Here is a 57,129-nt window from a genome sequence, read left to right as displayed (position 1 = left end):
ACCTCCGGCTGGTCCTGCAACCAGTGCGCGATCTGGAGCGCGCTCTGCTCGTGCTGGCGCAGCCGGATCGCCATGGTGCGCAGCCCGCGCGACCCGAGCCAGCAATCATCCGGGCTGGCGACCTGCCCGAGCTGGAAGCTGGTGTCGCGCAGCCGCGCGAAATGCCCGGGCGCGGCTGTAACCGAGCCGAGCATCACGTCGCTGTGCCCGACGACGTACTTGGTGCACGCGAGGATCGTCAGGTCGATGCCGTGCGCGATCGCGGGGAAGAACAGGGGCGTCGCCCAGGTATTGTCGAGCAGCGTGGTGACGCCGCGCGCCCTGGCGGCGGCGACGATCGCGGGCACGTCCTGCACTTCGAAGGTCAGGCTGCCCGGGCTTTCGAGCAGGATGGCGCGAGTGGTGTCACTGATGACGTCGGCCATCCCTGCGCCGATCAGCGGATCGTAGAAGCGCGTGGCGATCCCCATGCGGGCGAGCAGCCCGTTGGCGAGCGAGCGGGTGGGATCATAAGCGGTGTCGGGGATCAGCACCTCGTCGCCGGGGGACAGGACCGACAGCAATGCGGCGGCGATCGCGGCGACGCCGGAGGGGTAGAGGAACGTGCCTTCCGCGCCGGGCTCGAGTTCGGTCAGCGCGTCGGCGAGGCTCCATTGGGTCGGGGTGCCGCGGCGTCCGTAGAACAGCCGGTGGTGGGTGTCGCGCGCGCCGGCCGCGCGCAGGTCGGCGACCGAGTCGTAGAGGATCGTGGAGGCGCGCCAGACCGGGGTGTTGACGATCCCCTGCGTCCATTCCTTGCGGCGACCGGCGGTGACGACGCGGGTGGAGGTGCCCTTAGGGGTGTCGGTTTCGTTCATGGCGCTGGGTCCTGCAATGCTCGACACTGCAAAGCGGGGGGCGCGGCGAAAGGCAAGGGTGGTTCGTTCAAGCCCCTCCCCTTCAGGGGAGGGGTTGGGGGTGGGGACGTGCCTCGCAGAGGGCTCAGTTTTGCTGGACGGCCCCACCCCAACCCCTCACCCGAGGGGGAGGGGCTTAGAAAGAAGAATGTTAAGCCGCGCCGGTCGCCTTTGGCGTCGTGCGATCGGCGCCCCATTCGGACCAGCTGCCGTCATAGACCGCCGCTTCCGTCCCGAGCAGAGGCGCGCCGAACGCAGGGGCGTTCGTTCAAGCCCCTCCCCTTCAGGGGAGGGGTTGGGGGTGGGGCAGTGCCTCGCAGAGCGCTCAGTTTTGCTGGACGGCCCCACCCCAACTCCTCCCCCGAGGGGGAGGGGCTTAGAAAGAAGAATTTTGAGCCGCGCCGGTCGCCTTTGGCGTCGTGCGATCAGCGCCCCATTCGGACCAGCTGCCGTCATAGATTGCCGCTTCCGTCCCCAGCAGAGGCGCGCTGAACGCAGGGGCGTTCGTTCAAGCCCCTCCCCTTCAGGGGAGGGGTCGGGGGTGGGGCAGTGCCTCGCAGAGAGCTCAGTTTTGCTGGACGGCCCCACCCCAACCCCTCCCCCGAGGGGGAGGGGCTAAAGAATAAGAGACTTAAGCCGCGCCGGTCGCCTTTGGCGTCGTGCGATCGGCGCCCCATTCGGACCAGCTGCCGTCCTAGACCGCCGCTTCCGTCCCCAGCAGATGCGCCCCGAACGCAGGGGCGTTCGTTCAAGCCCCTCCCCTTCAGGGGAGGGGTTGGGGGTGGGGACGTGCCTCGCAGAGAGCTCAGTTTTGCTGGACGGCCCCACCCCAACCCCTCCCCCGAGGGGGAGGGGCTTAGAAAGACGAATGTTAAGCTGCGCCGGTCGCCTTTGGCGTCGTGCGATCAGCGCCCCATTCGGACCAGCTGCCGTCATAGACCGCCGCTTCCGTCCCGAGCAGAGGAGCGCCGAACGCAGGGGCGTTCGTTCAAGCCCCTCCCCTTCAGGGGAGGGGTTGGGGGTGGGGAAGTGCCTCGCAGAGAACTCAGTTTTGCTGGACGGCCCCACCCCAACCCCTCCCCTGAAGGGGAGGGGCTTAGAAAGAAGAACTTTAAGCCGCGCCGGTCGCCTTTGGCGTCGTGCGATCAGCGCCCCATTCGGACCAGCTGCCGTCATAGACCGCCGCTTCCGTCCCGAGCAGATGCGCCCCGAACGCCAGCGCCGAGGCGGTGATCCCCGAGCCACAGGTCGTCACCAGCGGCTTGGCGAGATCGATCCCCGCGCCCTCGAACGCGCTGCGCAGCGCGTCGCCGGTCTTCCACGTGCCGTCTGGGTTGAACAACTGGCCCACGGGCAGGTTCTTCGACCCCGGGATATGCCCCGGATGCGTCGCGGGGCGCGGGTCGGCTTCCTCGCCGGTGAAACGTGCCGCGGAGCGCGCGTCGAGCACCTGCTCCGCGCCGCTGTCGACGTTCGCCTTCATCTGGTCGAGCGTGCGGACGCCCTTGTCGTCGGCCCAGACGGTGAAGTGCCGGTGCCGCAGCTGCTCCTTGCCGCTCGCGGTGTCGCGGCCCTCGGCCTGCCACTTGGCAAGCCCGCCATCGAGGATCGCGACGTCATGCGCGCCGAACGTGCGGAGCATGAACCAGGCGCGCGCCGCAGTGTGATAGGGCGAGTTGTCGTACAGCACGATCCGGCTGCCGTCGCCGAGCCCGAGCGACTGCATCCGGCTCGCGAATTTCTCGGGCGTGGGGAGCATCGCGGGCAGGTCGCTCGACGTGTCGGCGATCTCGCCCAGGTCCATGAACACCGCGCCGGGAATGTGCGCCGCCTCATATTCGGCGGCGGCATCCCGGTTGCCGAAACCCGCGAAATAGGTCGCGTCGACGATCCGCAGGTCGTTCGCGCCCAGCTCGTTCGCGAGCCATTCGGTGGTCACCAGCGAGTCCATCTGCCGTCTCCTTTTATGGTCGTTCCGGAGAGCCTAACGCGGCGCCGCGGCGGCGTCGAGACGGTCGAGAAAGGCTTTTGCCGACCCGCGGATCTCGTCGCGGGTCGCGGGCGCCATCTTGCTCCATGTCCGATAGGGCATCGCCATGCGCGGATTGCGCGCGAGCGTGTCCTCGTGGCGCGCGATGAAATCCCAGTAGAGCGCGTTGAACGGGCAGGCGTCGAGGCCGGTCCGCTGGCGGACGTCGTAGCGGCAACCCTTGCAGTAATCGGACATCTTGTTGATGTACGCGCCGCTCGCCGCATAGGGTTTGGAGCCGAGCAGGCCACCGTCGGCGAACTGGCTCATACCGAGCGTGTTGGGCAATTCGACCCATTCATAGGCGTCGATATATATTTCGAGATACCACAGATGGACCGCGTGCGGGTCCGCGCCGATCAGCAGCGCGAAGGTGCCCGTCACCATCAGCCGCTGGATATGGTGCGCATGCGCGTTGGCGAGCGTCTGGCCGAGCGCTTCGGCCATGCAGTGCAGGTCGGTCTCGCCGGTCCAGTAGAACGCCGGGAGGGCGCGCGTCGCGCCGAGCGCGTTGCGGTGCGCATAGTCCGGCCCCTCGCGCCAGTAGATCCCCCGGACATATTCGCGCCAGCCGATGATCTGACGGATGAAGCCCTCGGCGGCGTTGACCGGTACCTTGCCCGCGCGGAACCGCTTCTCGACCGCGCGGCATAGGGCAAGCGGGTCGAGCAGCCCGACGTTGAGGTAGGGTGACAGCAACGAATGCCACAGCGCGGGCTCGCCGGTCAGCATCGCGTCCTGGTAATCGCCGAAGCCCGCGAGCGCATGGTCGAGGAACTGCTGCTGCTGGCGTTCCGCATCCGCGGCGGTCACCGCCCAGGCGAAGCTGTCGAGGCTGCCGGGGTGATCCGCGAACCGGTCCGCCACCAGCGCGAGCACGTCCTGCGTGATCGCATCGGGGGGAAAGCGCAGCGGACGCGGCATCAACAGGTCGGATTGCGCGGGCTTGCGATTGTCGTAGTCGAAATTCCACTGGCCGCCGACGGGATCCTTGCCGTCCATCAGCAACCCCGTCTTGCGGCGCATGTCGCGGTAGAAATATTCCATGCGGAGCTGCTTGCGTTCGTCCGCCCAGGTCTCGAACTCGGCATGCGTCGCGAGGAACCGGTCGTCGCTGCGGATGTCGACGGGAATGCCGAACACCGTTTCCCACGCCTCGAGCATCGCCTGGACGCGCCATTCGCCGGCCTCCGTCACCACGATCCGCGCCGGATCATGCCGCGCGACCGCCCGTGCCACCTCGCCGGTGAAGCTGCCGTGGTTGTCCGGGTCGTCCAGCGCGACGTAATCCACGCTCCAGCCGTCCGCGCGGAGCGCCTCGGCATGATGCCGCATTGCGGCGAAGATGAACGCGATCTTCTGCTTGTGATGGCGCACGTAGGTGGTCTCGTCGGCGACCTCCATCAGCAGGATGCGGCTGGTCGCGCGGTCGGCATCGCGCAGCGATGACAGCGCGAACGACAGCTGGTCGCCGAGGATGGGGATGAGCGTGTTGCACGGTGCAGGGCGGGGCGGTTTCATTTCGGCGTGGGCTCTCCTATCTTTCGAGCATGACACCCTTACACCTTGGCCAGACCAGCGCGCTGCCCGCTTCGCCAGAAGCGGCGGTGCTCGATTACGTTCCCAACCCGCGCGCGGGATCGCTGTATCTCGTACGATTCGCGGTGCCCGAATTCACCTCGCTGTGTCCCGTGACCGGCCAGCCCGACTTCGCGCATCTCGTGATCGACTATGCGCCGGGCGAGACCATCGTCGAATCGAAATCGCTCAAGCTGTTCCTGGGCGCATTCCGCAACCATCAGGGATTTCACGAGGATTGCACGGTCGGCATCGGTCAGCGACTGTATGACGAAATGAGGCCGGTCTGGCTGCGAATCGGCGGCTATTGGTATCCGCGCGGTGGCATCCCGATCGACGTGTTCTGGCAGTCGGGGCCGCCGCCCGAGCACCTCTGGCTGCCGTCGCAGGACGTGCCGGGATATCGCGGCCGCGGCTGATCCGGCGGTTCGTTCATCCTGGCGCAAGGTTGATCGAGATTAGCGTGAATCCGCTGTTGCGGTGCAACATCTCTGCAACCATATTGAAACTTGGCCGTTCGTTTGGAGACAGCTGAGGGGAATTCCCCCTTTTTACTCTTAGGATTACGAGCATGGTGCACTTGGCAGATGTCGTGACCCCGATCGATCACCTTGCACTGATCGGCAATTTCCTGCCTCGGAAATGCGGCCTTGCAACATATACGACGGACACGTTCACGGCGCTGAAGGGGCGGTTCCCCGACCTGAAGATCGACGTCTATGCGATGGACGATCACCCCGGCCGCTACGTCTACCCGCCCGAAGTCACCCGCAGCATCCCCGAGCAGGACCGCGTCGCCTATCTCGACGCGGCGCGCGCGATCGAGGCGAGCGGTGCGCAGGCGATCTGGCTCCAGCACGAATATGGCATCTTCGGCGGCCCCGCGGGCGAGCATATCCTCGCGCTGCTCGACCGGGTGTCGTTGCCCGTGATCGTCACGCTCCACACGATCCTCGAAAAGCCCGATGCGGACCAGCGTCGCGTCATGGAAGGCCTGTTGCAGCGCGCCTCGCGCGTCGTCGTGATGGCCGAGCGTGGCCGGGAAATCCTCGAGCGCGTCTATGGCGCGAGCGGTCGGTCGATCGTGATGATCCCGCACGGCGTTCCGGATCGCGACTTCGTCGAGCCCGACACGCTCAAGCCGCGCTTCGGCTGGGAAGGGCGCAAGGTCGTGCTGACCTTCGGCCTGCTCGCACCGGGCAAGGGGATCGAGGTGATGATCGAGGCGCTGCCCAAGATCGTCGCGGAGCATCCCGAGACGCTGTACGCGGTGCTCGGCGCGACGCATCCCAACCTCGTCGCCTATGAGGGCGAGAAGTATCGTGACGGCCTCAAGGCGCTTGCCGAGAAGCTCGGCGTGTCGAACAACATCCAGTTCATCGATGCCTTCCTCGAGCATGACGAGCTGATCGATTATCTGCAGGCGGCGGACATTTACGCGACGCCGTATCTCAACCCGGCGCAGATCACGTCGGGGACGCTCAGCTATGCGGTCGGCGTCGGCAAGGCGGTCGTATCGACCCCGTACGTCCATGCGACCGAGATCCTGGCGGATGGCCACGGCGTGCTGGTCGACTTCAGCGATTCGGCGGCGTTCGCGCGCGAGATCAACGCGTTGCTGAGCAGCGATCGCAACCGTACGCGCTTGCAGGAGCGGGCCTATGCGCGGGGTCGCACGATGATCTGGCCGCGCCTCGCGGAGGTCGCGATGCGCGAGATTGCGGCGATGGTGTCCGCCAAGCCGCGTCGGCTGCACGGTGCGCATTCGTCCTTCACCCCGCTCAAGCCCGACTTCGCGGCGGTTGAGCGGATGAGCGATTCGACCGGCATGCTCCAGCATTCGATCTATTCGGTGCCGGACCGACGTCACGGATATTGCATCGACGACAACGCGCGCGCGCTGATGCTCGTCAGCCAGATGCCGGACATGGATGAGGTCCAGCGCGACAAGTGGATGACGATCTATGCGTCGTTCCTGCAATATGCCTGGAACCCGGACATGCGCCGTTTCCGCAATTTCATGAATTTCGATCGCACCTGGTGCGAGGAAACCGGATCGGAAGATTCGAACGGGCGGACCCTGTGGGCGCTCGGCGTCACCGCGCGCGATGCGCAGTCGTCGAAGCACCGCGACTGGGCGGTCCGGATGTTCGACATGACGGCGTCGATCACGATGGAACTGGGCTCGCCCCGCGCGCATGGCTTTGCGATGCTGGGTGCGGCGGCGATGCTCGACGCACATCCGGGCCATGCCTTGTCCAGGATGATCCTGGCGCGCTACGGCGACGAACTGTGCGATCTGCTCGAAGTCGCCCGGCGGCCCGAGTGGGAGTGGTTCGAGATCGTGCTCGCCTATGACAACGCGCGCTTGCCCGAGGCGTTGATCCGCGCGGGCATGGCGCTCGAACGGCCCGAGTTCATCCAGTGTGGCCTGACCACGCTTGACTGGATCGTCGGCAAGCAGACCTCGCCCGAGGGCCGCTTCCGGGCGGTCGGCAGCGAGAGCTTCGGTCGGGTCTATGCCGAGCCGTTGCAGTTCGACCAGCAGCCGCTCGAGGCGCAGGCGACGATCGATGCGTGCCATGCCGCCTATCTCGCGTCGCAGGACTTGCGCTGGGTCGAGGAAGCCGGGCGGGCGTATCGCTGGTATCTCGGTGCCAATGACCTGGACCTACCGCTGGCGACGTCGCAGGATGGCGGCTGTTTCGATGGCCTGATGCCCACCGGACTGAACCGGAATCAGGGTGCGGAATCGATCCTGGCGCTACAAATGGCGAATTGCACGATTTCGGGGCTGGCAAAGCGTACGGAAAGCGTGGCAGGACCGAATAGCGCCGTCGCGTAGCCTCGCTCGTGACGCCGCCAAGGCGTTAAACGAGGCAAATGCGCGTGATAGAGCTGTTTCAACACCCGCTGCGGCTGCACGCAGATCCTTCCCGAGTGGTCGTCCGGCCATTCCACCTTGCGTGGTCGCGCAATGGGGGTAGCCGGACCGAACGGATCGTGGGCGCCGTCATGTCGCTCGATGCCGCGCAGACCCGTGCCGAACTCGAACTGGTCCTGAAGGATTTCGAGGCGCGGCACTGGCAGACGCGGCGCGTCTTCATGACGCGCTACGACGAGATCGAGGATATGCTCGGGATAGACGGCAGCGAGATCGGCGACGAGAAGCGCCAGCTGATCGGCGCCTATTTCTGCCACGAATACAGCTATGCCGCTGCCGCGCTGATGAACCCGAGCGCGGTGCCGCATTTCGACCAGTCGGGCATGCCCGCGGGATCGCAGCGGATCCTGATGTCGCTGCGCGCCGTCGGCGAGGGGCACATCTCCTCGGTCGCGTTCCGCGAAGGCATCATCACCGACGGCAACCAGCTGAAACTCGCGCCCGAGCCGCCGTTCGCGACCGCGACCGATGCGGTCGGGATCGACGAGGAAACGCTCCCCGAAGGGCCGATCACGGTGTTCCGGCATCGCGACTCCACTTTGTCGGGCACGGTGATCTTCCCGATCACCGCGGCGCAGTCGAAGGGGCTCGAGGATCTCCGTCTCGTCCACTTCACGCATGACGACGGCACGGTCGAGTGGCTCGGCACCTACACCGCCTATAACGGCTCGGTGATCCAGTCCGAGCTGATGCGCACGCGTGATTTCCGCGCGTTCGATCTGGTGCCGATGACCGGCCCGGCCGCACGCAACAAGGGCATGGCGCTGTTCCCGCGCAAGGTCGGCGGGCAATATATGATGATCGGGCGGCAGGACGGCGAGAACCTGTTCCTGCTCAAGTCCGACACGCTGACGCATTGGGACGAGGGGCAGAAGCTGCTGACCCCGGCGTTCCCGTGGGAGCTTGTGCAGATCGGCAATTGCGGTCCCCCGATCGAGCTCGACGAGGGCTGGCTGCTGCTGACGCACGGCGTCGGCGCGATGCGCAAATACGCGATCGGCGCGGTGCTGCTCGACAAGGCCGATCCGTCCAAGGTGATCGGGCGGACGCGCGAGCCGATTCTTGCGGCGGCGAACCAGGACCGGGAGGGCTATGTGCCCAACGTCGTCTATACCTGCGGCGCGATCCGGCATGGCGATACGCTGTTCGTGCCGTACGGCGTGGCGGACAGCTCGGTCGCGTTTGCGTTCATTCCGATCGGCTCGTTGCTCGAAGCGATGGCGTAACCGCTCTCCGGCGAAGACCGCCGGGGGGCGGGATATCCCGACACCTCTCCGTCATTCCCACGCCCGCGGGAATCCCTTCAGCGCCGTCCGTCGTGTTCGGCGCGGTCAGCCAACATGCGCCCCCACCCGCCGTATCGTAGACCGATACAGGATCGCCACGATTGCGAGGAACAGCACCGTCCCCCCGATCAGTGCGGCGGTTTCGTGGCCCGACATCAGCCGCAGCGGCGCATCGCGCCCGCTCAGCCACACGATCAGCGCGAACACCACGCCCCACAGGCTCTCGCCGACGATCATCCCGGTCGCGGTGAGCGTCCCCATCCGCTCGGCGACGTCGGGATTGGCGCTGCGGCGCGCCCAGCGGTCGTAGATCCAGCCGAACACCGACCCCAGCACGGTCGGCAGGATTACCGCCATCGGCAGATAGATGCCGAGCGCCACCCCGAGCGGCGGCAGCCGCAACAGCCGGAGCCGACCGAGCAGCTCGTCCAGCGCGATCAGCACCACGCCCGCCGCGACGCCGTAGCCGAGCATCCGCCAGTTCGCATCGCCCGACAGCACGCCCTTGGCGAGCGCCGAGATCAGCCCCGCCTGCGGGGCCGCGAGCGCGTTGGGCCCGGCACCGGGCACACCGACGAACCCCATCCCGCTGTTGAGCACGTTCAGCACCGGGGGAATGATCAGCGAACCGAACACCACGCCGATCACGAGCGCGACCTGCTGCTTCCACGGCGTCGCGCCGACCAGCTGGCCGGTCTTGAGATCCTGCAGATTGTCGTTCGAGATCGTCGCGACGCCGAACACGATGCCCGTGACGATCAGCGCATAGGCGATCAGCGCCCGGGTCGTGTCGGCGCCGGGATGCTGCCCGAACAGCCCGACGAGCATCACGGCGGCGCCGATCACCGCGAGGATACCGATCCCCGAGACGGGCGAATTGGACGCGCCGATCAGCCCCGCCATATAGCCACACACCGCCGCGATCATCAGCCCTGCGACCAGCACGAACACCAGCGCCCCCGCGATCAGCAACACCGCCGAGCCGACCAGCGCCCCGCCCGCGATCACGTCCCACAACAGCCACGCGATCGGCAGCAGCGTCAGCAGCGCGACGAGGCCAACCCAGACGATCGGCAGATCGCGTTCCTCGAGCGCGAGCGTCTCGCCCTTGCCGCGTGCCGCACTGGCCGCGAGCGCCGAGCGGACGCCGCCGACCACCGGTCCGGCAATCCTGACCAGCGTCCAGACTGCCGAGATCCCGATCACGCCCGCGCCGAAGAACCGGACGTCGCCCGTCCACACGGTGTTGACCCAGGCGGCGATGTCGCCGGGTGCCGGATGCGCGGCGGTCAGCACCGGCACCAGGACGAACCAGCCGATTACCAGGCCGAGCGCCATCGCCGCGCCGACCGAGATGCCGACGAGATGCCCGACGCCGATCAGCGCGAACGACAGGCTGCCCGAAATTCCCGTCGCGCCCGCCCCGACGCGGAAGCTCGTGGCAGCGGTGTCGGTGATGATCTTGGTCTGGGTGAGGATCGCGAAGGCCCCCGAGGCGATGCTGTTCCAGATCAGGATGAGCAGGCCCTGCCGTGCCTCGGACTCGCCCTCTCGCGATTGTGCGCCGATCTGCAGAACCTCAGCCGCCGCGACGCCCTCGGGGTAGGGCAGGTCGGTATCGACGACGAGCGCGCGGCGTAACGGGACCGAGAACATCACGCCGAGGATGCCGCCGGTCATGGTGATCGCGGCGGTCTGGACATAGGGGAAGTCCTGCCACCAGCCGATCATGACCAGCCCCGGCAGCACGAAGATGATCGCCGCGAGCGTCCCCGCCGCGCTCGCCACGGTCTGGACGATGTTGTTCTCGAGGATCGTCGATCCCTTGAACAGCTTGAGGATCGCCATCGAGATCACCGCCGCCGGGATCGAGGTCGCGAAGGTCAGCCCCACCTTGAGCCCGAGATAGACGTTCGCCGCGGTGAACATCAGCGTAATGACGCCGCCGAGGAGAATTCCGCGGAGCGTCAGTTCGGCGATCGGTTTGGCGGCGTGCGTATCGGTCATGTTGCACCGTTGCACCAACCGCTTGCGTCCGAACAGCGGTTTGTGGACACCGTGCGCGCCGGTCATCCCCTGCGTCCCGACCGTCGCCCAGTGACTTTTTCGGGACTGGTGCGTTGGCGGGGCGATGAAGACACTCTGGTTCATTACCAATCCCAAATCGGGCACGGCGACCGCGGCCAAGGCGAAGGCGCTGGAGGCGATCTGCGACGCACGCGGGTTGACACTGGTCGGGCGTACCGCCTTTCCCGAAGACGCGCTGCCGACTCCCCAGGCGCTGGATGCGGCGGGGGTCGACACGGCAGTGCTGTTTGCCGGCGACGGTACGATCAACGCGGCGGTGACCGCGCTGCTCGAGTGGAAAGGCGCGATCCTGATCCTGCCGGGTGGCACGATGAACCTCCTCGCCAAGCTGCTCCACGGCAGCGCCGATCCCGCCAGGATCATCGCTGCGGCGCATGCCCGCGCCCGCCGCACGCGGCTGTCGTTCGTCCAGGTCGGCGACCATCGCGCCTATGTCGGCTTGATCCTCGGGCCGGCCGCCAATTGGGTGCGCGCGCGCGAGATCGTGCGGAGCGGCAGCTTGCGGGGACTGGCGCGCGCGCTTCGCCATGCCTGGAGCCGGACCTTCGGCAAGGGGATCCGGCTCGACGGCGTGCCGGGGTTGAAGGCGGGCGCGCAGGCCGTGCTGGTCCGGGCGGACGGTGAGCAGCTGGACGTCGCCGCGATCGATGCGCGCGATTTCCGCGGCATCACGCGGCTCGGCTGGGAATGGCTGACCGGCGACTGGGTTGCCGCATCCGAGGTGACGCAGTGCCAGACGACCAGCTTTCGCACCCGCGGGAGCAAGCCCGCGCTGGCGCTGTTCGATGGCGAGCCGGTGATGCTCGAGCCGGGCAGCGAGGTGCGGCTGGGCAAGACCCGCGATCTTTTTCTCGCTACGCTCGATGGTTGAGGGGGAAACCACGATGATCCGTCTGTTTCATGTCAGCGACGTCCATTTCGGGCGCGAGGATACCGCCGCCGTCGCGTGGTTCGATGCGCTGGTCCAGGCCGAGCGCCCCGATGCCGTCGTCATGACCGGCGACCTTACGATGCGCGCGCGGCGGCGCGAATTCGCCGCGGGGCTCGCATGGCTGCAACGCCTCCCCGTTCCGGTCACGGTCGAGGTGGGCAATCACGACCTGCCGTATTGGAACCCGTTCGAACGGGTCTTCCGCCCGTATCGGCGGATGGGGAAGGTCGAGGCGATGGTCGAGCGGCCGATCGACCTGCCGGGAGTCGCGATCGTCCCGCTGGTGACGACCGCGCGGGCGCAGTGGCGGCTCAACTGGTCGAAGGGTGTGGTCAGCCGTGGCGCGCTGCAGCGCACGCTCGATCTGGTGGCTGCGGTGCCCGACGACCGGCTGGTGTTCATCGCCGCGCACCATCCGCTGGTCGAGGCCGATACGCGGGCTTCGGCGAGCACGCATCGCGGGACGACCGCGCTGGCGGCGCTCGCGGCGGCGGGGGTGGATGCGGTGCTGACCGGGCATGTCCATGATCCGTTCGACATCGCGCACGCGATCGACGGGCAGGTGGTGCGGATGATCGGGGCCGGGACGCTGTCCGAACGGACGCGGACAACGCCGCCGTCGTTCAATGAGGTGCGGATCCAGGACGGCAAGTTCGACGTGCTGTGCCGGACGATGTCGCCGCAGCCGGACACCGTGCTGGAACGCGAGCGGGTCTGACCGAGGGCGCGCCCGGGAAAACCGGCCTTAGGGCCGCCTTCCGCCGCAGCTCCAGAGCCTTGCGAACGCGCGTTCGTGCTCCCGCCGAGGCAGGCGCCCGGGAGCACCAACGGGGATGCTACCGGCACCCCCGCGCAGGATCCGGCGGCGCGACTATGCCGCGGCGGCGCGCACCGCGTCGCAGATCCGGTCGACGACCGCCTCGACCTGCGCCAGGTCGTCGCCTTCGGCCATCACGCGGATGACCGGCTCGGTCCCCGAGGGACGGATCACCAGCCGCCCCTTGCCCTTCAGCTCGGTCTCGGCCTCGGCGATCACCGCCTTGACCGACTCCGCGTCGAGCGGCTTGCCGCCGGCGAACCGGACGTTCTTCAGAAGCTGCGGCAGGGGCTCGAACCGGTGGAGCAGTTCGCTTGCCGGTACGCCCGCGCGGGCGAGTTCGGCGAGGATCTGCAGCGCGGCGACCAGCCCGTCGCCCGTCGTCGCATAGTCCGACAGGATGATGTGCCCGGACTGTTCGCCGCCGACGTTATACCCCTGCGCGCGCATCGCCTCGAGCACGTGGCGGTCGCCGACCTTGGTACGGACCAGCCCGATGCCCTGCGTCGCGAGATGACGTTCCAGCCCGAGGTTCGACATCACCGTCGCCACCAGACCGCCGTTCTTGAGCCGCCCGGCGCGCGCCCAGCCGCTCGCGATCGTCGCCATCAGCTGGTCGCCGTCGACGACATGGCCCTTTTCATCCACCACGATCAGCCGGTCGGCATCGCCATCGAGCGCAATGCCGAGCTGCGCGCCGGTCGCCACGACCGTCTCGCACAGCGTCTGCGGCGCGGTCGAGCCGACGCCGTCGTTGATGTTCTTGCCGTTCGGCGTCACGCCGATCGACACGACGTCGGCGCCGAGCTCCCACAGCGCGGTCGGCGCGACCCGGTACGCCGCGCCGTTCGCGCAATCGACGACGATCTTCATCCCGTCGAGCCGCAGGTTCTCGGGGAAGGTCGACTTGGCGAAATGGATGTAGCGCCCCTGCGCATCGTCGACCCGTCGCGCGCGGCCGATCTCGGTCGCGGGGCTGAGGTCGATCTCGCCGTCGATCAGCGTCTCGATCGCGGTCTCGTCGTCGTCGGACAGCTTGTAGCCGTCAGGACCGAACAATTTGATGCCATTGTCGAAATACGGATTGTGGCTGGCCGAGATCATCACGCCGAGGTCGGCGCGCATCGACTGGGTCAGCATGGCGACCGCGGGCGTCGGCATCGGGCCGAGCAGCACCACGTCCATGCCGACGCTGGTAAAGCCCGCAACCATCGCGGATTCCAGCATATAGCCCGACAGGCGGGTGTCCTTGCCGATCACCACGCGGTGGCGATGATCACCGCGCCGGAAGTGCGCGCCGGCGGCCATGCCGACCTGCATCGCCATCGCCGCCGTCATCGGCGCGGTATTGGTGAGGCCGCGAATTCCGTCGGTACCGAAATATTTTCTTGCCATTACGCGCGCATCCGTTCGGTTATGTGCGTTCAATCCATAAGCGGGCAAATCGTGCCGCGCATCTGCAAAAGGGCCTGCATGTCGCAATCCAGCCGTATCCTGTTGTCGCTTGTCGCGGGGCTTGCCGTCGGCATTGCGCTGGCGGGCTGGGCCCCGGGGGCGGTGCCGGTGACGGTCGAGATCGCCGGGCCGATCGGGACCGCATGGCTGAACGCCTTGCAGATGACCGTGCTGCCGCTGGTATTCTCGCTGCTCGTCACCGGGATCGCCGCCACGGCCGAGGCGGCGCGCAGCGGCGCGGTCGCGGCGCGGTCGATCGGTATCATCCTCGCGGTGATGGTGTTCAGCGCGGTGATGGCGGCGATCCTGACCCCGCTGTTTCTCCATCTCGTCCCGATGCCCGCCGCATCCGGGACCGCGCTGCGCGCCGCGCTGGCCGGGGCGGCCCCCGCCGGGCCGGTCCCGCCGATCGGGGAATTCCTCGCCGGCATGGTGCCGAGCAACGTCGTCGCGGCGGCGGCGAACGGCGGGTTCCTGTCGCTGATCCTGTTCGCGCTGGTGTTCGCCTTCGCGCTCGCGCGGATCGCGCCGGAACAGCGCGCGCTGCTGACCGGCTTCTTCGCGGCGATCCGCGACACGATGCTGGTGGTGATCGGCTGGATCATCTGGATCGCGCCGATCGGCGTGTTCGCGCTCGCGGTGACGGTGGCGGCCAAGACCGGGACCGCCGCGGTCGGCGCGCTGCTGCATTACATCGTGACGGTGTCGAGCGTCGGCGTGATCGTCTCGCTGTTCGCCTTCCCGCTCGCGGTGCTAGGCGGACGAATCGCGCTCGTGCGCTTTGCCCGGGGGGCGGCGCCGGTGCTGGCGGTGGCGATGAGCACGCAGTCCTCGCTTGCCAGTCTGCCGGCGATGCTGCGCAGTTCGGAGGAGATGGGCGTGCCCGTCGCGACCTCGGGCGTGGTCCTGCCGATCGCGGTGGCGATGCTCCGCGCGACCGGGCCGGCCATGAACCTGGCGGTCGCGATCTACGTCGCCACCTGGTTCAACGTGCCGATGAGCTTCGCGACGCTGGCCGCGGGAACCGCGGTCGCCGTGCTGACCTCACTCGGGTCGGTCAGCCTGCCCGGGCAGATCAGCTTCATCGGGGCGATCTCGCCGATCGCGGTGACCCTGGGGGTGCCGGTCGCGCCGCTCGGGTTGCTGGTCGCGGTCGAGACGATCCCGGACATCTTCCGCACGATGGGGAATGTCGTCATGGATCTGGCGGTGACGCTCACCGTCTCCGCGCGCAGCGTCCCGGTCGCGACAGACAGCGCGGATGCGCTGCTGCACGAGGGGGCGGGTTAAGCGGCCAGGGACCATTTTGCTGAGGTCCATTCCCCCCGTTCGGGCTGAGCGAAGTCGAAGCCTCGCTCGCGCCATGGGCCTCGGCTCGGTTTGCAAGGGCCCTTCGACTGCGCTCAGGGTGAACGGCTGGGGAGTAGTCGCGTTTCCGATCGCCCCGTCCGGGCCAACGGGCCGAAGGTGACCGTTCAGACGGACTTTAGCGATACACCCAGTGCCACACCCCCGCCGCGATCCCCGCGAGCGGCAGATGCGCCCAGGTCGCCACCAGCCAGATCACCACGCCACCCGCGATGTCGTGCGGGCGAAAGCCGCCGAACCGCGCCCGCCGCTGCGCGATCGCGACGAACGGCCAGTAGCTCGTCTTGCGTTCCCAGTCGCGCCACAGCGCGGGCTGGAGCGATTCCTTCTTGCGGTCCTGCAGCGCCGCCCCGACCAGCGACAGCACGATGATCGCGACCGCGACGATGATGTTCGCAGCGATCGGATAGACCGCGATGTGGCAAAGCCCCCACAAGGCGAACGCCCACAGCATCGGATGCCGCGTGACCGCGAACACGCCGCGCGCGGACGTGGGTGCGGCAGTGGCGGGGTTGCCGGGGAGCGCGGGATTCCCGAGCAGCGACCCCATCAGCAGGATGCTCGCGACCAGCATGACGAGCGTGACCGGGCCCCAGATTCCTTCGCCCACCGCCCAGAGGGGGGCGGTGGCGGGAGCGGTCTGATAGCTGTGCGCGAGCCAGCCGAGCGTCGCGAAGGCAACGAGCGAATAGATTCCGAGGAACCCGTTCGCGCCGACCGCGCGCACGATCGGCGCGCGCAGCGGATGCGACAGCAGGAAGTGCGAGCCGACGAACGCCGCCGCGCTCGCGAGAACCATGTACGTGCCGTCCATCCCGTCATCCCCCGCTTATTTGACCCCGTGCATCCACTTCTTGAGCGGCCACGACAGGACCAGCAGGATCACCCCTAGCACAATCGCGACCTCGGCGATCGTGGTGAAGGTGCCCGTATAGGTGTCGAGGCTGACCTTGAGGTTGGTGACCTGCCCGCCAACCGTGTCGACGCTGGCGAACTGCGCGACTATCCCGGCGACATATTGCGCGCAGCTGATCGACAGGAACCACACGCCCATCATCAGCCCGACGATCCGCGCGATCGACAGCTTGGTGATCATCGACAGCCCGACCGGCGAGATGCACAATTCCGCGAGCGAGTGGATCAGGTACAGCCCCGCAAGCCACCAGATCCCGACCTGGAACCCCGGCCCGGCAAAGCCCGCGCCGAGCACCAGGAACAGGAAGCCCGCCCCCACGCCGATCAGCGCGATCCCGAACTTGACCGGGATCGACGGCTCCAGCCCGCGCTTGGCGAGGCCAGTCCACAAAATGCTCATGATCGGCGCGAGCGTCACGATGAAGAAGGCGTTGAAGAACTGCGTCTGCGGCGCGGAGATCGCGAAATCGCCGAACAGCCGCAGGTCGGTGTTGCGATCCGCGAACAGCGTCAGCGACGAGCCCGCCTGTTCGAACAGCGTCCAGAACACGACGTTGAAGACGATCAGCACCATGGCCGCGAGCATCATCTGGAACTCGCGCTTGTCACCGATCACGAACGACCAGATCAGGATGCCCGGGATCGCGACGAGGAACGTGCCGAACAGCAGCTTGCCCATCAGCGACAGCGACGCGAGATAGCCGACGAAGCCCGACCCCGGCACCGGCGGCACCGAGTTCATCAGGTTGACGAACAGGAAGTACAGCACCGGCACCGCGACCAGCGCACCGAGGAAGATCGGGATCGTCCGGTCCGGCCCGCTGCGGACCGGAGGTTCGCCATAGCCGTTGAGCTTGCCGCCATCGAATTGGATCAGCGTGAACGAGATCAGCATGCCGATCGCGGCGAGGCCGAAGCCTGCCCACCAGCCGATCGTCTCGGCGAGGATCGGGCACAGGATCTGCGACCCGAGCGACCCGAGGTTGATCCCCATGTAGAAGATCGTGAAGCCGGAATCGCGGCGTCGGTCGTCCTTCGCGTAGAGTTCGCCGACCATGGTCGAGATGTTGGGCTTGAAGAAGCCGTTGCCGACCGAGACGAGGCTGAGCGCGATCAGCATGATCGTGACGAACAGCGGGCTGCGCTCGGCATCCGACTTGAAGCCGTCCTTGGCGATCGTCCGGGCGGTGGTGCCATCGGGGGCGAGCAGCGAGACGGTGCCGTCGTCATTGCCCTTCACCTGCAGGCGCTTGCCCTGATCGGTGATGAAGCGCTGTTCGGCTCCGGCCTTGGTCTCGACCGTGACGGTGTAGCGCTGCCCGTCGATCGTCGCGAACGGCACCGCGGTCTGCCCGCCGAAGCAGAGCGTGAAATAGCCGACCGCCATCATGATCGCGCCGAACTTCACCGAGCGCTTGGAGCCAAGATACTGGTCCGCCAGATACCCGCCGACCAGCGGGGTCAGATACACGAGTGCTGTGAACCCGCCGTAGAGGCCCGTCGCCGCGCGATCGCCGAACACGAAATGCTTGGTGAGATACAGCGTGAGCAGCGCGCGCATGCCGTAATAGCCGAAGCGCTCCCACATCTCGGTGGTGAACAGCCGCGCGAGCTGGCGCGGGTGGCCGAACCACGTCTCGCCCGCCGCCGGATTGACATGCGTGATATCCGGCTCGCGCGGGGTATCCGCGGTCGGGGTGTCCACCATGTACTAACTCCTGAAAATGTCGTGGCGCCGGCGAATGCGGCGCTATGGGTTGCGGGCAAGACTAACGCCAATCGCGGGTGTGTAAATATCCGCCGTGTCCCGCTAAAGGGCGATCCATGTTCAATGACCGCACAACCCCGCTCTCGCTCCTGGCCACGCGCCGCTCGGGCAAGCCGCGCGACCTCGTCGCGCCCGGGCCCGACGCCGCCGAACTCGAGACGATCCTGACGATCGCGGCGCGCACCCCCGATCACGGGAAACTGGCCCCCTGGCGCTTCGTCGTCGTCGCACCCGGGCAACGTGCCGCGCTCGCCGACGTGATCACCACCGCCTATCGCGCGGAACGCCCGCAGGCGGGGGCGACCGAGATCGCGGCGCTGGTGCAATTCGCCGAACAGGCTCCCACGCTGGTGGTGGTGCTGTCCGCCCCCCGCACCGAGAGCCATATTCCGCTGTGGGAGCAGGAACTTTCGGCGGGGGCGGCCTGCATGAACCTGCTGCACGCCGCGCATGCGCTGGGCTATGCGGGCGGGTGGCTGACCGGATGGCCGAGCTACTCGGCCGCGGTGCGCGATGCGTTCGGATCGGATCCTGAACGGATCGCCGGGTTCATGTTCCTGGGAACGCCGTCGAGGCAATTAGACGAGCGTCCGCGTCCCGATTTGGCAAACATTGTTACAAACTGGACACATTAAAAGACTGGACAGAATAGCAATGCGCTGTATTATATCAGCATGACAGCCTTGAACAGCGAAGACTCGCCCGTGTACATCAAGCTGCGCGGGACGATCTCGGCGGCGATCCTGCGCGGCCAGTTCCGTGCCGGGGATCAGCTGCCGTCCGTGCGGGCGCTCGCCGCCGAACATGGCGCCAATCCGCTGACCGTCGCCAAGGCCTATCAGAGCTTCCAGGACGACGGCTATGTCGAGGTCCGGCGCGGCGTCGGCATGTTCGTGCTGCCGGGCGCGGCGGAGAAACTGCGCGCGGCCGAACGCACGCATTTCCTCGAGACCAGCTGGCCGCGGATCGCGGCGCACATCGACTTGCTCGGGCTGGATGTTGCGGACCTGCTGGAGCGCGAGAAGGCGTAAACGCCGTCTCACGCAATGTACGCTTCCCCGGCGAAGACCGGGGCCCAGTCGAGAAACGATAGATTGCTGGCGGATGCGCGGAGTTACCGCCGCCACCTCGACTGGCCCCCGGCCTTCGCCGGGGAAGTAGTAAAGGAGGGAGCCCGAAACTCCCCGATCCGCTATCCCGCAACCACCCCGAGCGCGGCGACCTCTTCCGCCGACAGCGTAATTCCGAACATCATGCTCAGCCGCAGCCGGTAGACGCGCGGATCGGTGATCTCCGCGCGCGTCTCGTCGCTGCCGGCGCGCCGCTTGTATGTCGTATCGGTCAGCGAGGCGAAGCCGTTGGGCAGCACGATGCTGACGACTCCCGTGTGAAGGAACCGGCTGACCGGCGCGGTCGAGGTCCAATGGTTGCTGAGCGCGAGATCGGCGGCGAACACCGACCGTGTTTCGAAGCTGTACTGCGGCTGGAACCCGGTCCCCGACCCGCGCCCGTCGGTGGTCGCGAGATCGCCGTCGCGCAGCAGCATCCAGCCATGCTCGCCCGCCCGGTCGAGCCGGAACAGCGCGCCATCGGGGGCGGTCGCCTGTGCGCCGTCGATCAGCGGCATCGGCGGGGTGTAGCTGCCCCCGAACCCCGTATCGGCGATCCACTGTTCCTCGCCGATCGTCACCAGGCTGAACGTATGCGTCAGCGGCGGCACGTCGGTGGCGGCAATCCAGACCCGCGCCAGCAGGGGGCGCGCGTCGAACCCGAGCGCGAGCAGCGCATCGAGGAACAGCCGGTTATGCTCGAAACAATAGCCGCCGCGCCCCGCGGTGACGAGCTTGGCGAACACGCTCGCGCTGTCGATCGCGATCCCGCGACCGAGCAGCACGTCGAGATTCTCGAACGGAATCGCCAGCCGGTGCGCGCGTTGCAGCACGCCCAGCCCGAGGTGATCGACCGAAGGCCGCGCGGGGAGGTGGACGCGGGCGAAATAGGCGTCGAGGTCGAAGGCCGCGTCGCTCATGCGGCAAACGCCTCTGGCGCGATCGAATAGAGCACGCTCGCATCCGCCATCGCCGCGGCCTTGAGCCCCATCGCCTCGGGGACGATCTGCGCGACATAGAAGCGCGCGGCGGCGACCTTCATGGCGAGGAAGTCGCGGTCGCCCTCGGCGTCCGCCGCGATCCGGCCCTGCCGCTCCATCAGCCAGCCGCATACCGCGACCGACAGCATCGTCAGGAACGGGTAGCTCGCCGCGAGCTTGTCGTCCGCGTCGAGCGTGGCCAGGCGTCGCCCGACGTCGTCGCACGCGTCGATCAGCGTGTTAAGCCCGGCGTCCTGCGCCTCGGCGCGCATGTCCGCGATCAGGCGCGCGAAGACGCCGCCATTGTCCATCGCGAGCTTGCGCCCGACCAGATCGGCGGCCTGGATCCCGTTGGTGCCCTCGTAGATCGGGGTGATGCGCGCGTCGCGGAAGAACTGCGCCGCGCCGGTTTCCTCGACATAGCCCATCCCGCCGTGGATCTGGATGCCGAGGCTCGCGACTTCGTTGCCGAGATCGGTGCCATGCGCCTTCGCCAGCGGTGTCAGGATATCGAGCCGCTCCTGCCCGCCCGCTTCGCCGAGCGTCGCGCGGTCGACCTGCGACGCGGCGTAATAGACGAGCGCACGCGCCGCCTGCGTTTGCGCCTTCATGCGGAGCAGCATGCGGCGGACGTCGGGATGCTCGACGATGCGGACGGGCGTGGCATCGCCCGAACCGGCACGCGCCGACTGGACGCGGTCGAGCGCGTAGCCGACCGCCGCCTGCGTCGCCGCCTCGGCAACCTGGACGCCCTGGAGGCCGACGTTGAGGCGCGCGTTGTTCATCATCGTGAACATCGCGCGGATGCCGCCGAATTCCGCGCCGATCAGCTCGCCGACGCAATCGTCCTGGTCGCCGAAGCTCAGGACGCAGGTCGGGGAGGCGTGGAGGCCCATCTTGTGCTCGATCGACACGACGCGGACGTCGTTGAATTCGTCCGGCTTTCCGTCCGCATCGAGGCGGAATTTGGGGACGAGGAACAGCGAGATCCCCTTGGTTCCGGCGGGCGCGCCGGGGGTGCGCGCGAGGACGAGGTGGACGATGTTGGGCGCCATGTCGTGGTCGCCGAACGAGATGTAGATCTTGGTGCCCTTGATCAGGAACGTGCCGTCGCCGCGCGGGGTTGCGGTGGTGCGCAAAGCGCCGACGTCCGATCCGGCCTGCGGTTCGGTCAGGTTCATCGTGCCGGTCCACTCGCCGGTCGCGAGATGCGGGAGGTACAACGCCTGCTGCTCAGGGCTGCCGTGATGCGCGAGCGCCTCGATCGCGCCGACCGTCAGCGTGGGGGCGAGCGCGAAGCCCATGTTCGCCGCCCCCAGCGTATCGAGCACCGCGGTCTGGATCGCGAAGGGCAGCCCCTGTCCGCCGAATTCCTCAGGCACGCCGATCGTGCCCCAGCCGCCCTCGACGTAATCGTGATACGCCTTGATGAAGCCGGCGGGCATGACGACGCCCTCGGGAGTCCATTTCGCGCCGACCGTGTCGCCGGTGCGGAGCAATGGCGCCCATTCGCCGACCGCCAATTGCCCGACGCCGTCGAGCACCGCATCGACGACGTCGTCGCTGGCGGCGGCGAAGCGGTCGGTCGCGGCGAGATCGGCAATCCCGACGATATGGTCGAGTACGAAGCGCTGGTCGGCGGTGGCTGGAGTGAACACGGGTTACATCCTCTTATCGCACGGGGTCGGCCGGGCTATAGCGCCGCATGATGACTGCGCCAAACCCGCCGATGCCGACGCGCACCTTACCCTACGGCGCCGCAGCGATCGCCGAGGCCGCCGCGCTGATTCGCAGCGGGCAGCCGGTCGCGATCCCGAGCGAGACGGTCTACGGGCTCGCCGCCGACGCGACCGATTCGGCGGCGGTCGCGCGAATCTACGCGGCCAAGGGACGGCCGAGCTTCAATCCGCTGATCGTCCACGTGCTCGATCTGGCGGCGGCGGAGCGGATCGCGCGGTTCGACGCGACCGCGCGCGCGCTGGCCGAGGCGTTCTGGCCGGGGCCGTTGACGCTGGTCCTGCCGGTGCGCGTCGACGCGGGGATCGCGTCGCTGGTGACGGCGGGGCTGGATACGATCGCGATCCGGGTACCCGCGCACCGCGCGATGCGCGCGCTGATCGCGGCGGCGGGGGTGCCGCTCGCCGCGCCGTCGGCCAATGCGAGCGGGGCGATCAGCCCGACACGCGCGGCGCATGTCGTGGCGTCGCTCGGCGGGCGGATCGCGCTGGTGGTGGATGACGGCGCGACCGCGGCGGGGGTGGAGTCGACGATCGTGGCGGGGCTGGAGGTGTTGCGACCGGGGCCGATCACGGCGGAGGATCTCGCGCGGTTCAGGGGGGATTCCGCCATACCCCCTCTGCGCTTCCCCGGCGAAGGCCGGGGCCCAGGAGAGGGCGATCTGCAAGCGAGTGCTGCGCTCTCTTCCGCGCTTCTCGCTACTGGGCCCCGGCCTTCGCCGGGGAAGCAAGGAAAAGAACGCGAGGCGGCAATCATCACCGCACCGGGCCAGCTCGCCAGTCATTACGCGCCCACCAAGCCGCTCCGCTTGAACGCGACCGAGGCGGAGGCTGACGAATATCTCATCGGGTTCGGCGCGATTGGCGGCGACACGTCGCTATCGGCGCGCGGCGATTTGACCGAGGCGGCTGCGAATCTGTTCGATGCGTTGCACCTTGCCGATGGTTCTGCCCGTGCGCGGATCGCGATCGCTGCGATCCCGCTGGACGGGATCGGCACGGCGATCAACGATCGCCTGCGTCGCGCGGCGCATAGGGACTAGCCAGCGCCGGTCGCAGGCCAGTTTCGAAAAGCGCCAGACGACACCCCGCCGCGCCTCCCCGGCGAAGGCCGGGGCCCAGCAGAGGGCGATCTGCAAGCTGGGGTCGGGGCTCGCTTCCAGCCGGCTCGCTCTTGGGCCCCGGCCTTCGCGAAACCTCGGCAAAAGTTGGTCTGCCGACCGGTCCTTTGCTGTTTTCCCGCGAAAGCGGGAATCCAGGGCGAGCAAAACAACAGCTTACAGTTTTCGCGACTCCTGGACTCCCGCCTTCGCGGGAGAACAGCTGTGGTTTCGCAGGGGACTCGCCTTCGCCGGGGAAGCGACGTGGAGACGGACGGGAACCGTCAGCCCCCGCCCGCACCCAGCGTTACGCCGAGACCGTCTTCGACCGCTCGGCAAAGCTCTTGCGGAGCTTCGCCAGCTTGGGCGGGATCACCGCCATGCAATACGGATTGCGCTGCCCTTCGCTGTCCCAATAATCCTGGTGATAGTCCTCCGCTTCATACCACTCCGTCAGCGGTTCGATCGTCGTCACGATCGGCGCGGGCCAGTCTTTTGCCGCTCGCTGCATCGCCGCACGCGCTTCTTCCGCCTGCTCGTCCGAATGCGGGAAGATCGCCGAGCGATATTGCGTGCCGACGTCGTTGCCCTGGCGGTTGAGCGTCGTCGGGTCGTGCGTGGCGAAGAACATGTCGAGGATGTCGCCATAGCGCACCTGGTCGCTGTCGAAGGTGACGCGGATCGCCTCGGCGTGGCCGGTGTCGCCACCGCAGACCTGCTTGTAGGTCGGGTTGGGGACGCTGCCGCCGATATACCCGCTCTCGACGCTTTCGACTCCGATGACGTCCTTGAACACCGCTTCGGTGCACCAGAAACATCCGCCTGCCAGCGTTGCGACTTCGCTTGCCATGATACGCTCCTTGTTTAGGGCTCTAAGATAGGTACGGCGCAGGACGACAAAAGGGGACGGCTATGCTCGACGGTTCGGTGCTCGTTACAGGTGGCGCAGGCTATATCGGAAGCCACGCGGTGCTCGCGTTGCTCGATGCCGGGCATAGCGTCGTCGTGTACGACAATCTGACGACCGGGTTCGACTGGCTGGTCGACCCGCGCGCGACGCTGGTGACCGGCGAGATCGAGGACGATGCACTGGTCCGCGCGACGATGCGGCACCATGGCGTCCGCGCGGTGATGCATTTCGCAGGCTCGATCATCGTCCCCGAATCGGTCAGCAATCCGCTCAAATATTACCGCAACAACACGGTCGCGAGCCGCGCGCTGATCGAGAGTGCGGTCGTGTCCGGCGTGAAGCACTTCATCTTCTCGTCGACCGCCGCGACCTATGGCACGCCCGAGCGCGTGCCGGTCGCCGAGGGTGACCCGACCGTGCCGATCAACCCGTACGGCACGTCCAAGCTGATGACCGAGGCGATGCTGCGCGATGTCGCGGCCGCGCATCCGATGAACTATGCGGCGCTGCGCTATTTCAACGTGGCGGGCGCGGATCCGGCCGGGCGGAGCGGGCAGTCGACCGTCGGCGCGACGCATCTCATCAAGATCGCGGTCGAGGCGGCGCTCGGCAAGCGCGCGACGGTCGGGGTCTATGGCACCGATTACGCCACGCCCGATGGCACCGGGGTGCGCGACTACATCCATGTCAGCGATCTCGCGGCGGCGCATGTCGCGGCCCTCGACGTGCTGGTGGCCGAGCCGACCCGCAGCCACACGCTCAACGCGGGCTATGGCAAGGGGTTCTCGGTGCTCGAGGTGCTCGACGCGGTCGACCGGGTGACCAACCGCAAGCTCGAGCGCGTGGTCGAGGGCCGGCGCGCGGGCGATGCCGGGGAACTCGTCGCGGACAATCGCGCGATCCTCGCGACGCTCGACTGGACGCCGCAGCGCGCGGACCTGGACCTGATCGTCCGCGATGCGCTCGCATGGGAGCGCAAGCTGAGCGAACGCGAGTAGCGCCGCCCCGCTGTGGCTTCGGCGCCGCACAGGGGAGGGGCGCGGTCCGGCGCCCCCGGCATCGGGGATGACACGGCCGATCGACGACGGTACACCGCGCCATGCTTGAAATGCGCCCCGACTGCGAACGCTGCGGCACCGATCTTCCCGCCGACGAGGCCGGCGCGTTCATCTGTTCGTTCGAATGTACCTTCTGCGCGCCCTGCGCCGAGGCGCTCGACGACCGTTGCCCCAATTGTGGCGGCGAACTGATGGATCGCCCCGCGCGCGTCGACGAAGCGCTCGCGCGGCATCCGGCGGGCACGGTGCGCTATCATCGCGCGGCCGCCCCACGCGGGCGGGGCTAATGCGGCGGCGGTCCGTCGCCGGTGGCGCGGGACTGTCCTACACCCCCGGTTTCGTGCCAGACTGACCAGACCATGCAACGCATCCCCGAACCTTTCCGCGCCCGGCCGAATTGTCTTCGACGAACCCCGGCGGCGCGGTTTTTGCGGGCGGTTTCGCCTGACTTTCCCCTAACCTTCCGCGCATGACGCCGCGCATCCTTGTCATCGCGGGGTCGGATTCGGGCGGCGGCGCGGGCATCCAGGCGGATATCAAGACCGTCACGATGCTCGGCGGCCATGCGATGACCGCGATCACCGCGATCACCGCGCAGAATACGCGCGGCGTCCAGTCGATGATGCCGGTGCCGACCGCGATGGTGGTCGCCCAGATCGAGGCGTGCCTGTCCGACATCGGCGCCGATGCGGTCAAGATCGGGATGATCGGCTCGGCCGAGACCGCGCACGCCGTCGCCGACCGGCTCGCGGCGCTCGACGTGCCGATCGTGTTCGATCCGGTCATGGTCGCGACCAGCGGCGCGATGCTCGCCGACCCGGCGACGATCGCGGCGTTCGCCCGGCTCATGCGGATCGCGACGCTGACCACGCCCAATCTCCCCGAACTGGCGGTGTTGCTGGCGGCGGCACCGGGGGGTTCGGCCGGGGGCGGTTCGGCCGGGGGCGGGGCGGAAGCGTTGGCCCGGACGTTCGGGACGACGCTGCTCGCCAAGGGGGGGCACGGCGAAGGCCCGGACGTGATCGACCGGCTGGTCGGCCCCGAAGGCGAAATCGCACGCTGGTCCGCCCCGCGGATCGATACCACCAGCGCGCATGGCACCGGCTGCACGCTGGCCTCCGCGATCGCGACGTTGCTGGCGCAGGGGCGTGGCCTGTCGGCTGCGGTGGCGGGGGCCCGGACGTTCGTACGGCTGGCGTTGCGGGGCGCGCCGGGCCTGGGCGGGGGGCATGGCCCGATGGGGCAACAATCGGTCCGGCTCGATCTCGGCGCGGACGGGCGGCTCAACCAGATCACGCTCGGCAGCACCGACCCTGCCGCCTCGCGTGATTTCTACCGCGCGCTCGGCCTGCGCCAGATCGTCGAGCGCGCGGATCATTATGCGCGGTTCGAGACGCCGGGTGGCGCGACGCTGTCGATCGAACAGGGGGCTCGCCCGACGGTGTTCCTCGAATGCGACGATCTCGATGCCACCGTCGCCCGGCTGGAGGCGGACGGCATGGTGTTCGACCAGCCGCCGACCGACCGGCCGTGGCTGTGGCGCGAGGCGCGGCTGCGCGATCCCGCCGGCAATACCGTCTGCCTCTACCATGCTGGCGAGAACCGGCGCTTTCCGCCATGGCGGTTGCCCGATGCCTAGTCTCAAACACGAAAAGCTCTGTCTCGCGCCCGTTGCGGGGGTGGACGAAGCGGGCCGCGGTCCGCTTGCCGGCCCGGTCGTCGCCGCCGCGGTAATCCTGCCGGCCAAGGGCATACCGCGCGGGATCAACGATTCGAAGAAGCTCTCCGCCGCCGAGCGGTTGCGACTGCATGACCGGCTGCAAGACTGCGCGACCGTGGGGATCGGGATCGTCGAGGCCGACGAGATCGACGTGCTCAACATCTACTGGGCGACGATGAAGGCGATGACGCTCGCGGTCGAGGCATTGGGCGTCGCGCCGGGTCATGTGCTGGTCGACGGCAACCGTTTGCCACGCTGGACGCACGCTGCCACCCCGCTGGTCTCGGGGGACGCGATCAGCACGTCGATTGCGGCTGCGTCGATCGTCGCCAAGCACACCCGCGACACGATCATGCTCGCCCATGCCGAATCGCATCCGCACTACGGATGGGCCTCGAACAAGGGCTATGGCTGCGCCGCGCATCTGGCGGCTTTGCGCGAACATGGGCCGACCCCGCTCCACCGGAGAAGTTTTCGGCCGGTCGCGGATGCGTATCTTCTGCTCTGAGTCTTTTGCGTCACACACCATCGCTTGAGTCCGCCGATCGATGCGGACTCAACATCTAGAGAGCTTCCGGAAATGTTCCGCATGGCTAACGAATCGCCCGCGAATCTGGTTAACGCATCGCCCCTTGACGGGAGTCCCCAGATTCGCAGGGATGCGCGCGACAGCGAACAGGGGCGGCAATGATGGGCGTTTTGGAAAAGATCAAAGCCGGAGGCACGGCCACGCTCGCGCCGATGGCGGAGCTTCCGCTCGACCAGATCCTGCGCTCGGACTGCATCGCGGCGATGCGCGCGCTCCCGGCCAAGTCGGTCGACATGATCTTCGCCGACCCCCCCTACAACCTCCAGCTCGGCGGCGATCTCGCGCGGCCCGACGGCAGCCATGTCGACGCGGTGACCGACGCCTGGGACAAGTTCGACAGCCTCGACGCCTATGATGCCTTCACGCGCGCGTGGCTGGCGGAGGCCAAGCGGATTTTGAAGGACAATGGCGCGATCTGGGTGATCGGCAGCTATCACAACATCTTCAAGGTCGGCGCCGCGATCCAGGATCTCGGCTACTGGATCCTCAACGACATCGTCTGGCGCAAGTCGAACCCGATGCCCAATTTCAAGGGCACGCGCTTCACCAACGCGCACGAGACGCTGATCTGGGCGTCGATGGGCGAGAAGGCGCGCTACACCTTCAATTATCGCAGCATGAAGACGCTCAACGACGAGCTCCAGATGCGCAGCGACTGGGAATTTCCGGTGTGCGGCGGACCCGAGCGGTTGAAAAAGGACGGGATCAAGGTCCATCCGACGCAGAAGCCCGAGGCGTTGCTGTACCGCATCCTGCTGGCGTGCACCAAGCCGGGTGACGTGGTGCTCGACCCGTTCTTCGGTACCGGCACGACCGGTGCGGTCGCCAAGCGGCTCGGCCGGCGGTGGATCGGGATCGAGCGCGAGCCCGATTACATCGCCGCCGCCGAGGAGCGGATCGCCGCCGCGCTGCCGCTCGACGAGAGCCTGCTCAAGACGATGCAGAGCCCCAAGGCCGCGCCCAAGGTCGCGTTCGGGGTGCTGGTCGAGAACGGGTTCCTGACGCCGGGCCGCGTCGTCGTCGACGCCAAGCGCAAGCACCGTGCGCTGGTCCGCGCCGACGGCAGCCTCGAGAGCCTGTGCGGCGCGACCGGATCGATCCACAAGCTCGGCGCGACGCTGCAGAACGCGCCGTCGTGCAACGGCTGGACCTATTGGCATTTCGAGACGGGCGAGGGGCTCAAGCCGATCGATTCGCTGCGGCAGGAATATCTGCTCGCGACCCAGCCCTGAGGGCCGCTCTGTCCGTTCGGTTCGAGCGAAGTCGAGAAACGAACGGATGAGTGACGGGAGAACATCATGACGCTCCACCTCCGGCCGGTTCAGTTCGTCGACACGCCCGTCGGTCGCGACGGCGAGGTCGCGCGGCTGGCGGGGGGGATGCTGTGGTTCGCGGCCTATGAAGTGATCGAGGCGGGGGAGCGTCGCACCGTGCCCGTCACCGCGCTCGACAGGCTGCTGCAGGACGATCGCGCCGCGCGGCTCCACGCGCGCATTACCGCGCCGCGCCCCGCGCTGACGCTCGGCGCGCGCACGCTGCGGTTCGACCAGCCCTCGGTCGCCGCGATCCTCAACGTGACGCCCGACAGCTTCTCGGATGGCGGGACGCATGCCGACGACCCCGCCGCCGCCGCCTCGGCGGGGGTTGCGATGGCGGCGGCGGGCGCTGCGCTGATCGACGTCGGCGGCGAATCGACGCGCCCCGGCGCACCGGTCGTCTGGGAAGGCGACGAGCTCGCGCGCGTCGTCCCCGTCGTCGAGCGGCTCGCGCGGAGCGGGACCCTGGTTTCCATCGACACGAGAAAGGCCGGCGTGATGGAAGCCGCGCTCGCGGCGGGCGCGGCGATCGTCAACGACGTCGCCGCGTTGCTGTGGGATGACCGCGCGCTCGACGTGGTCGCACGGGCGCAGTGTCCGGTGGTGCTGATGCATTCGCCCGATCCGGCGGCGGGCGGGCATGGCGGTTCGGGGTATGGCAACGTGCTGACCGACGTGTTCGACTGGCTCGACGCGCGGATCGACGCGGTCGTCGCGGGCGGTGTCGCGCGCGACCGGATCATCGTCGATCCCGGCATCGGCTTCGGCAAGAGCCTGTCGGACAATCTCGCGCTGATCAACGGGCTGACGCTCTTCCATGGGCTCGGCTGCCCGATCCTGCTGGGTGCGAGCCGCAAGCGGATGATCGGCGCGCTGTCGAACGAGGCTCCCGCCGATGCGCGGCTCGGCGGGTCGCTGGCGCTCGCGCTCAAGGGGATCGAGGCGGGGGTGCAGGTGCTGCGCGTCCACGACGTGGCGGAGACGGTGCAGGCGGTGCGCGTCTGGCGCGGGCTGCGCGACCAGGCGCTGGTGGGGCGCTGAAGCGGTCCCTGCACGAGACCCTGTTTGCTTCCCCGGCGAAGGCCGGGGCCCAGGAGAGGAACGGAAGAAAGCGGAGGCCTGCGCTTCAGACCCTTGGCCATCTCGACTGGGCCCCGGCCTTCGCCGGGGAAGCGCCTTTGGATGGGGCGGTACGCCTTAGCGCACCACCCGGATCGTGCGCTCGCTCGGATCGATCGGATCGAGGAAGAACGCCCCCGCATCACGGTTCGCGACCAGCCACGCGACATGCGCCGCCTCGATCCGCTGCCCGGGAACGAGGCGGGGGACGCCCGGCGGCGCTGGCGCGATCACCTCGGCGGCGATCCGGCCGGCCGCTTCCGCGATCGGGACGTGATCGACATCGCCGAAGAACGCTTCCTCGGGGTCCGCCGCCATCGTCACGGACAGCGTCGAAAGCCCGGGAAACACCCCGGCGGGGGGCAGGTCGGCAGTGCCGGCGGCGACCTGCTTCGCCAGATCCTTGAGCCCACCGACCAGCGCGCGGACATCCGCGGCGGTCGTCCCGATCGACACCACCGCGAGCAGATGCCGCGCATCCGACAGCCCGACGCTGACGCGGTGATGCTTCACCAGCCAGTCGTCGACCGCATAGCCCGTCACGCCGAGCGCGGAGAGGTCGATCAGCACCTTGGTCGGATCGAGCTGCGTTGCCGCAGGAAGGTGTTCCTCGCCGAAGACGCGGAGTCCGGGTATCCGCGCCAGACGACGCCGCAACTTCGCCGCGCGGTCGAGCACGTTACCCCAGATCCGCTCGCCATCGAGCGCATGGTCGCGTCGGGTCGCATCAAGGCTCGCGAGGATCGGCACCGACGGGCTGGTCGTCTCGAACAGTTCGAACGCCATCCACAGCCGTTGCTGGTCGACCAGCGTCCCCTTGGCGAGCAGCGCCGATCCTTGCGCGAGCGACCCCATTGTCTTGTGGAGGCTGTACACCGCGATATCCGCGCCCTTGGTCAGCGCATCGTCCGGCAGACGCTCGCAAAAGGCGAACGCCCCGCCCCACGCCGCGTCGCAGATCAGCGGGATGCCGTGGTCGTGACAGATGGTGGATAGCGCGCCGATGTCGCTCGTCACGCCGTAATAGGTGGGGCTGACCACGACGAACGCCTTGGCGTCCGGATGCGCCGCCAGCGCCGCCGACAGCTGGGCGGGGGTGACCCCGTGGTCGATATCCCAGTCGTCGTCGATCAGCACCGGCACGAGCACCGCATCGAGCCCGGTCGCGAGCGCGTGCGAGCGTTCGGCCTTGTGGACGTTTGTGGCGAACAGCACGGTGTCGCCGGGACCCGCGACCGCCGCCAGCGCGGTGTGGAGGCTTTGCGTCGATCCGCCGGTGACGAAGCGGCAGAAATCCGCCTGCCACGCGTCCGCGGCGAGTTCATGCGCGCGCTGGACGACGTGCGCACCTTCGGTCCGATCGTCGAGGCCCTTGGGGGTCAGCAGATCCGCTGCGAAAATGCGTTTGCCCAGCAGGCGGCGCAGGTCGGCCGGGATCGCCGCCCCCTGATTATGCCCGGGCGCGCCGAAGCCATGGATCGGTCGGCGCTCCACTTGCGCCAAGGCTTCGACAATGGGCGCTTTTTTCTGATCCATGCGGAATGAAGCCTTTTACGGCGTGGTCCGTTCCGCAGGGAGAAAAATAACATAGCTGTCATCTGCGCGACACGCCAGACGGCGTAACGGGGCGTGCCAGCGGGACTCGTGGGCACCATGCCGGGGGCGCCGCACTGGACCCCAGCCGCTCGTCTCCGTATCGCGCATCCCACCCTACTGCCCGGAGGAAGTTCATGATCATCGATGCAGTGCCGCGGTATCGCCAGATCGTCGCCGAGGTCTGGCGCCCCCTGCTCGCCCTGTTCGTGTGGGACGTGATCGTGACGGTCACGTATTACGTGCTGCCGTTCAAGGCGCCGTCGCTTCCGTTGACGCTGTTCGGGTCCGCGCTCGCGCTCTTCCTCGGGTTTCGCAGCACTTCGGCCTATCAGCGCTGGTGGGAGGGCCGCGTCCTGTGGGGCGCGATGATCAACGCCTCGCGCAGTCTGTCACGCGCCGCGCGGAGCTATCTGCCCGACGAGGAGGGACGCGATCTGCAGCGCGCGATCATCCTGCGCCAGATCACCTATGTCCACGTGCTGCGCTGCCAGTTGCGCAAGCAGGATCCGCGCGAGGAGGCGCTCCGCTTCCTGTCGCCCGACGAAGCGGCCCCGTCGCTTGCCCGCAACAACGTCGCCAACGGTATTCTCGACGGGACGGGACGGCGGGTCGATCAGGCACGCCAGCAGGGCTGGCTCGACACGATCCAGCAGGCTTCGATCGAGCGCGTGCTGGTCGATATCGCCAATGCGCAAGGGGGAATGGAACGGCTGAAGAACACGCCGTTGCCCAACCAATACCGCTTTTTCCCCGAATTCTTCGCGCGCCTGTTCTGCATTCTGCTGCCGATCGGGCTGGTCGAGACGCTGGGCTTCGCCACGCCGATCGGGTCGACGGTCGCGGGGTTGATGTTCCTCGCGGTGCTCAAGATCGGGGACGATCTGGTCGATCCGTTCGCCAACACCGTCCACGATCTGCCGCTGACCGCGATGTGCCGGACGGTCGAGATCGACCTGCTCCAGTCGCTCGGCGATGCCGCGCCCGAGCCGGTCAAGCCCGAGCGGGGAATCCTCTGGTAGCAGCCGGTCAGGCGACCGCGTTGTCGATCCCGAGTTCGCCGAGCTTGCGGTACAGCGTCGACCGGCCGATCCCGAGCCGCCGTGCGACTTCGGTCATTCGCCCGCGGTAATGGCCGATCGCGAGGCGGATGACGTCCGCCTCGATCTCCTCCAGCGCGCGCAGGTTGCCGTCGGCATGGAACAGCGTGACGCCGCCGGACGTCGCCATCGGCACCGGCATGGTCGGCGCGTGGCGCTTGCCGCCAAGCGCCGCGATCTGCGGGAAGTCGGCCTGCGTCAGCGCGGCACCGTCGCACAGCACGGCCGCGCGAAAGAGCGCATTCTGGAGCTGCCGCACGTTCCCCGGCCAGTCGTAGCGACCCAGCAGCGCGAGCGCATCGTCGGTGATGCCGAGCTGGCGCAGGCCCGGCTGCTGCGCGATCCGCGCCATCAGGTGCCGCGCCAGTGCGGGAATGTCGCCGGTCCTTTCGCGCAACGGCGGGATCGTGACCTGGACGACGTTGAGCCGGTAATAGAGGTCCTCGCGGAAGCGGCCGGCCTCGACTTCGTCGATCAGCCGCTTGTTGGTTGCGGCGATGACGCGCACGTCGACCTCCCGCGTGTGCCGCGCACCGAGCGGCTGGATCTCGCCCGATTGCAGCACGCGGAGCAACTTGACCTGTGCCTCGAGCGGCATCTCGCCGACTTCGTCGAGGAACAGCGTGCCACCGTCGGCCTCCTGGAAGCGCCCGATCTTGCGTTCGAACGCGCCGGTGAACGCGCCCTTCTCGTGCCCGAACAGTTCGCTTTCGACGAGGTTCGCGGGGATCGCGCCGCAATTGACCGCGACCATCGGCTTCTTGCCGCGCGGCGAGGCGGCATGGACCGCCTCGGCGACGACTTCCTTGCCGACGCCGCTTTCGCCTTCGAGCAACACCGGCACGCGCGCGCGCGCGGCCTTTGCGGCGATCGCGAGCGCGGCACGGAAATCGGGCGCCGAGCCGACGATCTCGTCGAACGCGAGCAGCGCGGGAATCTTCTCGGTCAGCGGGCGGAGTTCGCCCGCGGTCTTCTGGGCCACCGCTGCGTCGAGCGCCGCGAGCAGGCGCTCGGGCGCGAGCGGCTTGACCAGGAAGTCGGTCGCGCCGGTGCGCATCGCGGTGACTGCCTGCGCGACCGAACCGTTGGCGGTCAGCAGCAACAGCGGCAGCGTGGGGCGCAGGCTGCGCAGCTCGGCGATCAGCGCGGTCGGATCGGCCTCGGGGGCCCATTGGTCGAGCAGGATCGCATCGAGCTGCAGGCCTTCCTGCGTGCCGAGCATCGCGATCGCCATCGCGCCGTCATTGGCAAAGATCGCCCGCCAGCCGCGCCGCGCGGCGATCGCCGCGATCAGCCTGCGCTGCGCGGGTTCGTCGTCGATCAGCATCAGCAGGCGCTGCCCGTTACGCGTCATGCTCTTCCCCGAGTCCTGTCCGTTCACGACGAATCCATAACGGCAAGGTGTGAAAGCGCCCTTAAGCGCCCCGGCATGGGACGGCCGGGACATGGCGGCTTGGTATTTCCTGGGGGTTGAGGGCTTGCCTCCCGCGCGCTAAGCCGGACGCAACGATAGGGCGAGGACCGAACCGATGGCCACCGAAAGTGATCTCCAAGTCCACCGCGCGACGTATGACAAGGTCATTGGCGTGCTCAAATATGGCGCAGTCGCGTGTTTCATCATCGCCTTCGTGGTGGTGTGGCTGATCTCGGGCAAATAGGATGAAGATCGCCGTCCTCCGCGAAACCGCCGAGGGCGAGCGTCGCGTTGCCGCGACCCCCGAAACGGTCAAGAAATTCATCGCGCTGGGCGCAAGTGTCGCGCTCGAGGCGGGGGCCGGCGCGACCGCGTCGATCGCCGATGCGGATTATGCGGCCGCGGGCGCCACGGTAGCGGATCGTGCGGCGACGCTGGCCGGCGCCGAGATCGTGTTGGGGGTGCAGGGCCCGGACGCCGATGCGCTCGCCGGTGCCGCGAACGGGGCATGGCTGGTCGCCGCGCTGAACCCGTTTGCCGATCGCGCGCGGATCGATGGCTATGCCGCCGCCGGGATCGAGGCATTGGCAATGGAATTCATGCCGCGCATCACCCGCGCGCAATCGATGGACATCCTGTCGTCGCAATCGAACCTCGCGGGCTACAAGGCGGTGCTCGATGCCGCCGCAGCCTATGGCCGCGCGTTTCCGATGATGATGACCGCGGCGGGCACGGTTTCCGCCGCACGCGTATTCGTGATGGGGGTCGGCGTCGCCGGGCTCCAGGCGATCGCCACCGCGCGGCGGCTCGGTGCGCAGGTGTCCGCGACCGACGTCCGCTCGGCGACGCGCGAGCAGATCCAGAGCCTCGGCGCGAAACCGATCTTCGTCGAGAATGTCGCGGGGATCGAGGGTGAGGGCTCGGGTGGCTATGCCGGCGAGATGAGCCCCGAATATCAGGCGGCGCAGGCCGAGCTGGTGTCGGGTCATATTGCCAAGCAGGACATCGTCATCACCACCGCGCTGATCCCGGGGCGCCCCGCGCCACGGCTGATCTCGGCGGCGCAGGTCGCGAGCATGCGGCCCGGATCGGTGATCGTCGATCTCGCGGTCGAGAGCGGCGGCAATGTCGAGGGATCGGTCGCGGGCGAGGCGGTGGTCGTGTCGGGCGTGACGATCGTCGGCTATCGCAACGTGGCCTCACGGCTGGCGGCGGATGCGTCGGCGCTGTTCTCGCGCAACCTGTTCAATTTCCTGAGCGCGTTCTGGGACAAGGAACAGGGCAAGCCGGTGCTCGACGAGGAAATCGGCGACGCGATCCGGCTGACCCAAGGCGGCAAGGTGGTGAACGCGCGGTTGTTGGCGTAAAGGGATCAAGCGCCGGGGCGGCGGACAGGAGCGACCATGAACGTGCCGATCGATACGCTCGCTTTTGCAAAGAGTTTCGAGGATGCCGGTTTCGGGCACGATCAGGCGCGGGTGTTGGCAAACGCGTTTGGAACAGCGCAAACGACGGGGCGCGAGGATCTTGTCACCAAGGATTATTTGGACGCGCGACTGGCGGAAATGAAGCAAGCCATCGCAGAGAGCTCCAGCGCGATGACCAGACAACTCGCTGACAACACGGCGATGCTGACCAGGCAAATCGCTGACAACGGACGCGATATCTCCGGTCGGCTGTGGTCTACCGTCACCATCATCGCCGGCGTATCGACCGCGATCAGCGCCACGATCGGCGCGGGTGTCGCGCTCCTGCTGCACGCAAAGGGTATCTAATGGACTTCATCTCGATCCTGTCGATCTTCGTCATGGCCTGTTTCGTCGGCTATTACGTCGTCTGGTCGGTCACGCCCGCGCTCCACACGCCGCTGATGGCGGTGACCAACGCGATCTCCTCGGTCATCATCGTCGGCGCGCTGATCGCGGCGGCGGCGGCCGGGATCGGCGGGGGCGGTGCGGTGTCGAAGGGGCTGGGGCTGCTCGCGGTGGTGCTGGCGAGCGTCAACATCTTCGGGGGCTTCGCGGTCACCGCGCGGATGCTCGCGATGTACAAGAAGAAGACGCCGGTCGTTAAGTAACCCGTCTCCCCGGCGCAGGCCGAGGTCATTGGGTTTGGGGCACCGCCCGTCCCGGATAACAGGGCGGCCCCGGTCTTCGCCGGGGTGACGGAATGGGATTGAGCATCATGGAACACATCACCGTCAATCCCTGGGCGTCGCTGGCGTATCTCGTCGCGGGGGTGTGCTTCATCCTCGCGCTGCGCGGGCTCTCCAGCCCGGCGACGTCGCAACGCGGCAACCGGATGGGCATCATCGGCATGACCATCGCGGTGGTGACGACGCTGGTGACGCATGTCCCGACGATTCAGCTGGTCGCGGTCGGCACGACCGGTGGCGAGGACTTCGTCGCGTTCTTCTCGCACGTCGATACGGTCACCGTGGTCGAGATCCTGGCGGCGATCGCGCTGGGTGGCGTGATCGGACTGGTGACCGCGCGCCGGATCGCGATGACCGACATGCCGCAGCTCGTCGCCGCCTTCCACTCGCTCGTCGGCATGGCGGCCGTCCTCGTCGCCTGCGCGGCGTTCCTCAATCCGGGCGCGTTCGGGATCGCCGAGCAGGGCGTGATCTTCGTCCAGAGCCGGATCGAAATGGGGCTCGGCGTCGCGATCGGCGCGATCACCTTCTCGGGATCGGTGATCGCCTTCCTCAAGCTCAACGGCAATATGGGCGGCAAGCCGATCCTCCTGCCGGGACGGCACGTGATCAACCTCGCGGTGCTCGCGGGGATCCTCGGGCTGGTCGCCTATTTCACGCTCGACCAGAGCGCCTGGGTGTTCTGGACGATCACGCTGCTCAGCTTCGTCATCGGCTTCCTGCTGATCGTGCCGATCGGCGGCGCGGACATGCCGGTCGTCGTGTCGATGCTCAACAGCTATTCGGGCTGGGCGGCGGCGGCGATGGGGTTCACGCTCCACAACACCGCGATGATCATCACCGGTGCGCTGGTCGGATCGTCCGGCGCGATCCTCAGCTACATCATGTGCAAGGCGATGAACCGCAGCTTCATCAGTGTGATCGCGGGCGGCTTCGGCGGCGATGCGGCGGCGGCGGGTGGCGAGGCCAAGGAACAGCGCCCATGGAAGCGCGGCAGCGCCGACGACGCGGCGTTCCTGCTCGGACAGGCGGAGCAAGTGATCATCGTCCCCGGCTACGGCATGGCGGTCAGCCAGGCGCAGCACGCGCTGCGCGAAATGGGCGACAAGCTCAAGGCGCACGGGGTCCGCGTAAAATATGCGATCCATCCGGTCGCGGGCCGCATGCCGGGGCATATGAACGTGCTGCTCGCGGAAGCGAACGTGCCGTATGACGACGTGTTCGAGCTGGAGGACATCAACAGCGAATTCGCGCAGACCGACATCGCCTTCGTCATCGGCGCGAACGACGTGACCAACCCGGCGGCCAAGACCGACAAGACCTCGCCGATCTACGGCATGCCGGTGCTCGACGTCGAAAAGGCCAAGACCGTGCTCTTCATCAAGCGCTCGATGGGCGGGGTCGGTTATGCCGGCGTCGACAACGACGTGTTCTACATGGACAATACCATGATGTTGCTGGGCGACGCCAAGAAGATGGTCGAGGAAATCGTCAAGTCGCTGGACTAACGTCTGGCCTTCCGCTCCAATCGGCATGGGCACGATGATTGGGGCGGGTGAACGATGACGGTAGGGGATATTATCGGCGGCGGCTTTCGGCTGCTGCGCGAGCGGATCGGTGCCGTGCTGGTGTGGGCAGTGCTGTATCTCGGGATGAATGGCATCCTGGCCCTGACGATGCGGCCGCTGCTTCACGATATGGTGGCGCTGCAGCGCGGCACCGGGTCGTCGGTCGCCCCGACTGCCCTCCCAGGGGTGATGAGCCAGCTGTCCGTGCTCAATTTGGGCATGCTCCTGCTGGTCATCGTCCTTTACGCAGCAGGACTGCGCGCTGCCGTGCGGCCGCAGGAAAGTCGGTTTGCGTTCCTGCGTCTCGGTTTCGACGAACTGCGCTTGCTGGGGGTGGGGGCGGTCCTGGCCATCCTGTTCACGGTCGCGTGGCTGACGGTCCTGATGATCGCGACCTTTCTGATCGCCCTTCTCAGCGTCGCCTCGCCGATCGCGGGCGTGCTGCTCGCGATCCCCGTCGTGATAACCGTCGTCGCCCTCAGCGTTTATCTGCAGGTTCGGATGTCCCTCATTTTTCCGCTGACGATGCTGCGGCGCCGGATCGCGCTCGGTGAGGGCTGGGCATTGAGCAAGGGGCATTTCTGGACCCTGTTCGGCGCGTATTTCGTGATCGCGCTGATCGTCATGGTGGCGTTTACGGCGGTGTCCTCCGTTACGCTGGCACCCTATTTCGCTGATCTGGCGAACAGTCATTTTTCGCGCGAGGCGCTTCAGCTTGCTCAACAGCATCAGCTCGAACGACAGTTCGGAACGATCGATGCCCGTACGATCCTTGGCTGGCTGCTCGCGGCGGCGGCAGGTGCATTCTGGATCGCGCTTGGTGCCGGAGCGCTGGGAACCGCGGCGATGGGATTGCTGCACGCCGAGTTCGACGACATTGGTTCGATCTACGAATAGTGTCGGAAAACCTGCACCATTCCGGTGGTACCGGCGCGACGGTTACCAGCCCAATTGCAGGGACATGCACCGAAATGGCGTGATCGACGCTGTTTCGCCTTTGGCAAAATGCGTACTTTACATAGACCTTTGCGGCCGCATCTGGGGGGAGCGCGGAATGACACGACAGTCAGACGTCGAATGGCTCGCCGGCACCGGAGCTGATGGCGCGGGAGCGGATCGCCGGTCAGTGCTGGTGATCGCGGACGAAGCTCCGATCTCCGGCCGTACAACCGGGGGCATGGCAGTCCTGGCCAGCGGGGCAAGGCTGCAGGCGCATCTGTCCTGGGCCGAGGCGGGCCCCCGGCTCGAGCGACAAGCCTTATGTCGGGTGATCCTCGCCGAGACCATCGGGGTTGCCGATGCTGTCCTGGAGCACGTGTTGCCGCTGCTCGCCGATCTTGCCGGCATGCGCGACGCGAGCGTCGTCATCGTCCTGGAACCGTCCCAGATCGATCTCGTCGCTTCCGCGATCGGCGCGGCCCCGGTGGACCTGTTATGCGCGCCATCGGTCGCGGAATGCGTCGGCAGCCTTTGCCTCGCGCTCAGTCCCACGCTCGAGCGGGTTCATGAAATCGGACCGAATGGCGAGGCGGCGCGGTTGATGCGGCTGAACGAGGAAATTGCGCGGATCGCCGAAACGCTGACCCGCCTGACTCGCGGCGAAGACGAGGCGGTACGGGTCGGATTGGTAACGGATACCAGCCTCAGCTATCGCACCGGCCCCTCGGCGGACCGCTCCGACATTCGAGTCCGCGACGTGCGGGATACGATCCGCGCGCGTCGCCTGCGGGACCAGTTTTTCGGAGCCGGACTGTTTGAGGACCCGGCGTGGGACATGTTGCTGGATTTGTTCGCCGCGGAGCTGGAGCGCGTGCAGGTTTCGGTGTCCAGCCTGTGCATTGCCGCCGCCGTCGCGCCGACGACGGCGCTGCGCTGGATCGCGCGCATGACCGAGGCCGGGTTGTTCGAACGTCGCCCGGATCCCTTCGACCGTCGCCGCGCGTTCATGGTCTTATCGGCTCGCGCCAGTCTCGGGATGCGCAACTATGTCGCGGCGGTCCGGCATGCCGGCGTAGCCATCGGCTGACGAATGAACGGGCTTGCCCTGTCCGCAGACCGGTGGCATTGGCCCCGGCACGCCGAACCGACCTTGTCGTTGAGTCGCGCGGGCGATTAGCTCAGTTGGTAGAGCGTCTCGTTTACACCGAGAATGTCGGCGGTTCGAGCCCGTCATCGCCCACCACCCTTTTTGCGCATTCAGCGATCGTGATCGAGGATCGTTTCCATCGCGACGAAGGTCGAGGTGCTCGCGACGTGCGGCAGGCTCGAGATCTTCTCGCCGAGCACGTAGCGATAGCGGCGGATGTCGGTGGTGCGGACCTTCAGCAGATAATCGAAGCTGCTCGCGATCAGATGGCATTCCTCGACCTCGGGGATCTTGCGCACCGCCGCGTTGAAGTCGCGCAGCGCACTCTCGCGCGTGTCGGACAGCTTGACCTCGGTGAAGGCGACATGGTCGAGCCCGAGTTTGGCGAGATTGGTCACCGCGCGAAAGCCGAGGATATAGTCCTGGTCGATCAGCCGTTTCAGGCGAACCTGCGTAGGCGTCTTGGACAGGCCGATCCGCTCCGCCAGATCGGTGACGGTCATCCGGCCGTCCTGCGCCAACGCAGCGATGATCGCCTGATCGAACCGGTCAAGTTCACCAGCAATGGCGCGTTGCGTAGGAATTGTACCTGTCATCGCATCCAATTGGGGTCGATATGGCGTCCTGGTCAAGCATGATCGGACGGATTCCCCAAGGGTGTGCTGCTATAGCGGATCGCACCTGCCCGAAGGACTGCCATGACCACCGACCAGCGCACGCCGTTCGCCCGTTTCGCCCCGATGATCCGCACCGCCGATCCGCTGCGATCGGCGATCACCGCCGCCACGCGGACGCCCGAGCCGGTCTGCGTCCCGCCGCTGGTCACGGCGGCCACCGTGCCCGACGCGGTCCGCCGCGCCTCCGCCGGGACCGCGCGCGCGCTGATCGAGCGGTTGCGCGGATCGAAGGCGCGTGGCGGGGTGCAGGCGCTGGTCCAGGAATATGCGCTGTCGAGCCAAGAGGGCGTCGCGCTGATGTGCCTCGCCGAGGCGTTGCTCCGCATCCCCGACACCGCGACGCGCGATGCGCTGATCCGCGACAAGATCGGCGGCGGCGACTGGGCATCGCACATCGGGGACGGGCGCTCGCTGTTCGTCAACGCCGCGACCTGGGGGCTGGTCGTCACGGGCAAGCTCACCGCAAGCGCGGACGATCGTGGTCTCGCCACCGCGCTGACGCGGCTGGTCGCGCGGGTCGGCGAGCCGGTGATCCGCCGCGGGGTCGATCTCGCGATGCGGATGATGGGCGAGCAGTTCGTCACCGGCCAGACGATCGACGAGGCGCTGCGCCACGCAAAGGATCGTGAGGCGCGCGGCTACGGCTTCTCCTACGACATGCTCGGCGAGGCGGCGACGACCGCTTCGGACGCGGCGCGCTATCTGCGGGACTACGAACAGGCGATCCACGCGATCGGCGCAGCGTCGGAAGGGCGCGGCGTCTATGGCGGGCCGGGGATCTCGATCAAGCTGTCGGCGCTCCACCCGCGCTACAGCCGCGCCCAGGCAGGACGCGTGATGATCGAATTGCTGCCGATCGTGCGCGGGCTCGCCTTGCTCGCCAAGGGCTATGACATCGGCTTCAACATCGATGCCGAGGAATCGGACCGGCTCGAACTGTCGCTCGACCTGCTCGAGGCGCTCGCCGAGGATCCCGCGCTCGACGGGTGGAAGGGGTTGGGCTTCGTTGTCCAGGCCTACGGCAAGCGCTGCCCGCTGGTGATCGATTTCGTCATCGCGCTCGCGCGGCGGACCGGGCGGCGGATCATGATCCGGCTGGTCAAGGGCGCCTATTGGGATGCCGAGATCAAGCGCGCGCAGGTCGACGGGCTGTCGGGCTATCCGGTCTATACGCGCAAGATCTACACCGACGTCGCGTACATCGCGTGCGCGCGGAAATTGCTGGCGGCGCGCGACGCGGTGTTCCCGCAATTCGCGACGCACAACGCGCAGACGCTGTCGACGATCTACCAGCTTGCGGGCGAGGACTTCGTCGTCGGCGATTACGAGTTCCAGTGCCTCCACGGCATGGGCGAGCCTTTGTACGACCAGGTCGTCGGCGCGAACGGGCTCGCGCGGCCGTGCCGGGTCTATGCCCCGGTGGGCACGCACGAGACGCTGCTCGCGTATCTCGTCCGACGCTTGCTCGAGAACGGCGCGAACTCGTCGTTCGTCAACCGGATCGGCGACCCTGCGGTGCCGATCGAGGATCTGATCGCCGATCCGGTCGAGATCGTCCGCGCGATGCCGGTGCCCGGCGCGCCGCATGACGAGATCGCGCTGCCCGTTGATATCTACGGTGAACGCCGCAACTCGGCAGGCCTCGACCTGAGCGACGAGGCGAGCCTGCTCGCGCTTGGCGACGCATTGGTCGCAAGCGCGCAGCAGGACTGGCGCGCAGGCGTCGACGACGGTCGCGCGCCGGTGCTCGTCCGCAACCCCGCCGACCACCGCGATATCGTCGGTCGTGTGTTCGAGCATTCCGATGCCGAGGCGACCGCCGCAATGGAGCGTGCGGCCAGTGCCGCGGCATCCTGGGCGGCGACCTCGGTCGGCGACCGTGCCGCCTGCCTCGATCGCGCGGCGGACCAACTCGAACAGGCGATGCCGACACTGATGGGGCTGGTCATGCGCGAGGCGGGCAAATCCGCCGCCAACGCGATCGCTGAGGTGCGCGAAGCGGTCGATTTCCTGCGCTATTACGCGGTGCAGGCGCGAGAGACGCTCGGCGGTGCGACGCCGCTCGGGCCGATCGCGTGCATCAGCCCGTGGAACTTCCCGCTCGCGATCTTCACCGGGCAGATCGCCGCCGCGCTGGTCGCGGGCAACCCGGTCGTCGCCAAGCCCGCACAGCCGACCCCGCTGATCGCTGCCGAGGCGGTGCGGATCCTGCATGCGGCGGGGGTGCCCGAGGCGGTCGTCCAGCTCGTGCTCGGCGATGGCGCGGTCGGCGCCGCGCTGGTCGGCGCGCCCGCCACCGCGGGCGTGATCTTCACCGGGTCGACCGGGGTCGCGCGGACGATCCAGCGCCAGCTTGCCGGGCGTCTCACCGCGCAGGGCACGCCGGTCCCGCTGATCGCCGAGACCGGCGGGCAGAATGCGATGATCGTCGATTCGTCCGCGCTGGCGGAGCAGGTCGTCGGCGACGTGCTTGCGTCCGCGTTCGACAGCGCGGGCCAGCGCTGCTCGGCGCTGCGTGTGCTGTGCCTGCAGGAGGAAGTCGCGGATCGCACGCTGGCGATGCTGCGCGGCGCGGTGGCGGAGCTGGTGATTGGCAAGACCGACCGGCTCGCGGTCGACATCGGCCCGGTCATCACCGCGCAGGCGCGCGACGGGATCGAGGATCATATCGCGCGGATGAAGGCTGCGGGGCACCGCGTCGAGCAGGCACGGCTTGCGCCCGAGACCGAGCACGGCACCTTCGTCGCGCCGACGATCATCGAGATCGACGCTATCGCGCAGATCGGGCGCGAGGTGTTCGGGCCGGTGCTCCATGTTCTGCGGTATCGCAGCGGCGGGCTGGACGCGCTGATCGATTCGATCAACGCGACCGGCTACGGGCTGACCTTCGGGCTCCACACCCGGCTCGACGCGACGATCGAGCATGTGACCCGGCGGATCGGCGCGGGGAACCTCTACGTCAACCGCAACACGATCGGCGCGGTCGTCGGTGTCCAGCCATTCGGCGGGCGTGGGCTTTCGGGAACCGGGCCCAAGGCAGGCGGACCGATGTATCTCACGCGACTGGTGCAGGCGTCTGCGGCCGCCACGCCGTCGGAGGCGGGCACGGGCGATTCCGTCGCGCGGGTGCTGGCGACCTGGCTCGGGACGCAGGGCGAGCCCGCCATGGCGGCGGCGGTCGGCGCGATCGCGGATCGCTCACGGCTTGGCTATACCGTCGAGCTGGCCGGGCCGGTCGGCGAGACCAACCGCTACGCGCTCCACCCGCGCGGGCGGATCGCGGTGATCGCGCGGACCGCGCACGGGCTCTGGCGGCAGATCGGCGCGGTGCTCGCGACGGGGAACCATGCGGTAGTAATTCCGGGCGGTCCGCTCGCGGTGCCTCCGGCGGGCATGCCCGCGGCGGTGGCGGCGCGGATCAGCTGGCCGTCGCAAGGGCTCTCCGAGGTCGATGCGCTGGCGGGCGCGCTGGTCGAGGGGGATGCGGCGGACGTCGCAGCCGCGTCGCGCGCGCTGGCGGCGCGGGAGGGGGCGATCGTCTCGCTGCATGGCGCATCGAGCGCGGAGGTGGTGGCGCGGGCGGATGCGTATCCGCTCGATCTGTTGTGCGAGGAGGTTTCGGTTTCGATCAACACCACCGCCGCCGGTGGGAATGCGAGTTTGATGACGCTGGCGTAGAACGGAAACTCACCCCTCCCCTTCAGGGGAGGGGCCGGGGGTGGGGCTGTGTCTCGCAGAGAGGTTGCTCTGCTGGACTTCCCCACCCCAACCCCTCCCCTGAAGGGGGGGGCTAAGACTCTCACCACCCCCTACAACGCCGTCGCGAACGTGATCGCGCCCAGCACCACGCCGGGCGCATTCGCCAGCGCCACCGGCCAGTCGCGCTGCGGCTTGAGCAACCCGTACGCCACCCACAAGGTACAATTCACCGCCGTCGCCAGCGGCTGGATCACCGATCCCTTGTGCCCCGCCAGGTTGAGCTGGATCTGCGAGATGTACGAAACGTACATCATCACCGCCGTCGCGGTCGCGACCCAGCCGAGCAGCAGGATCGCGCGCTCGGCAGTGAGGGGTTTGGCCGTGCTGGCCATCATCGATCTCCCTTTGTGTTGCAGTGCACAACAAAGGTTGGACCGTTCGGTTCACTCCGGCAGCGGCATCGCCGTCTGCGTGAGGCTTGCGGCGACCGCCTCGGCGATCTTGATCCCGTCGACCGCCGCCGACAGAATCCCGCCTGCATAGCCAGCGCCTTCGCCCGCCGGATACAGCCCGCGCGTGTTGAGGCTCTGCAGATCGTCGCCGCGCTTGAAGCGGACCGGCGAGGAGGTGCGCGTCTCGACCCCGGTCAGCAGCACGTCGGGATGGTCGTATCCCGGGATTTGCCGCCCGAACACCGGGAGCGCCTCGCGCATCGCGGTGATCGCGAACTCGGGAAGGCATTCGGACAGGTCGCCCATCGTCACGCCGGGGCGATAGGACGGCACGACTTGCCCCAGCGCGGACGACGGCTTGCCCGCGAGCAGATCGCCCAGCCGTTGCGCGGGCGCCTTGTAGCTCGACCCGCCCGCGACATAAGCGAGCGACTCCCAGTGCCGCTGGAACGCGATCCCCGCGAGCGGATCGCCCGGATAGTCGCGCTCGGGGTCGATGCCCACGACCAGCCCCGAATTGGCGTTGCGTTCGTTGCGCGAATATTGGCTCATGCCGTTGGTCGCGACGCGGCCTTCCTCCGAGGTCGCCGCGACGACGGTGCCGCCCGGGCACATGCAGAAGCTGTAGACCGTCCGCCCGTTCTTGCAGTGGTGCGACAGGCTGTAATCCGCCGCCCCCAGGATCGGGTTGCCAGCACTCGGCCCGAAGCGCGCGGTGTCGATCCACGATTGCGGATGCTCGATCCGCACGCCCAGCGAGAAGGGCTTGGCCTCGACATAGACGCCAGCCTCGTGGAGCATGGCAAAGGTATCGCGCGCGCTGTGCCCGATCGCGAGCACGACATGATCCGCGCGCAGATAGCTGCCGTCGTGGATGTGGAGCCCGCGCACGTGGCGTGTGCCGTCACCGCGCGTCTCGATGTCGATCCCCTCGACACGCTGCTGGAAGCGATATTCGCCGCCGAGCGCCTCGACGCTCTCGCGCATGCTCTCGACCATCGTGACGAGGCGGAACGTGCCGATATGCGGATGCGCCTCGGTCAGGATCTCCTCGGGCGCGCCCGCTTTTACGAACTCCGTCAGCACCTTGCGGTCGAGGTGTCGCGCGTCCTTGATCCGGCTGTAGAGCTTGCCGTCGGAGAAGGTGCCGGCACCCCCTTCGCCGAACTGGACGTTCGATTCGGGGTTGAGCACGCTCCTGCGCCACAGCCCCCAGGTGTCCTTGGTCCGCTCGCGCACGACCTTGCCGCGATCGAGGATGATCGGGCGGAACCCCATCTGCGCGAGGATCAGCCCGGCGAACAGCCCGCACGGCCCCGCGCCGATCACGACCGGGCGGATCTCGCTCTGCACGGCGGGAGCCTGCGCGGTGAATTTGTAGCGCGTGTCGGGGGTGGTGCCGACGTTGCGGTCCTTGCGGAACTTGGCGAGCACGGTCGCCTCGTTCTTAACCGCGACATCGAGCGAATAGACCAGAAGGATCGCCATCTTGTCGCGCGCATCGTGCGCACGGCGCGCGACCTTGAAGCGGATCAGGTCGCGTGGGCTGATCTTGAGCCGCTTGCAGATCGCAGCGGGGAGCGCCTCATCGGGATGATGGAGCGGAAGGGCCAGTTCGGTAATGCGCAACATCGCCGGCCCTTACCGCGAGATGCGTCCTGATGCCATGACCGGCGTTGTCGTTTGAGGGGTGGCGAATCAGCCCTTGGGCGTGACCCACACCGCCACCGGCACCGCGAACTTGCCCGGCGCGGGCTTGCCGACTTCGACGCGGTCGGCGGTGACGAGCTCGCCGGTCTCGAGATTGAAGGACACCCACGGCTTGGGCATCCGGCCGAATACCATTTTCTGGATGGGCTGGCCGGTGGCCGTGTTCATGATCGTTGCGGTAATGCTCATCCGCGCGGCGTTACCGGTCCTTCCGCCCGCCTGTCCAGACCCGGATAGCGTCCGCACGCCCCGCCATTTCGACAGCTTCATCCGACAAGGCGTCGATCCGACCGTGTTTCGATCAACTGACTCGTATCCTTTGCTGCGTAGTCGCTTGCCGTGCAGCGTTTTGTATCTTCCGGGGCGGCGTCGTCCGCGATCCTTGCCATTGCCGGTGCGGCGGTCGCCAACGCCTTGGCGCGGGATGACAGCGACAATGCCAGCCTGGTCGTGATCCGGTTCGGTTGAGCCGCGGACGATGGGGAAGGATCCTCATCGTCCGCACCAATGCTGCACTGCTACCGGTTCGTGGTGGACACCGTCGCAAAGGCCTGCGGCGCGTCGCGCAACTGGAGATAGATCCGACCGTCGCGGCTCGCTGGCGTGGTGATCTTGGCGGCGACGAAGCCGTCGGGGATCGCCTGCATCGAATCGGGCTGTTCGCTCGCGCCGATCGCTTTCACCAGGAACAGCCGGTCCCCGCCGATCTGGCAGCGCTCGCGCCCGGGGCAACTGACCGAGCGGATGTCGGGCAAGCGTACGATCGTTGCCAGCGGCGTCCAGTTGGACGCGATGTCGTCATGCCAGACCCGGAATCGGACCGGACCGTAGGCCAGCGCGCCCAGTGCCTCGATCGGCGAAAACGCGATGATCCCGGTCGCCGCGTCCTGCAGATCATAGCCCTTGCCGGGTTTTATGATTCCGGATGCCCGCCCGTCCGCGGTCGCGACCTCGATCGACTCCTGGCCGTCGAGCGGCTCCATCGCATCCTTGTGAAACGCGAAGCTGATCCGTGCGTCCTGCGCGAACACGTTGGGGTCGCGCATGACGATGGGGATGGTGCCGTCGTGCGCGGGCGTCTGGCCCGCGATCCGGACGAGCACCGCTCCGGTCCGGCGTGCGGCAATCGTCACCGGCATGGTCTTGCGGCGGCCTGCGCTGAAGGTCACTTCCGCGGTCAGGCTGGTTCCCGCGCCGATCGTCTGCGCCTGCGCCGGGTCGTTCGCGAGCAGCGTCAGCCGGTCCTGATTGTCGACCCGCGTCAAACCCCCGGGATGGAACGTCATCGGCCCCATCGTCATGCTGCGCACCTGGTCGAGCCGGGCACCGGTCAGGATCGCCTCGCCATCCCCCGCGTGGAAGGACAGTTCGTCGACGCTGCTGGCCTCCTGCAGGGCGGACAGCGTCACCACGGCCGGGGTCGATCCGGCGACCCCTTCGATCACGATCGAGACCGGTCCCGGAGCCATTTTTTCGAGGGGCAGCGTCGCGACGATCCCGCGAGTGCCCGCCTGCTTCCACGGTACCGGCCGGGGCGCCCCGTCGCCCCGGCGCACCGAAACCTGCGACACGCATCCCGCGCCGCCGCCGAGGATCTCGACATCGTTGGCGCGGCCGACGACGAGCGACGTGCCCTCGGCCGTCTTCCAACTGTTGACGAGTGGGTTGGACAAGGCGAAGTTCGGCCCGTCAAACGGGGTAAAGCCCCAGGTGCCATGCAGCTGCGCCGGAATCGCGCCGCCGAACGGTCCGTTCGGAATGGGCCCGTCCAGCACATAGCCGCCGCGGCGCGCCTCGGCGTGGACCGGAACGTCGACCAGCGTCCCGTCCGGACGTTTCAGCCGCAACGCCATCTCGCGGGCGAATTGCGTTGCGTAGATCAACGGTGCGCCCTCGACCGGCAACACCATGTCGGGGGATGCGCACAGCGCGATGTCAGGCGTGGAGGGACGCAAGGGGGGCGGCTTTGCAGCCTCGATCGCGGGCATCGCGACGACCATGACCGACGTCGGCTTGGCAAAGGACAGGGGCGTGTTGAGCAGCAGGGTCGCGCGCCCGTTGCCGATCTGGGCCAGTGCCGGGATGAACTGCAGCTGGGTCGACTGGAACGCACCGAGCAGGCGGAACATGTCGCGCACCACGCCGATGTACGAACTGTACGAGCCGTAGCCTGCCTGGGGCGTCGCGCTGAGCTGGAAGGCGAGATCGGTCGGCGCGCCAGCGAGGGTGGAGGCCAGTGCCGAGCTGTGCGTGTCGGCCAGCAACAACGTCTCGCGGTCGCCGGTCAGGCAGGCGGCCTGCAGCTCGGCGGGTTGCTGGAGGCATTCCGCTTTGAGCTTGATCGACAGGCTGCGCGTCAGCACCTGCGAGGCGGCGGAGACGCTTTCGGGGTTCTGCCGTTCGGCCTTGAGCGTTTCGCGCAGGAAGGCGTCGAGCCGGGCCCGGTCCAGCGTCGCCTGGTTGAGTTCCTGCACCGCGCGGACGAACGCGCCGGGGCGTTTGCGCACCGTGCTGATCACGGCATTGGCGCCACCGCCACTTTCGGGAATGACGAGCAGCGCCATCTGTTGCGCGCCCTTGGGGACGGTCAGCGAAAAATCGGCGCCCTTGCCCTTCCAGCTACGCGCCTCGTGAAACCAGTCCTTGGCAGGCCGGTCGATCGCGCCGCGCAGGAAGCCCGCCACGATGCGAAAGCCCTCGGTCTGCTCCTCCGGCAAATCGAGTTTGACCGAAACGAGATCGCCCTCGACGAGATTGGGGACCGACTCGAGCGGCAGCGTCACCGCGCCATGCTTGACCGTGACCTCGACCTTGGGGCCGACCAGATCGAAGGATGACGACGCCGCTTGCGTCGACGAGGTGGCGCACAGTCCGACCAGCGGCGCGGTGCAGGTGAGGGCAAGCCATCGCGCGCGGCGCAGCATGGATTTGGGCATCGCTCTGAAATGCATCAGATCTCCTGCTTCCCACGTGTGTTCACAATAAGGCTCGTGTCGTTGCGGGGGCTTAGCTTTTGTGCGGCGCGGCGCAAGAGGGCGTCGCATTCCGGTCCTAAGCTGCGACGCGCGAAAGGTTGGCAAGCGCTCAGGCCTCCGCCTCGTCCAATGCGCGGGCATAGGACCGCGGGTTGTCGAGATACCGCGCCAGGAAGGCGTCCGCCGGGACGCCGCGTCCGTACAGAAACCCCTGGCCGGCATCGCAGCCCGCCTCGCGCAGGGCCTCCGCCTGCGCGCGGGTCTCGATCCCTTCCGCGATGACGTTGATCCCCAAATTGCGCCCGATCGTCGCGACGCCCTTGATGATCGCCTGGCTATGGGCGTCGCTCACCACGTCCTGGACGAACGAGCGGTCGATCTTGAGGCGGGACAGCGGAAAGGTCTTCAGCGCGCTGAGCGATGCAAAGCCCGTTCCGAAATCATCGAACGCGATCCCGACGCCGCGCATATGGAGCGTCCGCAGCGGATCGAGCTCCCGCCGATCCTGGCGCAACGCGATCGTCTCGGTGATTTCCAGCTCCAGGTCCGCCGGCGCCAGGCCGTGCCGCGCGAGCGTCGTTTCGACCGTTTCGACGAGCATGCCGGCATGGAGCTGCGCGGCGAACAGGTTGACCCCCATGCGGATCCCCGAAAGCCCGGCGAGTCGCCATTGCGCGAGCGTGCGACAGGCTTCGTCCAGCACCCACCCGCCGGTCTGGAAGGCGAGCGCATGGGTTTCCAGAATGGACAAGAATGCCTTCGGGAAGAGCAGGCCCAAGGTCGGATGGCGCCAGCGCAACAAGGCCTCGGCGCCCACCAGGCGGCCGTCTGCCAGGCTCACTTGCGGCTGGAAATGGAGCTCGAACTGCTGCTTGGCAAAGGCGTGGCGGAGTTCGTCCTGGAACACGCGGGTCGCCGCGAGCTGCTTTTCCATCCCCGTGTCGAAGATGCGGTACCGGCTTCCGCCATCGTTCTTGGCCTTGAACAACGCAAGATCGGCCCGGATCAACAACGCTTCGGTATCGCGCGCCTGCAAGGGCGCGATCGCGATCCCCACGCTGCCGGCCAGCTTCAACTGGTATCCGTTGACCGCGAACGGACGATTGATCAGCTCGAGCAACGTCTTGGCACGCTCCCGAATGGCGCCCAGTTCGCTGCCGTCGGCGAGCAGCAACGCGAATTCGTCCCCGCCGAGCCGCGCAACGACTTCGCCCTCTTGGGTAAACGCCAGGGTGCGCAGCGCCAGCGCCTGCAGCAGCGCATCGCCGGTGGCGTGGCCGAGGTCGTCGTTGACGGTCTTGAACCCGTCCAGATCGAACACGATCACCGCAGCACTGGCGTTCTTGCGCAGATGCGCGGACACGCACGCCTTGAACGCCGTGCGGTTGAGCAGGCCGGTGAGCGGGTCATGATTTGCGCGATATTCGAGCTGCTCTTCGCGACTGCGACGCTCCGAAATGTCCTGAATCTGCGCACCAAATCCGACGCCAAGCGGTCCGCGCCAGATGGTCAGGAACAATTCGATCGGGAATTCCGACCCGTCGCTACGCAGCGCCATGAGTTCGAGCGGCCGGCCCGCGAGGTTCGATTCCGCGCCTGCCGCGACCCGGGCAAAACCGTCCGGATGCGAACCGCGAAAACGGGGCGGAACGATCCGCGCCATATCCTGCCCGGTCATTTCCGCGCGGCTATAGCCGAACATCTCCTCGGCGCCCACGTTCCAGAACGACACGCGGCCGGCCGCGTCGGTCGTGATCAGCGCCATGTGGGCGCCTTGCGCGAAGGGCGCCAGGATTTCCGAAACGCGGTCCCCGTAACGCCGCTCGAACAGGTCGACCACGATGCCCGCCATGCGAGTCAGCATTGCGGCATGTTGCGGGGTGAATTGGCGCGTGATCGTGTCCAGCACGCAGAAGGTCCCGATCCGATGGCCATCGGCGGTGGTCAACGGTGCGCCGGCGTAAGCGCGAATACCGGCAAGCTGCACCAGCTCGCTATGTGCAAAACGTGGATCGGTCGTTGCATCCGCGACCAGCAGCGGCGCGCTATCGCCGATCGCCTCGCTGCAGAACGACTTTGCTTTGGCGAGGATGGTCAAATCCGTCCCATGATGCGATTTCAGCCACAGATGATCTTCGGCGACCAGGACGATCGCGCAGATCGGCGCTTCGAACAATTCCGCTCCAAGGGCGGTCATCTTGTCGAAATCAGGCTCCGGCGGACTGCCAAACAAATCGTAGCGATGGAGCGCGGCAAGACGACCCGTTTCATCGCCGCCAGTGTCATCGTCGTGAAACAATTTTCTATCCAGACATCCGCCTTACGCGCCAAGACCATGGCCGGCTCAAATTACCTAGTTATTAACAAAAGCTTTTATAAAGAATATTTAAAACGTTTTCTAATGAATTGGACGGTGGCAGAAACATTTTTCAGGGCCGGCGCAACGTCGCGTCATCGCGCGCCTTGCGGCTGCTTCGCCGGTCAGCGACAGGCGCGCCAGCCCAAGTCGCCCCGGTCTGCCTCGTCGAGATGCAGATGGTCACGGTGTGCGGCGTTATAGTCCGGCGACAGGACGGTCGCGAAGATACGGCAACTCCCATCGCGGGCCGCGTGCAGGAACCGTCCGCGCGCATCGTCGCGGGACCAGTCGCGCAGTACCGACACGCGTCGTCCGTCCGCCAGCACGAATGTGCTGACGTCGATGGCGTTCCCCGTCGCGTGCTCGCTCCAGCTGCCACCCGATCGGCCGTACATCCGACGACACGAGTAGCTGCCGAGATGTTCGATCCGCGCCACCGTCGTCCCGAGCAGGCGCTGCGCGGCGGGCTGGACCACCTGTGCCTGCCAGAGCAGCAGGCCGGCGGCGACCGGGCAGGCGGTGGCGACCGTTGGGCTGAGCACCAGCATGTCTTGCCGCGGCACGATGCGCACGCTGTCCTGCATGCGGCACTGATCGCTGCCATGTGGCGGCACGGCAGCGAATTTCAGGCCTGCATCGCGCAGCAGCGCGCGACAGGCAGGCGCGTCGCGCCCCAACGCTGCGAGCTTGCGCCCGGTGAACAGCCCGGGCGGCTGGTCCAGCCGAAGGGGCGTCCACGGCAGATCCTGTGGCGCAGGGCGGACAACCAGGAAAACGACCAGCGCGAGCGCGACGAGGAGTGCGAGCGTTGCCACATGACGCAACCAGCGGAGGGCAGTCGCCACGATCATAGCGCAATGCAACGCCGCACGGGCAGCTTTGGCTGCGTCGGCCTACGCCCTTCAGTCGTAGCGCGCGACCCACATCGTCGCCAGGATATCGCTCTCGGTCGGCGCCGGGCTGTTCGCGGGCGCGACGCCCTCCGCCACCGCCTGCCGCGCGACCGCGGTCGCGACGCGTAGCGCGATGTCGCGCAACCGGGTGATCGGCGGGAGCAGGGTGCCGCCTTCGCCGTCCATCGTCGCCAGTTCGCGTGCGGCCGCCATGAACATGCCTTCGGTCACGCAGCGCGCGCCCACGGCGAGCGCGCCTAGCCCGACGCCGGGGAAGATGAAGACGTTGTTGACCTGCGTCACGCCCGCGACCCCGAACGGGCTGCCGGTGCCGACGATCGCGCGACCGTCGGTCCAGTCGAACAGGTCGGTCGGATGCGCCTCCGCGCGCGAGATCGGGTTGGACAGCGGAAACAGGATCGGGTGCTCGACCCCCGCCGCCATCGCGCGCACCACCGCCTCGCCGAACGCGCCGCTTTGCCCCGAGGTGCCGACCAGCACGGTCGGCCGGATCCGCTCGACCGTGCCGAGCAGGTCGAGCGGGATCGGGATGTCGGTCTCGTGCCGCGCGAGTGCCGTCTGCGACGGGGTCAGCCCCGGCATGCCCGCGACGACCAGCCCGTCGCGATCGACCGCCCAGATCCGCGTACGGGCTTCGCCATCGCTCAGGCCATCTGCGACCATCGCGCGCACCAGTAGTTCGCCGATCCCGCATCCCGCAGCGCCTGCGCCGAACAGCACGATCCGCTGGTCCGCCAGCGCGCCGCCGGTCCGCCGGATCGCCGACAGCAACGTGCCGAGCGCGGTCGCCGCGGTCCCCTGGATATCGTCGTTGAAGCTGAGCAGTCGGTCGCGATAGCGATCGAGCAGGCGATGCGCGTTATGGCCCGCGAAATCCTCCCATTGCAGCAGCACGTTCGGCCAGCGTTCGGAGACCGCGGTCACGAAGCTCTCGAGGAAGGCGTCATATTCGTCGCCGCGGACTCGCGCATGCCGCCAGCCGACATACAACGGATCATCGCGCCGCGCGGCATTGTCGGTCCCGACGTCGAGCAGGATCGGCAGCACTTCCGCCGGATGCAGCCCGGCGCACGCGGTGTAGAGCGCGAGCTTGCCGATCGGGATGCCCATCCCGCCCGCGCCCTGGTCGCCGAGCCCGAGGATGCGTTCGCCATCACTCACCACGATCACCTTGACCCGGTCGAACGCGGGGTCCGCGAGGATGTCCGCGATCCGGTGCTGGTTGGGGTAGCTCAGGAACAGCCCGCGCGGGCGGTGCCAGATTTCGCTGAACCGCTCGCACCCTTCGCCGACGGTCGGCGTGTAGATCAGCGGGAGCATCCGCGGCAGGTCCCGCTGGACCAGCGCGTGGAACAGGATCTCGTTCGAATCCTGGAGTTCACGGAGGAAGGCATAACGGTGGAAATCGTCCGCCATCCCGTCGAGCGCGCGCGTCCGCCGGTCGATCTGGCTTTCCAGCGTCCCGATGTGCGGCGGGAGCAGCCCGTGCAGCCCGAACGCATCGCGCTCCGCCTCGGTAAAGGCGGTGCCCTTGTTGGTCAGCGGATCGGCGAGCAGCGCGCGCGCGGCAGCATGGATGGCGGGAGCGATGACGGGGGTCCTTCTCTTAGAAGCGCAGGCTGATCCAGCCGGCGAGGAAATCGGAGCTCTTGAAGCCCGCGTCGCTGAGCGCAGGCCCGGCGGCGAGATGCTCGTAGCGCCCGGTCACCGAGATGCGCGGCGTCACCGCCCACACCGCCTGCAACCGCGAGACGTTGGCGATCCGCGCAGCGCGGAAGTTCTGCGTTCCAACGAATGGCGCGCCGCTTGCGCGGTACACCGCATCGGTGACATTCGCGCGCCAGTTGAGCGCATATTCCGCGGTCACGCGGAGCGACTTGGCGGGCGATACGGTCACGTTGGGGGCGAGCGTGACGAGGTTCGACGGCGTCAGGAACAATTGATAGCTGTAATAGATGTTGTTGCCGAACGGCGCATAGGCGTTGTTCAGCGTCCGCCCGCCATAGCCGCCGCCGCCGCTCGAATAATCGAAATGGGCGCCGACGCGCGGGGCGGTCTTGGCCTTGCCGACGCGGTAGGTCTGCGCGACGAAGAACTGCCACGCGTCGATCCGCTGGTCGATATAGGTGCCGAATTGATGGTTGACGGTCCAGTCGATCGTCAGCGGCCCCGCATCGCCATACGCATGGACGCCCGCATAGAAACGCTCCGCCGGGCCGATCCGCCCGCCCCAGGCGCCGACCGAATTCTTGCGCCGCCAGAAGAACGGATCGACGAACAGGCTCGACCCGCCGAACGCGGTCTTGGGCACCGCGAAGCCGAGCGACACGCCCGAGAAGCGCCGCGCCGGATCGCTCACGTCGTCCTCGGTGCCGAGATCGCCGTATGCGGTCGGCTTGAGATCGAACAGGTCGGCGCGGACGGTCTTGCCCTTGGCCCACAGCCGGATGCCGTTTAGCGTATAGCGGATCGTGTTGTTGTCGCGCTGCGAGACGAGCAGGTTGGGGCCGTCGGTGAATTCCTGCCGCCCGTAGCGCGCGCCGAGCTGGACCGAGCCGATATCGACGTCGCCCTCGACGAACGCCTGCTGGACGGTGAGATCGTTGCGCAGCGTCGCGGCGGGCGCGCCGAGCTCGACACCCGAAATCCCGCCATGCGCGACCTCGATATAGCCACGCAAATGCGAGCCCAAGTGCAGGTCGGCACCGCCGACGATCCGCAGAATGTCCTGCCGCTGCGCCTTGCTCTCGCGCAGATTGGGGTTGGTGGTGTGGTTGATCCGCAGCCGCGCTTCACCCGACAGCGTCAGGTAGATGTCGCCATTCGGGTCGAGCGGCAAGAACTTGAGCCGGTCGAGCGGATCGTCGCGCTTCGCCGGGTCCGCCATGCCGCGCCAGTCCTCGGCCCAGCGCGACAAATTGTACCCGTTGGCGTTGGCGCCATCGCCCGACCCGGCGGCGGGATAGCCCGTTGCGATCGGGGTGGCGGGGGCCTTTTCGACCGAACTCGACTGCGCGAGCGCCGACGATGGGGCGAGGACGAGGCCGGCGAATGGCACGAGGATGGCCGTGGCGGCGCGCAGCCGCGAAAGTTTCGTCATGGAAAGTCCTTTGGCGCTTAGTTGGCGACGCTAAGCGCGGCAGGGGCGGGCGAGAGGGCCGGCGCCGGAAGCACCTTGCCCGAGAGTGCGGCGTTGAGCTGCGCGACGTCGAGCTTGCCCTCCCACTTCGACACGACGACGGTCGCGACCGCATTGCCGATGAAGTTGGTGAGGCTGCGGCACTCGGACATGAAGCGATCGACCCCGAGGATCAGCGCCATCCCCGCGACCGGCACCGACGGCACGATCGAGAGCGTCGCCGCGAGCGTGATGAACCCCGCGCCGGTCACGCCCGCCGCGCCCTTGGACGACAGCATCGCGACGCTCAGCAGCAGCAATTGCTGCCCGAGCGTCAGGTCGACGTTGCACGCCTGCGCGATGAACAGCGCTGCCAGCGTCATGTAGATGTTGGTGCCGTCGAGGTTGAAGCTGTAGCCGGTGGGGACGACCAGCCCGACGATCGACTTGGGGCAGCCTGCGCGTTCCATCTTCTCGATCAGCGAGGGCAGTGCGCTTTCCGACGACGAGGTGCCGAGCACCAGCAGCAGTTCGGCCTTGAGGTAGAGGATCAGCTTGATGATCGAGAAGCCGGTCAGCCGCGCGACCAGCCCGAGCACGACCAGCACGAACAGCAGCGACGTGCCGTAGAAGGTGGCAACCAGCGTCGCGAGATTGGCGAGCGTGCCGACGCCGTATTTGCCGATCGTGAATGCCATCGCGCCGAACGCACCGATCGGTGCCGCGCGCATCACGATGCCGACCAGCCGGAAGAAGGCGATCGACACGTCGTTGAGCAGGTCGACCACCTTGGTGCCGCGGTCGCCGATCAGCGCGAGCGCGATCCCGAACAGGATCGAGATGAACAGCACCTGCAGGATGTTCCCCTGCGTCATCGCCGACAGGAAGGTGTCCGGGATGATGCTGGTGAGGAAGCCGGTCAGCGTCGTTTCATGCGCCTTTTCGGCATATTCGGTGATCTTGGACGTATCGAGCGAGGCTGGATCGATGTTGAGCCCCGCGCCCGGGCGGACGACGTTGGCGACGATCATCCCGATGATCAGCGCGAGCGTCGAGAAGAAAAGGAAATAGGTGAAGGCCTTGCCTGCGACGCGCCCGACCGAGGCGAGATCGCGCATCCCGGCGATGCCGGTCACGATCGTCAGGAAGATGACCGGCGCGATCACCATCTTGACCGCCTTGATGAAGGCATCGCCGATCGGCTTCATTGCCTCGCCCGCGTGGGGCGCGAAATGACCGAGCAGCACGCCCGCGACGATCGCGGTCAGAACCTGGAAATAGAGCTGTGCATACCAGCGCTTGGGGGCGACGGGCGGCTGGTCGCCAGCGGCGGGAATCGAAATGGTCATGGGGCCTTCATCCTCTGGGTCGCGAGGTTCTGCTCTGCGGCGATACCTGTGGTTGCAGTATTGCCGCCAAGATGCTGCGGCCGGGGCGTAAATGCGACGAGTCGAATATAGACACAAAAACAATGGCTTACGCATCATCGCGTTAGCGCGGTGTGCCGACTTTGGGCGCGCAGTGCACGCCCGTGTGCCGAAAGTTGCACATGACAGGGAGGCTGGTACAGTCGCGCATGGCCCGGCTGTTTCCCGTC

48 protein-coding genes, 1 tRNA gene and 3 pseudogenes (2 of these 52 only partly in view) are annotated in these 57,129 nt (G+C 67.5%); 27 read left to right on the top strand and 25 right to left on the bottom strand.

The features are described 5' to 3' along the window. From metC to L8K25_RS15065, 6 genes and pseudogenes are all read right to left on the bottom strand, one after another. A protein-coding gene (gene metC / locus L8K25_RS15090; protein WP_242139803.1) for a cystathionine beta-lyase crosses the window boundary here: on the bottom strand, positions 1 to 857 show its 5' portion. It extends 337 nt beyond the left edge of the window; the window shows 857 of its 1,194 coding nt (coding positions 1-857); the start codon lies at positions 855 to 857; the stop codon falls past the left edge of the window. 190 nt (positions 858 to 1,047) lie between these two features. Further along, a pseudogene (locus L8K25_RS15085) lies at positions 1,048 to 1,152 on the bottom strand (sulfurtransferase); the annotation flags it as partial. A 375-nt stretch (positions 1,153 to 1,527) separates the two neighbouring features. Then, positions 1,528 to 1,632: pseudogene (locus tag L8K25_RS15080) on the bottom strand (sulfurtransferase); the annotation flags it as partial. 135 nt (positions 1,633 to 1,767) lie between these two features. Further along, positions 1,768 to 1,872, bottom strand: a pseudogene (locus L8K25_RS15075) (sulfurtransferase); the annotation flags it as partial. A gap of 135 nt (positions 1,873 to 2,007) precedes the next feature. After that, entirely contained in the window at positions 2,008 to 2,847 is an 840-nt protein-coding gene (gene sseA / locus L8K25_RS15070) for a 3-mercaptopyruvate sulfurtransferase (RefSeq protein WP_242139802.1), read from the bottom strand. Between the two features lie 33 nt (positions 2,848 to 2,880). Next, on the bottom strand, positions 2,881 to 4,446 hold the full coding sequence (locus L8K25_RS15065; protein WP_242139801.1) for a cryptochrome/photolyase family protein: 1,566 nt from the start codon (positions 4,444 to 4,446) through the stop codon (positions 2,881 to 2,883). A 29-nt stretch (positions 4,447 to 4,475) separates the two neighbouring features. On the opposite strand from L8K25_RS15065, the gene queF reads away from it, so the two are divergent. From queF to L8K25_RS15050, 3 genes are all read left to right on the top strand, one after another. Continuing rightward, entirely contained in the window at positions 4,476 to 4,922 is a 447-nt protein-coding gene (gene queF, locus L8K25_RS15060; RefSeq protein WP_242139800.1) for a preQ(1) synthase, read from the top strand. Between the two features lie 152 nt (positions 4,923 to 5,074). Further along, complete coding sequence (locus L8K25_RS15055) at positions 5,075 to 7,348, top strand: glycosyltransferase family 4 protein (protein WP_242139799.1); 2,274 nt, start codon at positions 5,075 to 5,077, stop codon at positions 7,346 to 7,348. Positions 7,349 to 7,386: 38 nt separating this feature from the next. Continuing rightward, on the top strand, positions 7,387 to 8,673 hold the full coding sequence (locus L8K25_RS15050) for a glycoside hydrolase family 130 protein (RefSeq protein WP_242139798.1): 1,287 nt from the start codon (positions 7,387 to 7,389) through the stop codon (positions 8,671 to 8,673). Between the two features lie 105 nt (positions 8,674 to 8,778). On the opposite strand, the gene L8K25_RS15045 is transcribed toward L8K25_RS15050, so the two are convergent. Beyond that, the gene (locus L8K25_RS15045) at positions 8,779 to 10,740 is read right to left on the bottom strand and encodes an oligopeptide transporter, OPT family (RefSeq protein ID WP_242139924.1); all 1,962 of its coding nucleotides are present in this window, start codon (positions 10,738 to 10,740) and stop codon (positions 8,779 to 8,781) included. A gap of 124 nt (positions 10,741 to 10,864) precedes the next feature. On the opposite strand from L8K25_RS15045, the gene L8K25_RS15040 reads away from it, so the two are divergent. After that, the gene (locus tag L8K25_RS15040; protein WP_242139797.1) at positions 10,865 to 11,692 is read left to right on the top strand and encodes a diacylglycerol kinase family protein; all 828 of its coding nucleotides are present in this window, start codon (positions 10,865 to 10,867) and stop codon (positions 11,690 to 11,692) included. Between the two features lie 13 nt (positions 11,693 to 11,705). Beyond that, on the top strand, positions 11,706 to 12,470 hold the full coding sequence (locus tag L8K25_RS15035) for a metallophosphoesterase (protein ID WP_242139796.1): 765 nt from the start codon (positions 11,706 to 11,708) through the stop codon (positions 12,468 to 12,470). 153 nt (positions 12,471 to 12,623) lie between these two features. On the opposite strand, the gene glmM is transcribed toward L8K25_RS15035, so the two are convergent. Beyond that, a complete protein-coding gene (glmM, locus tag L8K25_RS15030) occupies positions 12,624 to 13,964 on the bottom strand; it encodes a phosphoglucosamine mutase (RefSeq protein WP_242139795.1) in 1,341 nt (446 codons plus the stop codon). A 78-nt stretch (positions 13,965 to 14,042) separates the two neighbouring features. On the opposite strand from glmM, the gene L8K25_RS15025 reads away from it, so the two are divergent. Then, positions 14,043 to 15,314, top strand: coding sequence for a cation:dicarboxylase symporter family transporter (locus L8K25_RS15025; RefSeq protein ID WP_242139794.1), 1,272 nt, complete (start codon positions 14,043 to 14,045; stop codon positions 15,312 to 15,314). 196 nt (positions 15,315 to 15,510) lie between these two features. Here the strand turns inward: L8K25_RS15025 and L8K25_RS15020 are convergent, their stop codons facing one another. Further along, the gene (locus tag L8K25_RS15020; RefSeq protein ID WP_242139793.1) at positions 15,511 to 16,206 is read right to left on the bottom strand and encodes an NnrU family protein; all 696 of its coding nucleotides are present in this window, start codon (positions 16,204 to 16,206) and stop codon (positions 15,511 to 15,513) included. A 15-nt stretch (positions 16,207 to 16,221) separates the two neighbouring features. Then, entirely contained in the window at positions 16,222 to 18,015 is a 1,794-nt protein-coding gene (locus L8K25_RS15015) for a peptide MFS transporter (protein WP_242139792.1), read from the bottom strand. A 116-nt stretch (positions 18,016 to 18,131) separates the two neighbouring features. On the opposite strand from L8K25_RS15015, the gene L8K25_RS15010 reads away from it, so the two are divergent. Next, complete coding sequence (locus L8K25_RS15010; protein WP_242139791.1) at positions 18,132 to 18,710, top strand: nitroreductase; 579 nt, start codon at positions 18,132 to 18,134, stop codon at positions 18,708 to 18,710. A 39-nt stretch (positions 18,711 to 18,749) separates the two neighbouring features. After that, the gene (locus tag L8K25_RS15005) at positions 18,750 to 19,106 is read left to right on the top strand and encodes a GntR family transcriptional regulator (protein ID WP_242139790.1); all 357 of its coding nucleotides are present in this window, start codon (positions 18,750 to 18,752) and stop codon (positions 19,104 to 19,106) included. 161 nt (positions 19,107 to 19,267) lie between these two features. On the opposite strand, the gene L8K25_RS15000 is transcribed toward L8K25_RS15005, so the two are convergent. Together L8K25_RS15000 and L8K25_RS14995 are read right to left on the bottom strand one after the other, a co-directional pair. Further along, complete coding sequence (locus tag L8K25_RS15000; RefSeq protein WP_242139789.1) at positions 19,268 to 20,104, bottom strand: arylamine N-acetyltransferase; 837 nt, start codon at positions 20,102 to 20,104, stop codon at positions 19,268 to 19,270. Continuing rightward, positions 20,101 to 21,822: an acyl-CoA dehydrogenase gene (locus tag L8K25_RS14995; protein ID WP_242139788.1), complete on the bottom strand. Its 1,722-nt coding sequence runs from the start codon at positions 21,820 to 21,822 to the stop codon at positions 20,101 to 20,103. Before L8K25_RS14995 ends, L8K25_RS15000 begins: the two co-directional genes overlap by 4 nt. A 47-nt stretch (positions 21,823 to 21,869) precedes the next feature. Between L8K25_RS14995 and L8K25_RS14990 the strand changes: the two genes are divergently transcribed. Beyond that, positions 21,870 to 22,943: an L-threonylcarbamoyladenylate synthase gene (locus L8K25_RS14990; RefSeq protein WP_242139787.1), complete on the top strand. Its 1,074-nt coding sequence runs from the start codon at positions 21,870 to 21,872 to the stop codon at positions 22,941 to 22,943. 364 nt (positions 22,944 to 23,307) lie between these two features. On the opposite strand, the gene msrA is transcribed toward L8K25_RS14990, so the two are convergent. Continuing rightward, positions 23,308 to 23,850 carry a peptide-methionine (S)-S-oxide reductase MsrA gene (msrA, locus tag L8K25_RS14985; protein ID WP_242139786.1) on the bottom strand — a complete coding sequence of 181 codons (543 nt, stop codon included), beginning with the start codon at positions 23,848 to 23,850 and terminating at the stop codon, positions 23,308 to 23,310. Between the two features lie 62 nt (positions 23,851 to 23,912). Here msrA and galE point away from each other — a divergent pair, with 62 nt between their 5' ends. From galE to folP, 6 genes are all read left to right on the top strand, one after another. Beyond that, the gene (gene galE / locus L8K25_RS14980) at positions 23,913 to 24,908 is read left to right on the top strand and encodes a UDP-glucose 4-epimerase GalE (RefSeq protein ID WP_242139785.1); all 996 of its coding nucleotides are present in this window, start codon (positions 23,913 to 23,915) and stop codon (positions 24,906 to 24,908) included. A gap of 101 nt (positions 24,909 to 25,009) precedes the next feature. Further along, positions 25,010 to 25,255: a DUF1272 domain-containing protein gene (locus L8K25_RS14975; RefSeq protein WP_242139784.1), complete on the top strand. Its 246-nt coding sequence runs from the start codon at positions 25,010 to 25,012 to the stop codon at positions 25,253 to 25,255. A 182-nt stretch (positions 25,256 to 25,437) separates the two neighbouring features. Next, positions 25,438 to 26,607, top strand: a complete 1,170-nt coding sequence (thiD, locus tag L8K25_RS14970; RefSeq protein ID WP_242139783.1) for a bifunctional hydroxymethylpyrimidine kinase/phosphomethylpyrimidine kinase — start codon at positions 25,438 to 25,440, stop codon at positions 26,605 to 26,607. Further along, a complete protein-coding gene (locus L8K25_RS14965) occupies positions 26,600 to 27,196 on the top strand; it encodes a ribonuclease HII (protein ID WP_242139782.1) in 597 nt (198 codons plus the stop codon). Before thiD ends, L8K25_RS14965 begins: the two co-directional genes overlap by 8 nt. A gap of 182 nt (positions 27,197 to 27,378) precedes the next feature. Then, complete coding sequence (locus L8K25_RS14960) at positions 27,379 to 28,509, top strand: site-specific DNA-methyltransferase (RefSeq protein ID WP_277923188.1); 1,131 nt, start codon at positions 27,379 to 27,381, stop codon at positions 28,507 to 28,509. 66 nt (positions 28,510 to 28,575) lie between these two features. After that, positions 28,576 to 29,634, top strand: coding sequence for a dihydropteroate synthase (folP, locus tag L8K25_RS14955; protein WP_242139781.1), 1,059 nt, complete (start codon positions 28,576 to 28,578; stop codon positions 29,632 to 29,634). 156 nt (positions 29,635 to 29,790) lie between these two features. Here the strand turns inward: folP and L8K25_RS14950 are convergent, their stop codons facing one another. Further along, positions 29,791 to 31,248: an aminotransferase class I/II-fold pyridoxal phosphate-dependent enzyme gene (locus tag L8K25_RS14950; RefSeq protein ID WP_242139780.1), complete on the bottom strand. Its 1,458-nt coding sequence runs from the start codon at positions 31,246 to 31,248 to the stop codon at positions 29,791 to 29,793. Positions 31,249 to 31,442: 194 nt separating this feature from the next. Here L8K25_RS14950 and L8K25_RS14945 point away from each other — a divergent pair, with 194 nt between their 5' ends. Beyond that, complete coding sequence (locus L8K25_RS14945; RefSeq protein ID WP_242139779.1) at positions 31,443 to 32,327, top strand: bestrophin family ion channel; 885 nt, start codon at positions 31,443 to 31,445, stop codon at positions 32,325 to 32,327. A gap of 7 nt (positions 32,328 to 32,334) precedes the next feature. Here L8K25_RS14945 and L8K25_RS14940 read toward each other — a convergent pair whose 3' ends face one another. Next, positions 32,335 to 33,759: a sigma-54 dependent transcriptional regulator gene (locus tag L8K25_RS14940; RefSeq protein ID WP_242139922.1), complete on the bottom strand. Its 1,425-nt coding sequence runs from the start codon at positions 33,757 to 33,759 to the stop codon at positions 32,335 to 32,337. A 175-nt stretch (positions 33,760 to 33,934) separates the two neighbouring features. Here L8K25_RS14940 and L8K25_RS14935 point away from each other — a divergent pair, with 175 nt between their 5' ends. The 8 genes from L8K25_RS14935 (at position 33,935) to L8K25_RS14900 (ending at position 39,724) form a co-directional block, all read left to right on the top strand. Further along, positions 33,935 to 34,063: an aa3-type cytochrome c oxidase subunit IV gene (locus tag L8K25_RS14935; RefSeq protein WP_242139778.1), complete on the top strand. Its 129-nt coding sequence runs from the start codon at positions 33,935 to 33,937 to the stop codon at positions 34,061 to 34,063. A gap of 1 nt (position 34,064) precedes the next feature. Then, positions 34,065 to 35,186: an NAD(P) transhydrogenase subunit alpha gene (locus L8K25_RS14930; protein ID WP_242139777.1), complete on the top strand. Its 1,122-nt coding sequence runs from the start codon at positions 34,065 to 34,067 to the stop codon at positions 35,184 to 35,186. Positions 35,187 to 35,222: 36 nt separating this feature from the next. After that, complete coding sequence (locus L8K25_RS14925; protein ID WP_242139776.1) at positions 35,223 to 35,594, top strand: hypothetical protein; 372 nt, start codon at positions 35,223 to 35,225, stop codon at positions 35,592 to 35,594. Next, complete coding sequence (locus L8K25_RS14920) at positions 35,594 to 35,896, top strand: proton-translocating transhydrogenase family protein (RefSeq protein ID WP_242139775.1); 303 nt, start codon at positions 35,594 to 35,596, stop codon at positions 35,894 to 35,896. Before L8K25_RS14925 ends, L8K25_RS14920 begins: the two co-directional genes overlap by 1 nt. Before the next feature lie 107 nt (positions 35,897 to 36,003). Further along, positions 36,004 to 37,482 (top strand): NAD(P)(+) transhydrogenase (Re/Si-specific) subunit beta, encoded by a 1,479-nt coding sequence (locus tag L8K25_RS14915; protein WP_242139774.1) that lies wholly within the window; start codon positions 36,004 to 36,006, stop codon positions 37,480 to 37,482. 54 nt (positions 37,483 to 37,536) lie between these two features. Continuing rightward, entirely contained in the window at positions 37,537 to 38,439 is a 903-nt protein-coding gene (locus L8K25_RS14910; protein ID WP_242139773.1) for a hypothetical protein, read from the top strand. 157 nt (positions 38,440 to 38,596) lie between these two features. Continuing rightward, positions 38,597 to 39,568 carry a hypothetical protein gene (locus tag L8K25_RS14905; RefSeq protein WP_242139772.1) on the top strand — a complete coding sequence of 324 codons (972 nt, stop codon included), beginning with the start codon at positions 38,597 to 38,599 and terminating at the stop codon, positions 39,566 to 39,568. 80 nt (positions 39,569 to 39,648) lie between these two features. Next, a tRNA-Val gene (locus tag L8K25_RS14900) sits at positions 39,649 to 39,724 on the top strand. Between the two features lie 14 nt (positions 39,725 to 39,738). On the opposite strand, the gene L8K25_RS14895 is transcribed toward L8K25_RS14900, so the two are convergent. Beyond that, positions 39,739 to 40,224, bottom strand: a complete 486-nt coding sequence (locus L8K25_RS14895) for an Lrp/AsnC family transcriptional regulator (RefSeq protein ID WP_242139771.1) — start codon at positions 40,222 to 40,224, stop codon at positions 39,739 to 39,741. Between the two features lie 102 nt (positions 40,225 to 40,326). Between L8K25_RS14895 and putA the strand changes: the two genes are divergently transcribed. Then, positions 40,327 to 43,983, top strand: coding sequence for a trifunctional transcriptional regulator/proline dehydrogenase/L-glutamate gamma-semialdehyde dehydrogenase (gene putA, locus L8K25_RS14890; RefSeq protein WP_242139770.1), 3,657 nt, complete (start codon positions 40,327 to 40,329; stop codon positions 43,981 to 43,983). Between the two features lie 131 nt (positions 43,984 to 44,114). On the opposite strand, the gene L8K25_RS14885 is transcribed toward putA, so the two are convergent. The 3 genes from L8K25_RS14885 to L8K25_RS14875 form a co-directional block, all read right to left on the bottom strand. Beyond that, complete coding sequence (locus tag L8K25_RS14885; protein ID WP_242139921.1) at positions 44,115 to 44,396, bottom strand: SWEET family sugar transporter; 282 nt, start codon at positions 44,394 to 44,396, stop codon at positions 44,115 to 44,117. Between the two features lie 51 nt (positions 44,397 to 44,447). Continuing rightward, positions 44,448 to 46,088, bottom strand: coding sequence for an NAD(P)/FAD-dependent oxidoreductase (locus L8K25_RS14880; RefSeq protein WP_242139769.1), 1,641 nt, complete (start codon positions 46,086 to 46,088; stop codon positions 44,448 to 44,450). A gap of 66 nt (positions 46,089 to 46,154) precedes the next feature. Beyond that, positions 46,155 to 46,355, bottom strand: coding sequence for a hypothetical protein (locus L8K25_RS14875; RefSeq protein ID WP_010214848.1), 201 nt, complete (start codon positions 46,353 to 46,355; stop codon positions 46,155 to 46,157). A gap of 150 nt (positions 46,356 to 46,505) precedes the next feature. Here L8K25_RS14875 and L8K25_RS22725 point away from each other — a divergent pair, with 150 nt between their 5' ends. Beyond that, positions 46,506 to 46,634 (top strand): hypothetical protein, encoded by a 129-nt coding sequence (locus L8K25_RS22725; protein ID WP_277923657.1) that lies wholly within the window; start codon positions 46,506 to 46,508, stop codon positions 46,632 to 46,634. A 50-nt stretch (positions 46,635 to 46,684) separates the two neighbouring features. On the opposite strand, the gene L8K25_RS14870 is transcribed toward L8K25_RS22725, so the two are convergent. From L8K25_RS14870 to L8K25_RS14845, 6 genes are all read right to left on the bottom strand, one after another. Beyond that, on the bottom strand, positions 46,685 to 49,117 hold the full coding sequence (locus tag L8K25_RS14870; protein ID WP_242139768.1) for a hypothetical protein: 2,433 nt from the start codon (positions 49,115 to 49,117) through the stop codon (positions 46,685 to 46,687). A 133-nt stretch (positions 49,118 to 49,250) separates the two neighbouring features. Next, complete coding sequence (locus tag L8K25_RS14865; RefSeq protein WP_242139767.1) at positions 49,251 to 51,440, bottom strand: EAL domain-containing protein; 2,190 nt, start codon at positions 51,438 to 51,440, stop codon at positions 49,251 to 49,253. Positions 51,441 to 51,622: 182 nt separating this feature from the next. Continuing rightward, on the bottom strand, positions 51,623 to 52,351 hold the full coding sequence (locus tag L8K25_RS14860; protein WP_242139766.1) for an extensin family protein: 729 nt from the start codon (positions 52,349 to 52,351) through the stop codon (positions 51,623 to 51,625). Between the two features lie 51 nt (positions 52,352 to 52,402). Next, positions 52,403 to 54,055 (bottom strand): NAD-dependent malic enzyme, encoded by a 1,653-nt coding sequence (locus L8K25_RS14855; RefSeq protein WP_242139920.1) that lies wholly within the window; start codon positions 54,053 to 54,055, stop codon positions 52,403 to 52,405. Then, complete coding sequence (locus L8K25_RS14850) at positions 54,021 to 55,514, bottom strand: alginate export family protein (protein WP_242139765.1); 1,494 nt, start codon at positions 55,512 to 55,514, stop codon at positions 54,021 to 54,023. The genes L8K25_RS14855 and L8K25_RS14850 overlap by 35 nt, the downstream gene beginning before the upstream one ends. Before the next feature lie 17 nt (positions 55,515 to 55,531). After that, the gene (locus tag L8K25_RS14845; RefSeq protein WP_242139764.1) at positions 55,532 to 56,881 is read right to left on the bottom strand and encodes a dicarboxylate/amino acid:cation symporter; all 1,350 of its coding nucleotides are present in this window, start codon (positions 56,879 to 56,881) and stop codon (positions 55,532 to 55,534) included. 227 nt (positions 56,882 to 57,108) lie between these two features. Between L8K25_RS14845 and L8K25_RS14840 the strand changes: the two genes are divergently transcribed. Next, positions 57,109 to 57,129, top strand: the 5' end (the start) of a protein-coding gene (locus L8K25_RS14840) for an ATP-binding protein (protein ID WP_242139763.1). It continues 1,701 nt past the right edge of the window; the window shows 21 of its 1,722 coding nt (coding positions 1-21); it begins with the start codon at positions 57,109 to 57,111; the stop codon falls past the right edge of the window.

It is taken from the genome of Sphingomonas sp. TREG-RG-20F-R18-01, from assembly GCF_022662475.1.
Taxonomy (GTDB): domain Bacteria; phylum Pseudomonadota; class Alphaproteobacteria; order Sphingomonadales; family Sphingomonadaceae; genus Sphingomonas.
The sequence above is the reverse complement of the archived record's forward strand: the minus strand, read 5'-3'. Positions and strand labels throughout refer to the sequence as shown.

Bases quoted from the DNA above. Each gene is read 5' to 3' on its own strand.
- L8K25_RS14960 (WP_277923188.1), top strand. From the start codon at position 27,379: ATGGGCGTTTTGGAAAAGATCAAAGCCGGAGGCACGGCCACGCTCGCG.
- L8K25_RS14870 (WP_242139768.1), bottom strand. From the start codon at position 49,117: ATGCATTTCAGAGCGATGCCCAAATCCATGCTGCGCCGCGCGCGATGG.
- L8K25_RS14895 (WP_242139771.1), bottom strand. From the start codon at position 40,224: ATGACAGGTACAATTCCTACGCAACGCGCCATTGCTGGTGAACTTGAC.
- L8K25_RS15040 (WP_242139797.1), top strand. From the start codon at position 10,865: ATGAAGACACTCTGGTTCATTACCAATCCCAAATCGGGCACGGCGACC.
- L8K25_RS15015 (WP_242139792.1), bottom strand. From the start codon at position 18,015: ATGGTGGACACCCCGACCGCGGATACCCCGCGCGAGCCGGATATCACG.
- L8K25_RS15000 (WP_242139789.1), bottom strand. From the start codon at position 20,104: ATGAGCGACGCGGCCTTCGACCTCGACGCCTATTTCGCCCGCGTCCAC.
- L8K25_RS14880 (WP_242139769.1), bottom strand. From the start codon at position 46,088: ATGTTGCGCATTACCGAACTGGCCCTTCCGCTCCATCATCCCGATGAG.
- L8K25_RS15045 (WP_242139924.1), bottom strand. From the start codon at position 10,740: ATGACCGATACGCACGCCGCCAAACCGATCGCCGAACTGACGCTCCGC.
- L8K25_RS15055 (WP_242139799.1), top strand. From the start codon at position 5,075: ATGGTGCACTTGGCAGATGTCGTGACCCCGATCGATCACCTTGCACTG.
- L8K25_RS14860 (WP_242139766.1), bottom strand. From the start codon at position 52,351: ATGATCGTGGCGACTGCCCTCCGCTGGTTGCGTCATGTGGCAACGCTC.
- queF (WP_242139800.1), top strand. From the start codon at position 4,476: ATGACACCCTTACACCTTGGCCAGACCAGCGCGCTGCCCGCTTCGCCA.
- galE (WP_242139785.1), top strand. From the start codon at position 23,913: ATGCTCGACGGTTCGGTGCTCGTTACAGGTGGCGCAGGCTATATCGGA.
- L8K25_RS14875 (WP_010214848.1), bottom strand. From the start codon at position 46,355: ATGAGCATTACCGCAACGATCATGAACACGGCCACCGGCCAGCCCATC.
- L8K25_RS14925 (WP_242139776.1), top strand. From the start codon at position 35,223: ATGAACGTGCCGATCGATACGCTCGCTTTTGCAAAGAGTTTCGAGGAT.
- L8K25_RS14920 (WP_242139775.1), top strand. From the start codon at position 35,594: ATGGACTTCATCTCGATCCTGTCGATCTTCGTCATGGCCTGTTTCGTC.
- L8K25_RS15020 (WP_242139793.1), bottom strand. From the start codon at position 16,206: ATGGACGGCACGTACATGGTTCTCGCGAGCGCGGCGGCGTTCGTCGGC.
- putA (WP_242139770.1), top strand. From the start codon at position 40,327: ATGACCACCGACCAGCGCACGCCGTTCGCCCGTTTCGCCCCGATGATC.
- L8K25_RS14905 (WP_242139772.1), top strand. From the start codon at position 38,597: ATGACACGACAGTCAGACGTCGAATGGCTCGCCGGCACCGGAGCTGAT.
- msrA (WP_242139786.1), bottom strand. From the start codon at position 23,850: ATGGCAAGCGAAGTCGCAACGCTGGCAGGCGGATGTTTCTGGTGCACC.
- L8K25_RS14930 (WP_242139777.1), top strand. From the start codon at position 34,065: ATGAAGATCGCCGTCCTCCGCGAAACCGCCGAGGGCGAGCGTCGCGTT.
- L8K25_RS15050 (WP_242139798.1), top strand. From the start codon at position 7,387: ATGCGCGTGATAGAGCTGTTTCAACACCCGCTGCGGCTGCACGCAGAT.
- L8K25_RS15010 (WP_242139791.1), top strand. From the start codon at position 18,132: ATGTTCAATGACCGCACAACCCCGCTCTCGCTCCTGGCCACGCGCCGC.
- L8K25_RS15005 (WP_242139790.1), top strand. From the start codon at position 18,750: ATGACAGCCTTGAACAGCGAAGACTCGCCCGTGTACATCAAGCTGCGC.
- L8K25_RS14940 (WP_242139922.1), bottom strand. From the start codon at position 33,759: ATGACGCGTAACGGGCAGCGCCTGCTGATGCTGATCGACGACGAACCC.
- thiD (WP_242139783.1), top strand. From the start codon at position 25,438: ATGACGCCGCGCATCCTTGTCATCGCGGGGTCGGATTCGGGCGGCGGC.
- L8K25_RS15035 (WP_242139796.1), top strand. From the start codon at position 11,706: ATGATCCGTCTGTTTCATGTCAGCGACGTCCATTTCGGGCGCGAGGAT.
- L8K25_RS15025 (WP_242139794.1), top strand. From the start codon at position 14,043: ATGTCGCAATCCAGCCGTATCCTGTTGTCGCTTGTCGCGGGGCTTGCC.
- L8K25_RS14845 (WP_242139764.1), bottom strand. From the start codon at position 56,881: ATGACCATTTCGATTCCCGCCGCTGGCGACCAGCCGCCCGTCGCCCCC.
- L8K25_RS14850 (WP_242139765.1), bottom strand. From the start codon at position 55,514: ATGACGAAACTTTCGCGGCTGCGCGCCGCCACGGCCATCCTCGTGCCA.
- folP (WP_242139781.1), top strand. From the start codon at position 28,576: ATGACGCTCCACCTCCGGCCGGTTCAGTTCGTCGACACGCCCGTCGGT.
- L8K25_RS14915 (WP_242139774.1), top strand. From the start codon at position 36,004: ATGGAACACATCACCGTCAATCCCTGGGCGTCGCTGGCGTATCTCGTC.
- glmM (WP_242139795.1), bottom strand. From the start codon at position 13,964: ATGGCAAGAAAATATTTCGGTACCGACGGAATTCGCGGCCTCACCAAT.
- L8K25_RS14950 (WP_242139780.1), bottom strand. From the start codon at position 31,248: ATGGATCAGAAAAAAGCGCCCATTGTCGAAGCCTTGGCGCAAGTGGAG.
- L8K25_RS14910 (WP_242139773.1), top strand. From the start codon at position 37,537: ATGACGGTAGGGGATATTATCGGCGGCGGCTTTCGGCTGCTGCGCGAG.
- L8K25_RS14945 (WP_242139779.1), top strand. From the start codon at position 31,443: ATGATCATCGATGCAGTGCCGCGGTATCGCCAGATCGTCGCCGAGGTC.
- L8K25_RS14885 (WP_242139921.1), bottom strand. From the start codon at position 44,396: ATGGCCAGCACGGCCAAACCCCTCACTGCCGAGCGCGCGATCCTGCTG.
- L8K25_RS14935 (WP_242139778.1), top strand. From the start codon at position 33,935: ATGGCCACCGAAAGTGATCTCCAAGTCCACCGCGCGACGTATGACAAG.
- L8K25_RS14990 (WP_242139787.1), top strand. From the start codon at position 21,870: ATGATGACTGCGCCAAACCCGCCGATGCCGACGCGCACCTTACCCTAC.
- sseA (WP_242139802.1), bottom strand. From the start codon at position 2,847: ATGGACTCGCTGGTGACCACCGAATGGCTCGCGAACGAGCTGGGCGCG.
- L8K25_RS14975 (WP_242139784.1), top strand. From the start codon at position 25,010: ATGCTTGAAATGCGCCCCGACTGCGAACGCTGCGGCACCGATCTTCCC.
- L8K25_RS15065 (WP_242139801.1), bottom strand. From the start codon at position 4,446: ATGAAACCGCCCCGCCCTGCACCGTGCAACACGCTCATCCCCATCCTC.
- L8K25_RS14965 (WP_242139782.1), top strand. From the start codon at position 26,600: ATGCCTAGTCTCAAACACGAAAAGCTCTGTCTCGCGCCCGTTGCGGGG.